Annotated in this window: 40 protein-coding genes and 1 pseudogene (1 of these 41 running past the window's edge); 20 read left to right on the top strand and 21 right to left on the bottom strand. The window is 41.5% G+C overall.

Going from position 1 to position 57,671, the window contains the following annotated elements; all coding sequences use genetic code 11:
* The 7 genes from V7K31_RS02095 to V7K31_RS02065 all read right to left on the bottom strand — a co-directional run.
* A protein-coding gene (locus V7K31_RS02095) for a calcium-binding protein (protein WP_335092297.1) crosses the window boundary here: on the bottom strand, window positions 1-440 show its beginning. It extends 676 nt beyond the left edge of the window; only the first 440 of its 1,116 coding nucleotides appear in the window; its start codon is at window positions 438-440; its stop codon lies beyond the left edge, outside the window.
* 93 nt (window positions 441-533) lie between these two features.
* Window positions 534-3,590, bottom strand: a complete 3,057-nt coding sequence (locus tag V7K31_RS02090; RefSeq protein WP_335092296.1) for a tetratricopeptide repeat protein — start codon at window positions 3,588-3,590, stop codon at window positions 534-536.
* 495 nt (window positions 3,591-4,085) lie between these two features.
* Window positions 4,086-4,373: a hypothetical protein gene (locus V7K31_RS02085; RefSeq protein WP_335092295.1), complete on the bottom strand. Its 288-nt coding sequence runs from the start codon at window positions 4,371-4,373 to the stop codon at window positions 4,086-4,088.
* 85 nt (window positions 4,374-4,458) lie between these two features.
* Window positions 4,459-4,749 carry a hypothetical protein gene (locus V7K31_RS02080; RefSeq protein WP_335092294.1) on the bottom strand — a complete coding sequence of 97 codons (291 nt, stop codon included), beginning with the start codon at window positions 4,747-4,749 and terminating at the stop codon, window positions 4,459-4,461.
* Between the two features lie 431 nt (window positions 4,750-5,180).
* Window positions 5,181-5,978, bottom strand: a complete 798-nt coding sequence (locus V7K31_RS02075; protein ID WP_335092293.1) for a peptidylprolyl isomerase — start codon at window positions 5,976-5,978, stop codon at window positions 5,181-5,183.
* A gap of 196 nt (window positions 5,979-6,174) precedes the next feature.
* Window positions 6,175-7,722, bottom strand: a complete 1,548-nt coding sequence (locus tag V7K31_RS02070; RefSeq protein WP_335092292.1) for an HlyD family efflux transporter periplasmic adaptor subunit — start codon at window positions 7,720-7,722, stop codon at window positions 6,175-6,177.
* Window positions 7,723-7,842: 120 nt separating this feature from the next.
* Window positions 7,843-10,914, bottom strand: coding sequence for a peptidase domain-containing ABC transporter (locus tag V7K31_RS02065; RefSeq protein WP_335092291.1), 3,072 nt, complete (start codon window positions 10,912-10,914; stop codon window positions 7,843-7,845).
* 1,560 nt (window positions 10,915-12,474) lie between these two features.
* On the opposite strand from V7K31_RS02065, the gene V7K31_RS02060 reads away from it, so the two are divergent.
* The 8 genes from V7K31_RS02060 to ligA all read left to right on the top strand — a co-directional run bounded on the left by V7K31_RS02060 (window position 12,475) and on the right by ligA (window position 21,987).
* Entirely contained in the window at window positions 12,475-12,735 is a 261-nt protein-coding gene (locus V7K31_RS02060) for a hypothetical protein (protein ID WP_335092289.1), read from the top strand.
* Between the two features lie 114 nt (window positions 12,736-12,849).
* Window positions 12,850-13,764 (top strand): cytochrome c oxidase subunit II, encoded by a 915-nt coding sequence (locus tag V7K31_RS02055; protein WP_335092288.1) that lies wholly within the window; start codon window positions 12,850-12,852, stop codon window positions 13,762-13,764.
* A complete protein-coding gene (locus V7K31_RS02050) occupies window positions 13,754-15,409 on the top strand; it encodes a cytochrome c oxidase subunit I (protein WP_335092287.1) in 1,656 nt (551 codons plus the stop codon). The genes V7K31_RS02055 and V7K31_RS02050 overlap by 11 nt, the downstream gene beginning before the upstream one ends.
* A gap of 340 nt (window positions 15,410-15,749) precedes the next feature.
* Window positions 15,750-16,415 (top strand): cytochrome c oxidase subunit 3, encoded by a 666-nt coding sequence (locus tag V7K31_RS02045; RefSeq protein ID WP_335092285.1) that lies wholly within the window; start codon window positions 15,750-15,752, stop codon window positions 16,413-16,415.
* A gap of 38 nt (window positions 16,416-16,453) precedes the next feature.
* Entirely contained in the window at window positions 16,454-16,699 is a 246-nt protein-coding gene (locus V7K31_RS02040; RefSeq protein ID WP_335092283.1) for a hypothetical protein, read from the top strand.
* A 315-nt stretch (window positions 16,700-17,014) separates the two neighbouring features.
* A complete protein-coding gene (locus V7K31_RS02035; protein WP_335092282.1) occupies window positions 17,015-18,373 on the top strand; it encodes an NAD(P)/FAD-dependent oxidoreductase in 1,359 nt (452 codons plus the stop codon).
* An 898-nt stretch (window positions 18,374-19,271) separates the two neighbouring features.
* The gene (locus V7K31_RS02030) at window positions 19,272-19,679 is read left to right on the top strand and encodes a peptidoglycan-binding domain-containing protein (RefSeq protein ID WP_335092281.1); all 408 of its coding nucleotides are present in this window, start codon (window positions 19,272-19,274) and stop codon (window positions 19,677-19,679) included.
* 271 nt (window positions 19,680-19,950) lie between these two features.
* Entirely contained in the window at window positions 19,951-21,987 is a 2,037-nt protein-coding gene (gene ligA / locus V7K31_RS02025) for an NAD-dependent DNA ligase LigA (RefSeq protein ID WP_335092280.1), read from the top strand.
* Between the two features lie 1,567 nt (window positions 21,988-23,554).
* On the opposite strand, the gene V7K31_RS02020 is transcribed toward ligA, so the two are convergent.
* The 3 genes from V7K31_RS02020 to V7K31_RS02010 form a co-directional block, all read right to left on the bottom strand.
* Window positions 23,555-24,439 (bottom strand): hypothetical protein, encoded by an 885-nt coding sequence (locus V7K31_RS02020; RefSeq protein ID WP_335092278.1) that lies wholly within the window; start codon window positions 24,437-24,439, stop codon window positions 23,555-23,557.
* 70 nt (window positions 24,440-24,509) lie between these two features.
* Window positions 24,510-25,103: a DUF1517 domain-containing protein gene (locus V7K31_RS02015; RefSeq protein ID WP_335092277.1), complete on the bottom strand. Its 594-nt coding sequence runs from the start codon at window positions 25,101-25,103 to the stop codon at window positions 24,510-24,512.
* Between the two features lie 56 nt (window positions 25,104-25,159).
* Window positions 25,160-26,725 carry a pentapeptide repeat-containing protein gene (locus tag V7K31_RS02010; RefSeq protein ID WP_335092364.1) on the bottom strand — a complete coding sequence of 522 codons (1,566 nt, stop codon included), beginning with the start codon at window positions 26,723-26,725 and terminating at the stop codon, window positions 25,160-25,162.
* Between the two features lie 70 nt (window positions 26,726-26,795).
* Here V7K31_RS02010 and V7K31_RS02005 point away from each other — a divergent pair, with 70 nt between their 5' ends.
* The 4 genes from V7K31_RS02005 (at window position 26,796) to V7K31_RS01990 (ending at window position 29,741) form a co-directional block, all read left to right on the top strand.
* Complete coding sequence (locus V7K31_RS02005) at window positions 26,796-27,635, top strand: prephenate/arogenate dehydrogenase (protein ID WP_335092363.1); 840 nt, start codon at window positions 26,796-26,798, stop codon at window positions 27,633-27,635.
* Between the two features lie 177 nt (window positions 27,636-27,812).
* On the top strand, window positions 27,813-28,103 hold the full coding sequence (locus tag V7K31_RS02000) for a hypothetical protein (protein ID WP_335092276.1): 291 nt from the start codon (window positions 27,813-27,815) through the stop codon (window positions 28,101-28,103).
* 388 nt (window positions 28,104-28,491) lie between these two features.
* Complete coding sequence (locus V7K31_RS01995; protein ID WP_335092275.1) at window positions 28,492-28,632, top strand: hypothetical protein; 141 nt, start codon at window positions 28,492-28,494, stop codon at window positions 28,630-28,632.
* A gap of 176 nt (window positions 28,633-28,808) precedes the next feature.
* Window positions 28,809-29,741 carry a polysaccharide deacetylase family protein gene (locus tag V7K31_RS01990; protein ID WP_335092274.1) on the top strand — a complete coding sequence of 311 codons (933 nt, stop codon included), beginning with the start codon at window positions 28,809-28,811 and terminating at the stop codon, window positions 29,739-29,741.
* Window positions 29,742-29,744: 3 nt separating this feature from the next.
* Here the strand turns inward: V7K31_RS01990 and V7K31_RS01985 are convergent, their stop codons facing one another.
* Both V7K31_RS01985 and V7K31_RS01980 read right to left on the bottom strand, forming a co-directional pair.
* Complete coding sequence (locus tag V7K31_RS01985) at window positions 29,745-31,826, bottom strand: TonB-dependent receptor plug domain-containing protein (RefSeq protein WP_335092272.1); 2,082 nt, start codon at window positions 31,824-31,826, stop codon at window positions 29,745-29,747.
* Window positions 31,827-32,363: 537 nt separating this feature from the next.
* Window positions 32,364-37,763, bottom strand: a complete 5,400-nt coding sequence (locus tag V7K31_RS01980; RefSeq protein ID WP_335092270.1) for a translocation/assembly module TamB domain-containing protein — start codon at window positions 37,761-37,763, stop codon at window positions 32,364-32,366.
* Between the two features lie 1,426 nt (window positions 37,764-39,189).
* Between V7K31_RS01980 and V7K31_RS01975 the strand changes: the two genes are divergently transcribed.
* Complete coding sequence (locus V7K31_RS01975; protein ID WP_335092269.1) at window positions 39,190-40,071, top strand: pentapeptide repeat-containing protein; 882 nt, start codon at window positions 39,190-39,192, stop codon at window positions 40,069-40,071.
* A 336-nt stretch (window positions 40,072-40,407) separates the two neighbouring features.
* On the top strand, window positions 40,408-41,442 hold the full coding sequence (locus tag V7K31_RS01970; protein WP_335092268.1) for a pentapeptide repeat-containing protein: 1,035 nt from the start codon (window positions 40,408-40,410) through the stop codon (window positions 41,440-41,442).
* A gap of 37 nt (window positions 41,443-41,479) precedes the next feature.
* On the opposite strand, the pseudogene V7K31_RS31745 reads toward V7K31_RS01970, so the two are convergent.
* Window positions 41,480-41,692 (bottom strand): annotated as a pseudogene (locus V7K31_RS31745) (exopolysaccharide biosynthesis protein); the annotation flags it as partial.
* A 101-nt stretch (window positions 41,693-41,793) separates the two neighbouring features.
* A complete protein-coding gene (locus V7K31_RS01960; protein ID WP_335092267.1) occupies window positions 41,794-42,399 on the bottom strand; it encodes a DedA family protein in 606 nt (201 codons plus the stop codon).
* 149 nt (window positions 42,400-42,548) lie between these two features.
* Between V7K31_RS01960 and V7K31_RS01955 the strand changes: the two genes are divergently transcribed.
* The 5 genes from V7K31_RS01955 (at window position 42,549) to V7K31_RS01935 (ending at window position 49,068) form a co-directional block, all read left to right on the top strand.
* Window positions 42,549-43,331, top strand: a complete 783-nt coding sequence (locus tag V7K31_RS01955) for an ABC transporter permease (protein ID WP_335092265.1) — start codon at window positions 42,549-42,551, stop codon at window positions 43,329-43,331.
* A gap of 61 nt (window positions 43,332-43,392) precedes the next feature.
* Window positions 43,393-44,706 carry a cytochrome P450 gene (locus V7K31_RS01950; RefSeq protein ID WP_335092264.1) on the top strand — a complete coding sequence of 438 codons (1,314 nt, stop codon included), beginning with the start codon at window positions 43,393-43,395 and terminating at the stop codon, window positions 44,704-44,706.
* 8 nt (window positions 44,707-44,714) lie between these two features.
* The gene (locus tag V7K31_RS01945) at window positions 44,715-45,443 is read left to right on the top strand and encodes a hypothetical protein (RefSeq protein ID WP_335092262.1); all 729 of its coding nucleotides are present in this window, start codon (window positions 44,715-44,717) and stop codon (window positions 45,441-45,443) included.
* Window positions 45,444-46,109: 666 nt separating this feature from the next.
* Window positions 46,110-47,603 (top strand): carotenoid isomerase, encoded by a 1,494-nt coding sequence (crtH, locus tag V7K31_RS01940; protein ID WP_335092260.1) that lies wholly within the window; start codon window positions 46,110-46,112, stop codon window positions 47,601-47,603.
* A gap of 127 nt (window positions 47,604-47,730) precedes the next feature.
* The gene (locus tag V7K31_RS01935; protein ID WP_335092259.1) at window positions 47,731-49,068 is read left to right on the top strand and encodes a serine hydrolase; all 1,338 of its coding nucleotides are present in this window, start codon (window positions 47,731-47,733) and stop codon (window positions 49,066-49,068) included.
* Between the two features lie 212 nt (window positions 49,069-49,280).
* Here the strand turns inward: V7K31_RS01935 and V7K31_RS01930 are convergent, their stop codons facing one another.
* The 7 genes from V7K31_RS01930 to V7K31_RS01900 all read right to left on the bottom strand — a co-directional run bounded on the left by V7K31_RS01930 (window position 49,281) and on the right by V7K31_RS01900 (window position 56,942).
* Window positions 49,281-51,074, bottom strand: coding sequence for an ATP-binding protein (locus V7K31_RS01930; protein WP_335092258.1), 1,794 nt, complete (start codon window positions 51,072-51,074; stop codon window positions 49,281-49,283).
* 90 nt (window positions 51,075-51,164) lie between these two features.
* Window positions 51,165-51,566, bottom strand: a complete 402-nt coding sequence (locus tag V7K31_RS01925) for a hypothetical protein (protein WP_335092256.1) — start codon at window positions 51,564-51,566, stop codon at window positions 51,165-51,167.
* Window positions 51,559-52,050, bottom strand: a complete 492-nt coding sequence (locus V7K31_RS01920; RefSeq protein ID WP_335092254.1) for a hypothetical protein — start codon at window positions 52,048-52,050, stop codon at window positions 51,559-51,561. The genes V7K31_RS01925 and V7K31_RS01920 overlap by 8 nt, the downstream gene beginning before the upstream one ends.
* Window positions 52,051-52,320: 270 nt before the next feature.
* Complete coding sequence (gene purT, locus V7K31_RS01915) at window positions 52,321-53,484, bottom strand: formate-dependent phosphoribosylglycinamide formyltransferase (protein ID WP_335092253.1); 1,164 nt, start codon at window positions 53,482-53,484, stop codon at window positions 52,321-52,323.
* A gap of 65 nt (window positions 53,485-53,549) precedes the next feature.
* On the bottom strand, window positions 53,550-54,032 hold the full coding sequence (locus V7K31_RS01910) for a pentapeptide repeat-containing protein (protein WP_335092251.1): 483 nt from the start codon (window positions 54,030-54,032) through the stop codon (window positions 53,550-53,552).
* A 301-nt stretch (window positions 54,033-54,333) separates the two neighbouring features.
* Complete coding sequence (locus tag V7K31_RS01905) at window positions 54,334-55,947, bottom strand: ABC transporter permease subunit (protein ID WP_335092249.1); 1,614 nt, start codon at window positions 55,945-55,947, stop codon at window positions 54,334-54,336.
* Between the two features lie 44 nt (window positions 55,948-55,991).
* Window positions 55,992-56,942: an ABC transporter ATP-binding protein gene (locus tag V7K31_RS01900; RefSeq protein ID WP_335092360.1), complete on the bottom strand. Its 951-nt coding sequence runs from the start codon at window positions 56,940-56,942 to the stop codon at window positions 55,992-55,994.
* A gap of 230 nt (window positions 56,943-57,172) precedes the next feature.
* On the opposite strand from V7K31_RS01900, the gene V7K31_RS01895 reads away from it, so the two are divergent.
* Complete coding sequence (locus tag V7K31_RS01895) at window positions 57,173-57,613, top strand: hypothetical protein (RefSeq protein WP_335092247.1); 441 nt, start codon at window positions 57,173-57,175, stop codon at window positions 57,611-57,613.
* Window positions 57,614-57,671 lie beyond the last annotated feature (58 nt).

The following is a 57,671-nucleotide window of genomic DNA, read 5'->3' as shown; positions in this document are numbered from 1 at the left end:
AAAATCGTATCCATGCCTCCCCCTGTAAAGGCACTACCACTGGCTCCTTGGATGAAGTCATTGCCACTTCCCCCATAAATGAGATTATTACCAGTGATATCGAAGATGCGATCATTACCGGCTCCGCCCAATAAGGTGTCGTTACCCAGTCCGCCTTGAATATTGTCATCGCCATTACCGCCATCTACTCTGTCGTTGCCTGAACCACCATCGAGGAAGTCATTGCCGGCGCCACCCAGAAGCGTATCATTGTCGTCACCCCCAAAAAGCTGATCGTTACCATCGCCACCATTTAATAAATCGTTACCCTGGTCGCCCTGAAGTAAATCATCTCCCCCTAACCCCAATAGAGTATCATTACCGAAATTTCCAAACAATATATCGCTTGCAGCAGTCCCTGTAAGTAAGTCATTACCGGTGGTTCCTAGATTAAAAGCCACAAATTTTCTTTCCTTAATTTGTAAGTTGAAGTTTAGATTGATCGGAGTTGGATATCAGGTAAAACGACCCGTTTAACCAAAAATTTTTAGTTCTTAGTTGTGCTGGGCTTGGTAAATCTGTCCTAATTTGATGTTGGCTTCTTGGTGTTGGGGATTAAACTCTAAAGCTTTTTGATAGCAAGCAATCGCTTCTTGTTGTTTTCCTTGTTCTTGCAGTACCACCCCCAAGTTATAATGAGCTTCGACCAAATCAGGCTGTAGTGCGATCGCAGCTCGATAGTAAACAACAGCAGTTTGCCAATCACCTGCTTGTTGGCGGGCAATGCCCAGCTTATAATTCAATTCAGCATAATACGGTTGTTTCTCTGTTGAGAGCTTCCCTTGGGCAAAAAGCGCATTCCCTAAATTGACTTCCGCTTCTATGCAGTTTTGCTGAAATTCCAGAGCTTTTTGATAGGATGCGATCGCTTCTGACCACTTACCTTGTTGTTCCAAGGTGTAGCCCAAATTATTGTAAATTGTCCCTGCATCTGGTCGCAAAGCAATAGCTTTTTTGTAAGCTTCTTCAGCTTCTAACAACTGTCCTTGTCTTTGATGCAAATTGCCTAAACTAAACCAAATTTTCACAGAGTTAGGCTGAAGTTGCGAAGCTGTATTAAAATACTTCTGTGCTGACTGTAACGCACCTTTCTGCTGTGCCAGCATCCCTAAACCATATAATGCTTCTGAATAGTCTGGTTGTTTTTCGATCACCTGAACATATAGCTGTTCAGCTTCGTCTAGACGATTAGATCGATGATGTTGAACTGCAAGTTTAAATAATTCAGAAACATCTTTGGTGTCAAATTGTCTTGGTTTATTAACCAGCTGCAAAATAAAATCTTCCAGCGCTCTGACTGGTTTTAAATCGCCATATAATTTGTGCTTATTTTCTGCCACTAGCTGAGAGATATATTGCCGATATTCAGTATCTTTCCCCAGACGGATGGCGATTTGTACGTATTCTGCTTTATTTGAGGCGATCGTCTCTTCTATACCCATCATCTGCAAAATTGCCAAAGAATGCCGTCCCCGCATCAGTTTTCCTGGTAAAGTGACAACGGGAATATTATGGGCAATAGATTCTAAAGTAGAGTTACATCCAGACCAACCAATGCTATCCAAAAAAACATCAGCTAAGGCTGTAGTCCCAGCAAACTTTCTGGTAGGCATGTGAGACAAAAATAAACAGTACTTTTGATAATCCAACCCAAAGGCTGCAAAAGCATGGTTTAAGCGCTGGCGAAATACTTCTGTAATCTCTTCACTTTCGTGTTTAATAAACACAAATTTAGAATTTTCTAACTCTTTGGCAATGGCGGGAAAAACATCATCATGATTGGGCAAATATTTATATAATGACTGGCAACACCAGAAGAAAATTTCATCCTCTTTTAAACCTATATCTGGTTTCTTAATTACTTCAGGTTCAATTGCTAAAGGTGTGTAATAAATAGATAAATTGGGTAATCTAACTAATTTTTCTGTATAATGTTCTTGAGCATTTTCTGGTTCCATTAAGTCACTGCTCAAGTAATAGTCAATTGTCGGTAGTCCACTGGTATCAGGGTGTCCCCAAGATGTCATTTGAATTGGCGCTAATCTCAGACAACCCAGTTTGACTGTCATTGGGTCCATCCCAAATTCAGGGAAAATCAGGATATGTAATTTATCTTCTGTGATTACCTCACACCATTGTTCAAGTGAGGGAACATCTTGAACAAATTTATCAAAAGTCTTGGTGGCACTGATTGTTGAATCATCTTTTTTGACCCCAGTATGATAACCAAATAATTCAAACTCACTTCGATCCAGATTTTCTACCCAACCTTTAAGCGGGATTTTCCAATTAGAATGATCATAGAAATACCCAGAGACGATACCAATACGAACCTTTTGATTTTTATCTAAATTTGGAATAACAAGCGGCTGGACACTTTGGGGATAGCGAGTTGACATAATCTGGTAAATCATTTCCCCATAAGTTCGCTGTAAATCTCGGTCATTTAAGCCTTGATATGTCAAATAAAAGGGCTGTAATGCTCCCACAAACTCAGCTGCTTTTGCCCGTTCTTCCTGATTAGTTAATTCATAACCTTTCGCTAAATTTTGCAAATGCTGTTGATATTGATTTCGTCTGAATTCCATTTCATCAACACTGGAATAGATAATTGGCAGTTGGCTGATACAAACACCTAATTTAGCACGAGCATAGCTTGGCGTAACTTTGACAGCTTGTTCAAATGCCTGTACTGCTGCTTCTATTTTGTTATTATCTCTAAGTAGTGTTCCTAAGTTGTAATAGATATAATCAACATCAGGTTTAATTCTGATAGCTTCTTGATAGGATTCTCTGGCGGCATCAAATCTATTTAGTGCCGCCAGAGCATTAGCCAAGTTGTTATGGGTGATTACCAAATCAGGTTGAATATTTAATGCTTTTTTGTAAGCGTCTATTGCTTCCTCAAATTTCCCTTTTTCCTGGAAATAATAGCCTAAGTTGTGATAGGCATAAGAATAGTCTGGTTTAACTTTTATTGCTTGTTGGTAAGACTTAAGGGCATCATTGAATCGCCCTTGTTTTTGGAGTACTTCTCCTAAATTATTATGAGCCTGTACCAAATCTGGCTGCAATGCGATCGCTTGGCGATAATATAATTCTGCAATCTTGAAATCCTCTACTTGTTGCCTACTTAAAGCAAACTGCTGATTTAAGTCTGCATAGTGGGCTTGTTCTTCTGGTGGTAGCTTTCCTTGAAGATGGAGAGCATTACCCAGATTCATTTGCACTTCTATGCAGTCGGGTAGAATGTTTAGTGCTTTTTCATAGTAGGCGATCGCTTCTTCTAGTTTACCCTGTTGTTGTAGAGTAAACCCCAAGCTGTTGTGTATTCCGGCTGCTTCTGGCTGTAATTCCAAAGCTGCTTGGAAAAATTGCTCTGAATTTTGATATTCTCCCCGCTGCTGCGCCAGCATACCTAAGGCATATAGTGCATCTGGTTGCTGGGGATTTACGTCTATAATTTGACGATAAACCTCTTCAGCTTGAGTGAAGCGCTTGGCTCGGTGATGTTGAACAGCGAGTTGGAGAACCTCAGAAATTGTAGTCATAACTTAATACAAGTATTTTTACTTCATTTGTCTTTTGTTCTTATATCTGCAAGGAACTTAAGTTTCTGAAATTTATAACTTAATTTGGTTAAAATCGACTGAGATACTGATTTTAAGTCTGTTAAAACTGAAAGCTTGCACCATTCTCAACAAGCATTGGTAAGGCGCAAAATAAGGGCTTCAGCAAATGTTAGGCAGTGTACACCCTACTTTAATAGCAATAAATAATACTAACCCAGAATTTTAATTCAGGGCGGACAAACAGCACATAACTGTAGCCTGGGTTGAGGACTAAATATTGTAAAAATTTATTGAGGAAACAGTTATTTGAGATCAAATGATGTAGTTTAGGTAAAAGCCGAAAGCTCAAATGAGCAGAGAGCCTTCGGCTATTTATGAATCTACTAGGCTTTCAAGCCTAACTCTACTTGCATGAGTTAATACTCTTTGTGAGTAGAGTTTAATTCTGATCTGGTAGCATATACCGACTATGAATTAGCCGTTGGTAGCAGATACAGCCAATGAGTTAGCAGCAGAAGAATTAGTAGTGGTATTGGTGAAACCAGTTGTTTCAGCCAGGGTGTTGGGACCGAATGCAGTAGCTTGGGTTTCAGAATTAGCTAAGTTGCCTCTAACGTTAGCGGCGGAGTTTACAGCTTTGTTAATGTTAACGTTCTCATGAATGTAAGCTCTGATGTCTACGTTCTTTGTAGCAAAAAAAGTATAACCACCAAGAACTTCTTCAGAGGTGTTTTCCAAGTAGTTCAGATCAGAAATAATCATTTGAGTTTCTCCTGAAATTTGTAGTTTTTTTGGGAATCTTTCCTGTAACCAACTTGTTTTTTGGTTACATATTTGCTACGGACTATTAATAGCCGTTGGTAGCAGATACAGCCAATGAGTTAGCAGCAGAAGAATTAGTAGTGGTATTGGTGAAACCAGTTGTTTCAGCCAGGGTGTTGGGACCGAATGCAGTAGCTTGGGTTTCAGAATTAGCTAAGTTGCCTCTAACGTTAGCGGCGGAGTTTACAGCTTTGTTAATGTTAACGTTCTCATGAATGTAAGCTCTGATGTCTACGTTCTTTTTAGCAACAAAAGTATAACCACCAATAACTTCTTCAGAGGTATTTTCCAAGTAGTTTAGATCAGAAATAATCATTTGGGTTTCTCCTGAAATTGAATGTTTGGGAATTTTTGCTGTAACCAACTTGTTTTTGTTGCTTACATAATTACTATAGTTTATTACTCAAAAAAGTCAATCCTTTTTTGAGTAATTTTTGATTAATAAAACTAATACTTTACACTGAATAATCATCATTTATGAGATTAATAAAAGCCAGAAAAAATTGGATGACCAAATTAGGCAGAAAGTAAAATTATTCCAGCCTAGCAAGACTTATAGCAATTTCAGTTAATTGTTAATCACATCGAAATAGCACCTTGTATATGTAATCACAAAATACTAAAAACGAAAAAATATTAAATTTTCTAGCAGATAATATCAGTATCTATAACATTTTTGAAAACTCCAGACATCTACCTTAAGTTAGGGGAGATAGTTAGCTACAAAAACATTTGGAATTTAATAACCTATTTAGTCTTGGTGAATGACATATCTAGTAATTTCTCCGGCGATCGCACATTTCCATCTGAGTCTATCTGAGTAACTATTTTCATTGTGTTGATTTGTTGCTTTAACCAATTAGAAAATGATTCCGTAATGATTTTTTGGCGCAACTGTTCATCTAGTTGGGGTTGAATCACTTCTTCCACCCAAATTAAATGCACCCCTTTGGGAGTCGTAATCGGTTTGAGAGCTTGTGGTGGTGCAGCAGCAAATACAGCTGCTGCAATCTCTGGACGAAAATCTTTGCGGTATCGTAATCCCTGATATCCATAAACACGGCGGAGTTCTGGTTCTGGGATATATAAACGAGCAATTTCGGGAAAATTGACTTCGCCTTCTTCTAGGGCATAAAAAAGCTCTAAAGCCAAGTCTCGATCCTCAAAGACGACTTCGTAGGTAATGGCGGCAACATAATCTAGTTTGCGTTCATAAAAGTGCTTTTTGACTTGAGCAGAAAATAGATAATTTGCTAATTTCCGCGAAAGGATTTTGTTGTGGGCTAATTCTTCAAACTCATTCACAGACAGGTGGTGTTTTTCTAGCCATGTCCAGGTTTCTTTAGCTTTGACAAGCTTCTTCGCAAACCGTAATTCATCTCCTTCTTGCTGTAATTCTTCTGGTGTGACTATAATTCCTAGCTCTTGAGCTGCTTCGGCAATAATCCTTTGCGATGCTATTGCTTCCACTACATCAGGTATTTGACAGGAGAGTTTGAGACTCTGAATGATATCTGAACTAGAAATGATCAGATTGTGGGGCATAATATTCTCCAATAATTAAGGGAATTGGGCATGGGGCATGGGGCATGGGGCATTGGGCATTGGGCATTAATTCTTCTCGTTGTCTTTTTCTTCTCTACGAGACGCTGGGCGAACAATTTTGAATTTTGAATTTATTTCTCTCTTGTCTGATTTCCTAATTCCAGTGCGTAGCTTACCGCCGTAGGCATCGCTCTGACTACATCTGTAAACCGCCTTTTTGCAGTTTCTTGAATGGATCTAAAACAAAGTCAATCACCCGCCGTTGGCGAATAATGACTTCAGCATTTGCTGTCTGACCGGCACCTAATTGAATACGTTTGTTGCCATTTTGGACATACTGCTGTTCTAAGGTGATTTCTAGCTGATAGGTTTCGATGTCCCCTTGGGGTGTTTGGCTAACTTTCGAGTCAGGAGAGATCCAAGTAACTTTACCTTGCACAATTCCATACTCTTGGAAGGGATAAGCATCAAACTTGACTTTGACTGGCATTCCTACCTTCAAGAAACCACTATCCTGATTAGGTATTTGGGCTTTGAGTACAAAGTCTGTATTTTTGGGTGCGATTTGGGCAATCCTTTGACCGGCTTGTACTACAGCTCCGGGCTTACTGGTGGGTAATTCAAAAATCACCCCATTAATCGGCGATCGCACCACTCGTTGCTGCATTTGAACTCTTATAGATGTAATCTGGCTTTTAGTCTGAGCCACTTCTGATTGCGCTGCTGTTATTTGCGTCTGTAGGTCTTTTAGCTGTTCCTGATTTTTCATTACAGCCAGTTTTCCGGCTTGCATCAGACTTTTATAGCTACTTTGTTCTTCTTGCAGTCGGAGTTTTGCTTGTTTGATATCAGATTCCAAAGTCTTGATAGTGACTTGATAACGATTTAGTTCTTCCACTAAACCCAATTGTGCTTGTTTGATATCTGATACAGACTTGTTATAGAGTCGTTTGCTTTCTTGTTCTTCTTTTTGGAGTTGCTCAATTTGGGTTGCAGAAACCGCGCCATCATGAACGAGTTTGCTAAAACGTTTAACTTGCCTAGAATCTATACTCAAACGACTTTTAGCCGATTGCTGATCATCACGAGTGGTGTAAATCTGCTGCTCTGCTTGCTTAACTAATGCTTGTTTTTCTAACTTTTGGAGGTTATAGCTACTGAGTTTGGCATCCAGGTTTTGCTTTGCCTGGTTAACTTGAGCCATTTTTTCTAATTCTTGGGATTTATTTTGTTGCTCTAAGAGGTTAGTTGACATTAAAAGTTGATTTTTGAGCAGTTCCAGTTGGGATTGCCGATTTTGTAGCCCTTGCAATTTGCTCTCGACTTCTTGCAGTCCCGTTTGCAGTAAATCGGAGTTCAGTTCCAGTAGAACCTGACCGGCTCTGACTGTATCTCCTTCTTTGACCCTAACTGCTTTGACACTCCCACCAGCTTGAGCGTCTAATTTTTGAGTTGCGCCTTTAGGTTCTATACGCCCTCTAGCGCTACCAGTTTCATCGACTCGTGAGAGAGTTGCCCAAGGTAAGACTAGACCAGCAAAGCCGATGAGTACATACAACAAACCACGAGTCCAAATTCGAGGTAAGGCATTGAGTAAGTTCTCAGTACCGTAGTGCAAATCTTGACTGTCATTTTCTGTCTCTGTCTGCTCGTTGAACTCTACAGATTCCTCTTGCTGTATATAACTTTGATGCTCATCTGGCTGATCTTGGGGAAGTGGCGATGATCTATTGGGATTTGGCATAGTTTTATTTCTGATAATTGGGAAGGTGGGGGAGCAAGAATTTTAGATTTTAGATTTTGGATTTTAGATTGAAATTTAATCCAAAATCTAAAATCCAAAATCCAAAATTGAATTGCCCCATCAACTAACTTGAGCCAGTTGTTGTTGATTCAGGTAGTAATAATGACCTTTTTTAGCGATTAATTCGTCGTGGGTGCCGCTTTCTACCAAAACGCCTTGATCTAAAACCAGGATCAAGTCAGCGTTGCGGACTGTAGAGAGGCGATGGGCAATGATTACACTTGTGCGCCCTTGAAGAATTGTTTTGAGGTTGTTTTGAATAATTCTTTCTGATTCGGAATCTAGGTGGCTGGTGGCTTCATCAAATAGTAATAACCGAGGATTTCCGAGCAAAGCCCGAGCGATCGCTAGGCGTTGGCGCTGTCCACCAGAGAGCATTCCGCCGCCTTCACCAATTTGCGATTCGTAACCCATCGGTAGTTTTTGAATAAATTCATCGGCTCCGGCGTATTTTGCTGCTTGGATAATTTCTTCTGAAGAAGCATCTGGATGAGCGATCGCAATGTTTTCACGAATAGTCCCACCAAACAAAAAAGTATCTTGATCGACAACGCCGATTTGAGAACGGAGCGATCGCAAGATCACACTTGTGATGTCATGACCATCAATGAGTACTTTGCCATCTGTCGGTGGGTATAAACCTAAAATCAATTTACTGAGGGTTGTTTTTCCAGAACCGCTCCGCCCCACTACTGCTACCATCTGTTCCGCCTGGATTTCAAAGTTCAGATTTTCTAATACGTTAGTCTCAGTTTCTGAGTGATAGCGAAAGGTGACATTCTGAAAGCGAATGTTACCGTGGAGTTTACCCAACAACTTCCGGGGTTTAGTTTCTAAATCTTCTTCTGGTTCCGCCTCCAACACATCATTAATGCGTTCGGTGGAAATCACGATTTCTTGCAATTGATTCCACAGCATAGCCAGCCGTTGGAAAGGACTTAAGACGTTACCCACCAACATATTGAAAGCAACTAATTGTCCAATAGTCAGTTCGCCATTAATTACTTGGGTTGCTCCATACCACAGTAATGAAGTATTGACAAAGGTTTGGATGACACCACTGATAATTTGCAGCCGATTGCCGATTATCTGAGCATTAAAGCCTTTTCTAACCAAATCATTCAGCAGTTCTTCCCAATGCCAGCGCACCGTCTGTTCAATTGCTAATGAGCGAACGGTACGAATTCCGCTAAGGGATTCGATGAGATAGCTTTGTTCTTTGGTGCCGGCATTAAAAATCTCTCTGGAGATGCGGCGCAAAATACTTGTGCTAGCCAGCGCCAAGATAAAAAATGGCGGTACAGTACACAGCACGAATAATGACATCCGCCAGCTATAGGAGAACATCAAGGACAGATAAACCACCAATGTCAGCATATCCAAGATGATGGAGAGTGTCTGACCAGTAAGGAATTGCTGAATTTTCTGGTTTTCTTGGATGCGCGAGACTATATCCCCAACGTAACGCGACTCAAAATAGGAAAGGGGTAAGCGGAAGGTATGTTTGATAAAACCTACGAGTAGGGCGATGCTAATGCGGTTAGCAGTATGAAATAAAAGATATTGCCGTAGAGCGTTGACAGCGACACCAAACAACCCAAAAACAATCATTCCCACACCAATGGCGTTTAAGGTTGTAACACTACGTTGCACAAGTACTCTGTCGAGCAACAACTGGGTGAATACTGGCGTTACCAGTCCAAATAATTGGATTACTATCGAAGCAATAAAGATTTCAAATAGTGTCCGATAGTGAGGTTTGACTAACTCAAAAAACTTCCAGAAGGTTCTACTTTCGTTTTTAGCGTCTTTTAATAAGGCTGTAGGTTGGAGTAACAATGCATAACCACTCCAACCTGCTTGAAATTCAGCTTTTGTCAAGCTGCGTTGACCAAGAGCCGGGTCACATACAATCACCCGCTTTTTCGTTATTTCATAGACAACAATGAAGTGTTTGCCTTCCCAGTGGACAATTGCAGGTAAAGGTTGTTCTGCTAATTTCTCAAGAGTAGCTTTCACCGGACGGGTGGCAAAACCCAGGTTTTCTGCTGTTGCTGCCATCGCCTTTAGAGATGCACCGTTACGGCTGACGTTGGTCATATCCCGTAGGCGATTGATACTAAAATGCTTGTCCCAATAGTTACCAATCATCACCAAGCAAGCAGAGCCACAATCGGCAGCACTTTGTTGGGCATAGAAGGGATAGGTCTTGGTGATGCGTTTCCACCAATGCCCTATTTGTACCTTCGGACTAGGAAAGTAAAAATGTGAGTTTTTTGGCTGTTGTTGTGACTGTTGAACTCGTTGAGGAAAAGGAATAATTTTAGATTTTGGAGATGGGGAAGTTTTTTCCCCACTCCCCACTCCCCACTCCCCTACAGACGCGATTAATCGCGTCTCTACTCCCCACTCCCCCAACTCCGGGAAGTATTCTAATGCTGTTTGCCTATGGTCGTTTTTCAGAATGTAAGCAATTGTTGGTTGTGTTGCTTGCCAATCTCCTTGTTCTGATTGGGCAAAGATTGTACCTGCTGTCAAAGAATGGCCTTCAGAATGCCGCAGTTGACCTTTGTACAATAGCCACAACTGGGAATTTTGGCATATTTCTGGACTTACAGAGCCAGTTTCTAGCTGCTGTCGCTCAAACAGAGATAGGGCTTTGAGCATTCCTGGAACTTGTGATGTATGGGATGGAAATTGCGAGATTTGCCGACATAACAACAGCAAATCCCAAAGTTCTGCACGGGCGTATAGGCGATCGCGAATGTTAGGATATTTATCTATTAATATTTGCAATGCCTCTTGCCTAAAATAGCCAAGTTTTAGGTTTGTCGAAGCTTTGACTACATAAGGACTAAAGTTAGCTTCGGGAAACAGAGTCAATTCTCCAAAAACAGACCATGCACCAAAGGTAGTGATTAAATTTTCAGAGCTATCCAACAGTCGGACTTTACCTGTAAGGATGATGTAGATACCAGGATTCGTCTGTGCAGATTGCCAGAACTGCTTTGCTACTGGTGGCTCTACAATCTCCATTTCTGCTAGGAAGTTCTGTAATTCTTTTTCTGAAAGCTTTGTACCCAAGGTGTACAAGAGCCTTTCACCCACATCTTGCCCAGAAAGCACTGGCATTTTCTAATCTCCACAATAGAATTTAGTTATTATTCTGAATCAGATACAAAAATTAATTAAAAGTATTGTTAAATACCATATTTTCATGCAGGAAGCTCCAAGCCTCCTTGGAGTAATGTTGGGACGAAAAGCATGGTAAGAAACCATCTTTCTTTTACATATAAGGTATTTTTGTTTAGCTACATTTACATTTAAGGTAAACATCAACCAACTCCATCAACATAGTTCACACAAATATGGCTCGCTCATTTTGACAATCAGCGGCCTGGGTAATTGGTGATTGAGAAGAATTATTTTCACATCACAATTTTGTAAGTGTAGCGATCGCTACGCAAATTCTTCCAGTTCTCAATCACCAACTCCCACAATTTTTTCTAGATCCAGATATTGATTGAAAATTAGCTTTCATGCTCTTAAACAAGACCTGATCCAGAAAAAGCATTAAAAGACTGATTTCAGACATCCCTAACTTTTTAACAGCCTTCTCTTGACTAAAATGGTGTGACATAATTGCATAGATTAGATGATTTGTAAATTATGGGCAAACGTAATCCCTTGCAGTGGTGTGATCAAAGCTTGACAGCAAAAAGACCACAACTGCACACCTAATTAACCCTATAAGGTTAACTAGATATCTACACAATGTGCAATTAGCGCCCGGTGTTATTCCGCTAGTGTTTTACGAGTCTAGGGGAATAACACAGGGATAGCCTTAGTCTCAAGAAAAGTAACCTTGAATACTAAAAAGCTAGTTTTCGGTAGGCTACAGGAAGTAGAAGACAATAAGAACTATAAAGCACATCATAACTACTTTTGGAGCTTTTACGAACAAACGCAGAGGCCAAAAGAAAAGAAGTATTAACCGAAACTTAAGTTGTGGGTTTAAAGCCGCACTAGTATCAAAATAATTATATCGAGACGCGTAGCCCGATATGCAAAAGGGCGAGTGCGGTCTTGGGCTTTGCTCAAGTGGACTATCTGGTGTTGTCCGGCGTGGGTACTTCCTGCCTCCTGCCTCCTGCCTCCTGAATAATTAACCAAAATTACACTTAAACAAATATTGCTTAAGTTCACTTAGAAGATTCTAGAGTGAATCCTTTTACTGCCGTATGTAGTACCTTTAAGGGAACATCTGGCAAGTCATTTAACGTTTGGATTATACCTCGTTTAGCGGAATAAATGCAAGTAATTAAAAGAGATTTGCGATCGTGATATTCACATATTTAGCTTACACTGATCAAGTTCAAATTTGAATACTTTAGGACTTTCTCCAGTAAATTTTCGGGAAAATCACCTAAGAGATTATTTTTAGCCAAAAAAAGATATATTTAAAACCCATTCATACATTAAATCTTTAAACAGCTAGGCGACCTAGAGTAGTGCGGTGTAAGTCACAACGCCGCGTATTGTTTGATATACTAAGTTGTTTTAATGAGCAGTGAGATTAAACACATTAATATTGTGATCAAGCACACATACAGCGTTTTTCAGGTAAATAAGGTACACAGGTAGGGGCACAACATTGTTGTGCCCTTACAATAATCTATACAGAGGCGCTTGTTGCAATCTGATGTATTAGTAAGTTCCCGCAACCATACCTTTTTTCTCAGAGAAGAACCAATCAAAATCGAAACACAGCAAGTGGCACATAGAGATTTCTACGCAGATGAACTCGACAATACCTCTAGGAGTGTCAGTAAACCACAAGCTTTTGAAAACCAACGTAAAAACATCGGTTTGAGCCATCGTGAATCAGAAGTATTCACCATTGGGAATAGAGCGATAAGTCTGACAGTCGGGCTAGCGCTTTCAGCTAGCTAGGGGTAATCTGGCGGATATGATATTAGACCCAATTTTTCGTAAACATTTAGGGATCTGTGCAGCCAACGCTGAATTATCATACTATTTGGGATTGGTCACTTGCGGAAAATTGCTATGTTTAGATTTTTAGAATATTTACTAATAGCTGGTTATATCGCAGTGCTGCTCGTTATCAGCCATTGGATTGGACAGCAAGCTTACTCCTGGATGCCTCTTGAAGCCACCGCAGAAGCAAAAAAAGTAGATGATTTGTTTAGCTTCTTAGTTTCAATTGGAGCTTTCATCTTGCTTGGGCTGGTTGGCATAATAGTGTATTCGGTACTTTTCTTTCGTGCATCCAAGGATGACTACAGCGAAGGACACCCCTCTAGAGGCGATATGAGGCTAGAAATTCTCTGGACAGCAACCCCGACTCTGCTGGTGTTGTGGATTGCTTTTCAAAGCTTCCATATTTATCAGCAATTACATATCTTGGGTTTAGGACAAATCGTGCATTTGCATTTGCCCTCAGAATCAGCTAATGCTGCAATAGTGAGCGACGTTCCTAAACCTGCTTCTGAAACTATTGATGTTTTCGCTAAACAGTGGGAGTGGTCTTTTCGTTACCCAAATAATGTTACCAGTAACGAATTACACCTAAAAGTAAATCGTAGCATCCGCTTGAATATGCACGCACAAGATGTAATCCACGGTTTCTACGTCCCTGAGTTCCGCTTAAAACAGGATATAATCCCCAAACGCGACATTGACATTGTGCTAACGCCGACTCGCACGGGAAAATATCAGCTAAAAGATTCTCAATTTAGTGGTACTTACTTTGCCTTGATGGAGGCGGATGTATACGTTGAATCCCCTGAAGCGTATAACCAGTGGCTTACCCAAACGGCTAGCGAACCAACGACTATAAAAAATCAGGCAGTTGCCGAACATATCCAACCACCAAAGATATTATTTAAAAGCGGCTGGTACACTGTCGTACCCACTCCCAGCGCCGTAGCGAATGAAAGGAAGGTAAGTAATGACACATGAATTCAGTGAAGCGATCGCCGACCAGAAAGAGCCTGTTGATGGCTGGCGGCAATATTTCAGCTTCAGCACCGACCATAAGGTGATCGGTGTTCAATACATGGTGATGACGTTTATTTTCTTCCTGATTGGCGGGCTGTTGGCGATGATCATTCGTGCCGAACTGCTAACCCCCGAATCAAATGTGGTTGACCGCCCCCTTTACAATGGCTTGTTCACCATGCACGGCACGATCATGATTTTCCTGTGGATTATCCCGTTCAATGCCGGACTTTCTAACTACTTAGTGCCCTTAATGATTGGAGCGCGGGATATGGCGTTCCCTTTACTTAATGCCATCTCTTTTTGGATTCTGCCACCAGCAGGTATTTTGCTAATATCTAGCTTCTTACTACCTAATGGGACTGCACAGGCAGGTTGGTGGTCTTATCCACCAGTCAGTCTGCAATTTCCTCCCGGTCAACTAATTAACGGTGAATTCATTTGGATCGTTAGTCTAATATTGATCGGCATTTCCTCCATCATGGGGGCTGTGAATTTTGTGACTACCATCTTTTGGATGCGATCGCCAGGGATGACGTTTTTTCGGATGCCTGTGTTTGTTTGGTCGGTTTTCAGCGCCCAGTTGTTGCAGTTGATTAACTTACCAGCCTTGACAGGTGCATTGATACTGCTGTTGTTTGACCTCGCTTTCGGTACTCAATTCTTCAAACCTGAAGCGAATGGCGATCCCATCATCTACCAGCATTTATTCTGGTTCTATTCTCACCCGGCAGTTTATATCATGGCGCTACCAGCCTTCGGTATTATTGCGGAGATTCTGCCAGCCTTTTCCCGGAATCCTTTGTTTGGTTATCGGTCAGTTGCGATCGCCACTTTAGGTATTGCTTTTCTTAGCATCTTCGTTTGGGTGCATCATATGTTCACCAGTGCCACCCCTGGCTGGATGCGGATGACTTTTATGTTTACTTCGATGCTGATTGCCATACCTACAGGTGTGAAGGCATTTGCTTGGACTGCCACTATCTGGAAAAGCAAGCTGCATTTAGAAACACCAATGCTATTTGCAATGGGAAGTGCAGCCATGTTTATTTTCGGTGGCGTTACTGGTGTCATGCTTGCCGCAACGCCATTTGATATTCACGTCAACAACACCTATTTTGTGGTGGGTCACTTCCATTACATCGTCTTCAACACCATCACGATGGCAATCTTTGCAGCCATTTATTTCTGGTTTCCCAAAATAACTGGAAGGATGTACGCTGAAGGCTGGGGCAAGCTGCATTTTTGGCTGACCTTTATTCCTGCCAATATTACGTTCTTTGCCATGCACCCGTTAGGTTTGCAAGGGATGTTGCGCCGAGTTTCTTCCTACGATCCCCGGTATCAAGGATGGAACGTCATCGCTAGTCTAGCGGCATTCTTGCTGGGAGTATCGACTCTGCCCTTTATTGCCAATATTGTCGGTTCTTGGCTATACGGTCCAAGGGCGGTTGATAATCCTTGGCACGCTAGTGGATTAGAATGGACAACCACTTCACCACCACCGCGAGATAACTTTGCAGAGATTCCGATTGTTACAAGACCCCCTTATGACTATGGCGATCCAAAATACTCAATAATAGAAAATTCTGATCAGGGTGAGTAAGGAGTTATATCATGTCCCCCAGATTACCCATAATAAAAGAACCCCTCCCCTCCGGCGGTGCTACGGTGTATACACAAGTCGAAAAAAGCTCGATTGACTCTTTCTCGTTCCCATGCTCTGCATGGGAATGGCTGATTAGAGGCTCTGCCTCCAGTCAAAATTGAGTCGGAGCCTCAATGAATGCATTCCCAGTCGGAGACTGGGAACGAGTCAAGGCTCATCAAGCTAGGTTTTTAGGACTTGTGTATACACCGTAGGCCGGCGGGGAGGGGAGACAAAGCATAGCTTTGGCTCTTTGGGGTTCTTCGGGTTTAATAAGCAATCAAGCGGACATGATATTATGCAACGTCGCACCATTCATTTAGATGAAAGTCCGATCCGTTTTGAAGAGTGGCTGCGACGGCTACCAATTTGGTTGCAGCGCTTTCTGCCAAGTGGTGGTGGGAGTCATGAAGATCATCATGGTAAAGGGATGTTCGGGTTTAGTGTGTTCTTGCTGTCAGAGAGCATCATCTTTTTGAGCTTTATCTTTACTTATGTTGTTCTGCGACTGCATACTACTAACTGGCTACCACCCGGTATTTCTGGCCCAGAATTGTCTACCCCTGTGATTATTAATACGGTAGTATTACTTTCTAGCAGCTTTGTTATTCAACCAGCAGAAAATGCTCTCAAGCGTAATCAACTCAATAAATTTCGCTGGCTATGGCTGATAACGATCGCAATGGGAACTTACTTTCTAATTGGTCTATTAATTGAGTGGAAAAATCTCGATTTCAAGTTGACTACAGGATTAGTTGGTTCCACATTTTACTTGCTGACAGGTTTCCACGGTTTACACGTTCTGGCTGGTGTTGTGCTTCAGATAATTATGCTGATTCGCTCATTCATTCCAGGCAACTATAATAAGACTCACTTCGGTACAAGTGCGACTACTCTGTTTTGGCACTTTGTTGATGTAGTTTGGGTGTTTCTTTTCTCGCTTATCTATCTTTGGCGGGCATGAAAATCTTCAGTTAACCAAGTGTTTTAAGGAGTAATTTAATGAATTTATTCTTGCAAGAAATGCCAGCCTCAGAACTCGCTCCAAAAGCAGTTCAAGAAACTCCAGCACCAGGTAAAGACCCACTAATTGCACAGGGGTTACAAAAAGAGCAATATATAGGCATTATCGGGCTAGCGATCGCCTTGGTTGCTGCTGTGGGATTTTTTAGTCGGAGAGTTGAATACGCTATTGGATTGGCTGTGATCCTCAGCGCTAGTTTGATTGCTTTGTTTTTATTCCTATAGTAGTAGTCTGTCAATAAAAATTTGAGGGATGAATCAATACTTAAGCGCAAACCCCTTTAAAACCTCGTTTCCAGCAAGAAGGCTGGAAATGCGCCTCCTGGCGGCTCTGCCACTTTTCAAGAGGCGGAGCCTCTAGAAGGGCATTCCCAGTCTCCGACTGGGAACGAGGGAATCTATCAAAGCTTTGTCTAGGCAGGTTTTTGCGTTAAGTTGACACCAATGAGCAATGGTCTGCCCGTACGATAGATGTGGTTCAAATACATGAAAATTGCTGTAATTGAACATCGTGATTTCACAATATTTGGAAGGGATTTTATGAACAGCCCAGTTTATCAAACTGTGATTGTCGGTGGTGGCTTTACCGGGCTATTCACAGCTTTGCACTTAGCTCACGGAAATTATCCTCGCTCGGTTATTTTGATTGATAAAGATGAGCGCTTTTGTTTTAAGCCGTTACTCTATGAATATTTCGATGGCGAGATGGATACTTTCCAAGTAGTACCACGTTTTTCGGAATTACTTAAAGGTAGTGGTGTCATCTTTGTTCAAGATACAGTGCAGTCGATAGACTTGGATCAAAAGGCAGTCAAATTAACTTCGGGAAACTCCTACAATTACAGCAACTTAGTATTAGCTTTGGGCAGCGTTACTGGCTATCATCAAGTTGAGGGAGCCAAAGAAAATGCCTTTCCTTTCTGGACGCAAGAAGATGCGATCGCTCTTGAGAGGCATTTACGCGATTGTTTACACCGAGCAGTGCAAACTGAAGATTTAGAACAACGCCGCAAACTGTTAACAGTAGTTGTGATTGGTGGTGGTGCTTCTGGTGTAGAAATGGCAGCAACTTTAGCTGATTTCCTCCCTCATTGGTATACCGCGTTGGGAGGCAATCAGAATGAAATTCGCGTGGTATTGCTCAATCACGGTAAACAAATCCTCAATGGTGATGTTAATGAACCCTTACGTGAAATTGCCGAAGGGGAATTGAAGAAACGCGCTCTACCAATTGAAATACTCACGGAAGCAGAAGCCACTGCTATTGGTCCCAACACAATTGAATATAAGCGCAATCAGCAAATCGAGACATTAGCAACACATACTACAATCTGGACAGCTGGGACTTCCACCCATCCACTGATTAAAGATTTAGCAATTTCCAAAGAACATCGGGATCATAGCGATCGCCTCCTAGTCACTCCTACTATGCAATTGCTCGACTTTCCAGAAGTTTTTGCAGGTGGTGATTGCACGGTAGTTCAAGATAATTCGCTACCACCTACAGCTCAAGTGGCTTATCAACAAGGGGCTAATATTGCCAGTAATTTGAAAGCATTAGCCTTGGAAAAAGACCTCAAACCTGCTAAAATTAACATCCGTGGAACTCTCTTGAAATTGGGGATAAATGATGCTGCTGCTAACTTATTCAATGTTTTTGAAGTTGCAGGCGAATCCGCACATTTAATCCGTCAAGCCGCTTATTTAACGCTATTACCAACAGCAATTCATGATTTCAAAGCCACAACTGAATGGGTGGATGAGGAAATTTTTCATCATCACCTCGACCCTCAAGATGTCGGGAAAAAAGTGGTGCAAGCGGTGGAATTAGTTGGTGCTGGAGTTCTGGGCGTTTTAGCTGCCAGAAAATTATTGAAAATGTTAGGCGATGAAGAGTAATATCATGTCCGCCAGATTACCCATAATAAAAGAACCCTACCCCCAACCCCTCCCGAAGAGCCTACCGTGTATACACAAGTCTTTCTGAACGCAATTTCTGGTTAAGTCTCATAGTTCCTTAAATACCTCACCCTGGTTTTACTGCGTAAAACCTGTCCCTCTCCTTAGTAAGGAGAGGGATTAAAGATAGGACAGGGTGCAATAGGGTTTACGGTTCGGTTAAGATCCCCCAGCCTACGGCGATCCCCTTAAAAAGGGGGTAAAAGATGGTTATAAAAGCCCCCCTTTTTAAGGGGAGCCACTCGCTCAGAGGGGTTTCCCAAAGTGGAGCAAGTGGCGTGGGTTGGGGGGATCTTTGAGGAATAAACACCTTAACCGAACCGTATTGGGACAGGGTGAGGTTTTAGAGGACTTTTGAGCAATCGGATAACTTGTGTATACATGGTAGCCCGAAGAGCGGGGAGGGGAGACAAAGCATAGCTTTGGCTCTTTGGGGTTCTTCGGGTTTAATGAGCAATCAAACGGACATGATATAAGGTATTGTGCGACACAATTCTAAATACATTAGTCATGCTTTCGTCACAATGTTGCCATAGCTCTGTCAATATAACGTGTGATAGTAAAGCTCTGGGTTAAAAAATAGTCTCACTCTATACTAAGCCCACACACCAGAGTCTACCGAGAAGAATCACTATAAGGCACTAACTCTTAGGAACGTGGATTAAATAAAATGCAAAACTTTATCCTGTCTCACGATCCCTCTCCAATATATCGGAGAGGGACTGAGGGTGAGGTAAGCCAGGGACATAAATTGTATGTTATTTAATTGTTATACCTTATTAGGATGACTCTTCTAATCAACATTGCCAGAATTCTCATAGTTACAAGGAACAAAAAGATGAATTGGAAAGTACTTGCTTTGCTTCCTGCGTTGGCTTTAGCTACTGCTATGCCTGCTTACTCTTTAACCAATAATAAAAGTCACAATCCAACTACTGCTTCCTACGTTGCTCAAAATAATATGCAGCAGGGCAACATGATGAAAAAGCCTAATGCTATGCAAAGGGTTCATGCCAAGCAGAGGTCTAATAGTATGGCAAACCATAGTGATGTACTGAGAGTCGGTAGCAGAGGAGAGGCAGTCAAAACTGCTCAGAATTCTTTAAAGCAGCAAGGATTCTATACTGCAAATGTGACTGGTGTCTTTGATAACAACACACGTTCAGCCGTGATCAAATATCAGAAGTCTAAAGGGTTAAGAGCAGACGGAATAATTGGACACCGGACTTTGGCATCTATGAAATAGATCAGGGGTCATAATACAGAATTCAGAATTGGTGAATACTCTACCCATAAAGGGATAGAGTTTTAATCAGGAGGAATATTTATATAGTGTTTCGCCTACACTTGGGCAAAGCTCAGTGACCACCAGGGGCGAAAGCGCGTAGTGGAATGAAGTGAAGTACGGTTTTAACCAATATTCACACCCTCCAAGATGAGCTACGCTGCGCTATCATCCAGTCGTACAGAATTCATACTGAATTCTGACTCCTGAGTTCTGAATTCTTCTTATAAAAATGACACAGATTAAGCCGGAAGTAAAGCGCACAGAAGAATTGCGCCACTTATTGCAACAAGCCAGCTATGCTTATTACGCTTTAGATGCTCCAATCATGGAGGATGCAGTCTATGATCAGCTATATCGAGAATTGCAACAACTGGAAATTCAATATCCAGAGTTGACAGCACCCGATAGTCCGACTCAGCGCGTGGGTGAGCTTAAACATACGCAGTTTACTTCGGTGCGGCACAATATCCCCTTGTACAGTCTGGAGAATGCGTTTAATATCGATGAGTTGCAAGCCTGGGATCAGCGTTGGCGGCGACAAGTATCTAAAATGGACTCAGTGGAATATGTCACTGAACTCAAAATTGATGGTTCTGCTTTGGCTCTTACCTATCAAGATGGTATTCTAGTTAGGGGAACAACTAGGGGTGATGGGGTGACGGGTGAAGATATTACCCAAAATGTGCGGACAATTCGCTCAATTCCCTTGCGTTTGAATTTTGAAGGGTTAGAAATTCTCGAAAGGGTGGAAGTGCGAGGCGAGGCGTTTTTGCCTTTGGAAGTATTTAAACAAATTAATGAGGAAAGGCAAAAAGCAGGTGAGCAATTATTTGCGAATCCCCGCAATGCCGCAGCTGGTACACTCAGACAACTAGACTCCCGCATTGTCGCTAAACGGCGGTTAGATTTCTTTGGGTACACTTTGCACATTCCTGGTAGAGATGATACCAGTATTGCCAATACCCAATGGGAAGCGTTGGAGTTGTTGAAAAAGATGGGTTTTCCAGTCAACCCCAACCACAAACTCTCTGCCTCGATCGCAGAAGTGGCAGAATATTATGAATACTGGGATACGGAACGGCTGAATTTACCCTATATGACTGATGGGGTAGTAGTAAAGCTGAATTCTTTTAAACTTCAGGAACAGCTAGGGTTTACACAGAAATTCCCTCGCTGGGCGATCGCTTTGAAGTACGCAGCCGAAGAAGCGCCGACTCGTGTGGAAAATATTGCTGTGAATGTGGGACGAACGGGGGCGTTAACGCCGTTAGCAGAGATGCGCCCTGTGCAATTAGCGGGAACAACAGTTTCCCGCGCGACTTTACATAATAGCGATCGCATTGTTCAATTAGACATCCGCATTGGCGATACTGTGATTGTCCGCAAAGCTGGGGAAATCATACCAGAAGTGGTAAGGGTATTAAAAGAACTCCGTCCCACTGACACCGAACCCTTCATTATGCCCACACATTGCCCAGTCTGCGGTCAATCTGTGGTGCGAGAATCAGGTGAGGCGGTGACTCGGTGCGTCAATGCTTCCTGTGCAGCGATTCTTAAAGGTTCCATTGAACATTGGGTAAGTCGTGACGCTTTGGATATTAAAGGCATCGGTGAAAAGTTAGTGTATCAATTCGTTGATAAAGGTTTGGTACATTCCGTTGCCGATTTATATGAGTTGACAGCAGAGAAGTTATCTGCATTGGAAAGGATGGGGAAAAAGTCGGCAGAGAAATTGATAGATGCGATCGCGCAATCGAAAAATCAACCTTGGTCAAGGGTATTGTATGGTTTAGGCATCCGTCACGTTGGCAGTGTGAATGCCCAATTGTTGACTCAGAAATACTTCACTGTAGACCAGTTAGCTACAGCAAAGCAATCAGATATTGAAGGAATTTACGGTATCGGTGCTGAAATTGCCCAATCTGTGTACCAGTGGTTTCGGATTGATGCCAACCAAATGTTGATCGAACGCTTGCAAGCAGAAGGATTGCAATTAGCTGCCACAGAGGAAACAAAAACAGTTGGTGATAGTAATCAAAAGTTCGCAGGTAAAACTTTTGTAATTACGGGAACATTGCCAACCTTAAAGCGAGATGAGGTGAAGACTTTGATTCAAAAATCTGGGGGAAAAGTTACTGATTCAGTGAGTCAAAAAACAGATTATTTGGTATTAGGAGAAGATGCCGGTTCTAAGTTAGAAAAAGCGCTCTCTTTGGGAATTACGCAGTTAACCGAGGCGCAATTTTTGGAGATGGTTGAAGATTGATAAAGCGGTTCTCAGTTGAGTGAGATACAAGAACCCCACCCCCAACCCCCTCCCCGCAAGCGAGGAGGGAGCTATGATGCACCTCAATAAAATAATTCGCAATTCCTAGCGCAGCGTGTCTCACACAAGCCTCTCGAACGCGAAAAAAAACGTCTCACCTTGGGAGAAGAGAAAGCTTTACGCTGCGCTATAGCGCTTCTCGTCTGCATTAACGTACATTTTTCAACCTTACCCCCTCTCCTTGGCCTACGGTGTAGACACAAGTTATCCGATTATCCAAAATCCTCCAAAACCTCACCCTGTCCTATCTTTAATCCCTCTCCTTACTAAGGAGAGGGACAGGTTTTACGTAGTAAAACCAGGGTGAGGTTTCTTAGGGGCTATGGCACTTAACCGGAAATTGCGTTCAGAAAGCACTTGTGTGTACACCGTAGCGCAAGGAGAGGGGGTAAGTTGACGACTGTATATGTTATAACTTTGTACGGATGATGTTTGGTGAAGGTCACATAACTTCAGGAGTACTCACAGTGAATCAGATACAACTGACTTTAACTATTGGTTATCTGTTAATGACATGCTATTTTTTAAGCAATTGGTTAATATTTTTCCTACGTCATCCTGTTTCCACTCCCGAAGATAAATTTTTATCGGTTGTGATGTTTATGGTAACAACTATCTTCTGGCCTTTGATGATTCCGATGTCTTGTTTAGAAATGGTTCAAAAAAAGCGAATAGACTTTAGTAAAATGATTCCTGTTCTCTTAGCAATATTTGTATTTAGTATTTCATATTATTTGACCGAATAATTCATAATTCCTGGTTACGAATTGCATAAATATAAGAGGATGTTTTAAAAGTTTATTTTCATGTATCCTGGCGATTATAAATCACAGCTACATGGGTAAAATCCGGGGCATCTCACTTTCCTCGGAAGCCTAAACCTCACCCCAGCCCTCTCCTTATTAAGGAGAGGGAGCAGGAGTGTTGTTTCTCCTATGTCTCGTTAAGAGTCTCCGACTGGGAATGCCGTTCTAGAGGCTCCGCCTCCCTTGCTGCCGGCTGAGCCGCAATTAAGCTGCATTTCCAGCCTCTGGCTGGAAACGAGATTTGAAAAGACTTTTAGCTTAAGTTGACGCCAATGAACATTGTTGTGCCCTTACTAATAATCTGTACAGAGACGCTTGTTGCAATCTGCTGTAAATATAAGAGGATGTTTTAAAAGTTTATTTTCATGTATCCTGGCGATTATAAATCACGCCTACATGGGTAAAATCGGGGGCATCTCACTTTCGTCGGAAGCCTAAACCTCACCCCAGCCCTCTCCTTATTAAGGAGAGGGAGCAGGAGTGTTGTTTTTCCTATGGTGTATTTGCAAAACTAAGATGCTCCCGGTAAAATCCGGTTACGCGGGTTAGAAAACCCTTGATATTGCATTAGTCCACGGAGGTGGACTTTGCTTGTGTAGCCGCGACTTCTAGTCGTGCGGCTTTAGTTGTTACCCTCCGGCTTTTTTGTGCAACACCTACCTTCACTTCTTAGGTAGTCTATCTATTGAATTTGGAATTTCCTAACGGCGTCTGCTGCCAAAACCACTTGAGCGGCGGGGTGCTGTACTACGCCCACTACCAAAACCACTGCCAGAATTGCGTCTGATAGTGCTGGAGTTACCAGAGGGTTGCAAGTTACTACCACCAAAACCAGAACCAGAAGGACGGTTATTACCTGTAGTGCTACGCGGTGTATTGCGTATAGTTGAATTTCCAGGATATGACCTTCTAATTGTCCCTGTATTGCGGAACGCAGTGCGATTTGTCACGGCTGCGGGTGGCGCATTGTATCGAGTTTGGTAGTTTTGAACTGCTTGGCCATAGCTTGGGCCATATCCACCGTAGCCACTTAATCCTTGTCCTGATTGATAGACAGGGGGTACATAATATTGGGGTCTAAACAACATACTACCAATTGCCTGACCCGCCAAGCTACCAGCCACAGACCCAGCAAAGGGTGCCCAGAAGCTGTTTTCTCGACGGACTACAACCGTCTCTTGTTGTCCGGTTTGGGGATTGGTTTTATTCTCGGTAACGTTGTGGACGTACTCAATTTTAAAGTCTTCCGTCAGATATAAAATCGGTTGTCCTTTTTCTACCTTTAGATAGGTTTTCTTACTCTGCTTGATTTCATCATCAGTTAACCGTGCCATTTGCAAATTTTCGGTTGCAAAGGTTGGGGGCTGATTGTTAAGTAAAAACAGGTTGTACTCACCACCTACATCGTCGTATGTAACTTGTTGTATTTGATACTGTCCGTCACTCAGCTTGGTGTTATTAGAGCTTTGGCTAACGTTCTTAGGTAAAGAATTAGTTTGGTTTTGGCCTCCACAAGCGACAGTTGTCAGACACAAACTCAGAGCTAAAAAAACGGCTGTAAATTTACGTACTATGGTCATGATCATGGGATTATTGTCCTATCTCTGAGCTTAACAATTTCTCGATGGAATTAGTAAGTAGGGACTACCCAACAGATTACAAAGGAATCAATTCTGGGTAATATTGCAACAGTTGATCGCTAGTGAGTTCATCGCCTAACTGTGCTGGCGAAAAATGCACTTGGATTGCCTGGAGTTTATGTTTGTAGTGTAAATTGATTAAGGCTTTAAAAGCTTCCTTCAGAGACTGAACGTTAGAAAGATCAGTTTCTAATTCTGGTATTTCTCCTTGGTAAGCTACTGTAATTATCACAATAACGTTGCGGGTTACAGGTATAGATAAAGGTTCATTCAATCCAGGGTCAGAACTGTAATTTGGTTCACTGAGATATCTTTGGGCAGAGTCAGTAAATAATTCATTCACATAATCTCCCGCCTCGCCTTCGTCCCAAAATACATCGCCTTCGTTGGCAGCAGAAAGCCAATATTCATCGTATTGCAGCAGGGTTTGACTAATTTCTACCAATGCTTCTCCCAAAACTTCTAAGTCGCCATCGGCATCGATCGCATTCCGTCCAGCACTATTTAATACTCCCAAAATTGGTGCTACCTCGCCTCCTCCTAAGTGCAGAAATAGGCGAAAGACTACATAGCGATTTCGACCGATCATTTTATTAAAGGTATCGCGCATTTTTCTCCTCCAGAAATTTATTTTTTGTCATTTGTCCCATGCCCCATGCCCAATGACTAATGACTAATATAGTGAAATCCTTTGACAAAATCCATAACCATATTTAATGAAGGTAATATATATTTTGTTGATTCACTGGATATATGATCATCAGCTGAAGCATTGAGAGCAGAGCGATTAATAAATCTTTTCCCAAAGTGAGGATTATCATGGACAGTCAAAGTGTAGGCGCTGGAATTCGTTAAAATTATTTGGGTTGGAGCCTTGCAAAAATTTAACTTTGCGGCTACCTCGATATTTTTTTTCATCTGTTTAATTGTTGTAGCCTGACTCATGGCTTGTTCTAGAAGAATATTTAATTGTTTTACCATATTGGGCAATTTTAAATCTGGGTTTGCAACAACTTGACTGTTAATACTTTCCACCATACTGGAAATATTCTTTTGGGTACATGCCGCATCTAGAAAGGGAAGAATCACAATGTAAGCAGTGGGAAATAATCCTTCATCGCTATCTAGATGAAATGTGAAAACAGTTCGACGACGCCCACTTTCGATGCTTGGAGGTTGTTTCAGCCCCCGATATTCCTGAGCAATTTGATAGTAAGCACCAGCGATCGCAAAATTAGCTTCGTGTTCTAGGGCTGCATCAACAATAATCCGAATTGTTGGCGGTGTTTCGTTAAAAAAATCTCGTGAGTCTTCTGAATCGAAGTTTTGGATAATGGAGCGATCGCCAGCCGGACTAAGATCAACCCATTCACAAATCATCCCTTCGGTTTTTAAACCAAACCTGGAGGTGGCATAAAGTTTTGCCCCAGTTAAAGTTGCTCCTGTTAAGTCAGCACCGACCCATTCTGCCCTAATTAATTTTGCCTGAGTTAAATTGGCGTGTACAAAACTCGTATTCATTAAATTGGCATTGCTTAAATCTGCGCCAATTAAATTAGCCCCGCTCAATTTTGCGCCGCTCAAATCTGCCCATCGGAGATTCGCCCCGCTCAAATCTCCCCACCGGAGGTTCGCCCCGCTCAAATCTGCCCCGCTCAGGTTAGCATGGCTGAAATTAGCTTGTCTGAGTTCAGCATCTCGCAAATTTGCACCGCTCAAGTCAGAACGACTGAGATCACTGGCATTTAAGTTAGCCATCTCCAAGTTAGCTCCCGTCAAGGAAGCGCCTCTCAAGACAGCCCCACTCAAGTTAGCGTGACGGAGATTCGCTTGGCGGAGTGTCGCTTCTCGCAAATCAGCACTGGTGAGGTCAGCATCCAATAAGTCGGCGCGACTGAGGTCAGCGCGAATTAACTCGGCGCGGATTAGCGAGGCTCCTCTAAGTTGAGCGCGACTGAGATCCGCTCGAATCAAATTAGCGACGTTGAGAGTGGCGTTGTTTAAGATGGCGCTAGATAGATTCGCGCCACTCAGTCTGGTTATATTCAACTTGGCATTGCTCAAGTTAGCTTCACTCAGATTCGCGCCACTCAGGTTGACTATACTCAAATTAGCATCGCTAAGATTGATGCCACTGAGTTTAACCCCACTCAGGTTAGCTTCCGAGAGGTTAACACCACTAAAGTTTAAGACTCCTGCTGCGTATTGTTTCAGTAATTCCTCTACAGTCATTGATGCTACCCCTTGGATACCAACTTTAATAGTTGGTAAAGTCATAAAAAACGGAATGTCAAAATCAAAAATGAATATTGGAATTTTAGGACTGGGACTGATCGGCGGATCTTTGGGTTTTGATTTGCGATCGCAAGGACATCATATCTTAGGAGTCAGCCGCCGTGAATCTACCTGTCAAAAGGCAGTTGCTTTCGGCAGTGTTGATCAAGCATCAGTTGATCTGAGCTTGTTAGCAGCCGCAGAAGTTATATTTATTTGTACACCTCTAGCCCTTATTGTGCCCCAATTTGAACAGTTGATCCCTCATTTGTCTGTTGCTACCGTTGTGACTGATGTGGGTTCGGCGAAAGCAGAGATAGTTAAGGCGATTTCTCCCCAATGGAGGAATTTTATCGGCGGTCATCCAATGGCGGGAACAACAGACAGTGGGATAGAAGCTGCACAGAGGTATTTATTTGTCGATAAACCTTATGTATTAACACCGATAACTACAACACCAACCACGGCAATTACTGTTGTGGAAGAAATTGTGCGATCGCTGGGAGCGAATATTTCTTATTGTCAACCAGAGCAACATGACCGCGCTGTTAGTTGGATTTCCCATTTACCTGTAATGGTCAGTTCCTCGTTAATTGCTGCTTGTTTGAGTGAAACTGACCCCGATGTTTTAGAATTAGCCCAAAAGTTAGCTAGTTCAGGTTTTCGGGATACCAGTCGTGTGGGTGGTGGGAATCCAGAGTTGGGCGTGATGATGGCGCGGTATAATCGTCAAGCATTGCTGCGATCGCTGCAACAATATCGTCAAAATCTCGATGAGTTGACTAACTTAATTGAGCAAGAAAATTGGGCAGTTTTAGAGTCAAAGTTTAAATCAAGGCAACAGGCACGACCTGATTTTGTTGAATAGTTGTCGGGTGCGTTCAGCTATCGATAACGCACCCATTTTCACATTTCAATTCTAAATTCTGAATTCTGACTACTGAATTATTTTCTGATAAAATCCTTAAAAAATGCTACTTAACAGCTTGATAGTCACCAAACCGATGTAATATAAAGATAAAAGATAAATTTACAAAAATCAACAATGGTAGAACGCCCAATCAAGAAATCGGAACGTCAGTCCCAAGGAAGTACTGACAACAATTCCGAAAAGTCGGATTCTATATCTCCGATTGAATCCAACCCCAAAAGCTCAAAACCGACCCGTAATCGTTCGTCTGGCACAGAGAAAAAGGCATCCTATGGGGATGATAACAGGCAGGCGGGGAATCCTGCGCTAGCGCGTGGTCCAAAACCCGTTAAACCTCCAGTCAAAGTCGAAACAGAAGAACTTGAAACCGAATCAGAACCTATCTCTGAGGAGTCTCAAGAGTAACATTAGATAGTGTTGCGTGTGATGTGGGAGGCTATAAGCGGATGAAGACTGGGATTTCTGGCTCCGAAGGCAGCAATCGTGCCCCACATCACCATTAGGTGATTTTTATGTTGAATACTTTTATATTAAATATTTATCGTTTTTTTGTTTCAGCGTGTGGGTAGTTGGTGCGAGTCCCAAAGCTGCGGTGTATGGTGGGATAAAGAGCGATGTCTACGAGGGTCACTGACTTGTGCTGTTGGCGCAGCGTCTCCTAAAGAATGGTCGAAGTGCGGGCTATGCCTACGCATAATTTGGCTGGACTTGAGCGTTAGAGTTCATAACTGTAGCTGTGGATTCATCACCAATAGGGACGTGGCAAGCCGACTTGTAATTAGAAATAGAGGCTATGCCTTCATTAGTACCGATAGGACAGTCGGGAATCCAAAACGCCTATGCAGTCGGTCTGCCGGGGGTGGATGAGAAATCTTCACGCTTGTCAGAGGCGAAACCCCGCAAGGGAAAAATTAAGTTGACACGCATGGTTTAGCCCTTACTGAGTGCGGAATCTAACTTCTTTACTCAGAACTCGGAACTGTTTTGCTCAATACTTCTCTACCATAGGCTACGCTACTTTGGCTGCGGTTCTATCGACGGACTTGTGCCCAGGTAAGCCGAGATGCTCAGTAGAAGTTGTCCAATGACTAATATTTAAGGAGATTGAATGTGTCTAGCCATAAATTAGCTCTAAGTTTGAAAGTAGCAATCATTATATTGCTTACTGGTGTTAGTACTTTGGGTATCAGTCTGCTTGTAGGCACAACTAAATTTAACCATCTGTTGGGAATTCAAACACCAAAAGGTAAGAATACGACAGCGAGTTTAGGTAGGACAATGAGTGCCTCTGCACAGGCTATTTCCCCAGCAATAAACCAGATGAATGAAGTGCCAAAGCCTTTTCAGGGAACAACCATTTATCAAGCGAAACTAAAAGCAAATGAGAAAGTCATCGCCTTGACTTTTGATGATGGACCTGGCCCCAAAAACACGACACAGATTTTAGAAATTTTGAAGAAAAATGATATCAAAGCGACATTTTTCATGGTTGGAGAAATGGTGAAATATTTTCCCCAGATTGCCAAGCAAGTGGCTGCTGATGGTCATGTAATTGGGAATCACACATGGCATCATTGGTATCGCCATATGGACTTAGCAACTGCGGCTAGTGAAATTGATCGTACAGCAGAGATCATTTACAAGACTACTGGAGAGAAAACTACTCTGTTTCGTCCCCCTGGTGGCTTTTTGAATAATGGATTAGCCGAATATGCCAAAAACAAGAAGTACGCCGTCATGATGTGGTCAGAAGAGTCGGGAGACGCTGAACGTCGTTCGCCTCAAGTGCCGATGCTGGTCAAAAATGTGCTGAAATATGCAAAACCAGGTGCAATTGTACTGTTGCACGATGGGGGCGGCAACCGTTCCAAATCTGTCAAGGCTTTACCAGAAATGATCGCAGGTTTGAAAGCCCAAGGCTATCGATTTGTGACGATTCCCCAACTACTGGAAATACAAGCCCAAGAACAAAGTGTGGTAATGGCACTATCACCTACAGTTACAAAGGATGAACATCCAAACAATCAGCTTAATCATCAGTGATATTTAAAAATTAGAGCTTAAACCCACACGAAAAGTGAATCCAGGGCTATATATGCGATTAACTCGCTCATATTGCTCACCGAGTAGATTTTCTAAGTAAACTGTCAGTCCTAAATTACTAGTTAGAGGTATACGACCGCTCAAATCTAAATTCACGAAAGATGGTGCAAAGTCTGTAGCCTTATCACTTGAGTTAGCGAAGATCGATCTGCGAGCGCCACTATTGTAAGTAACATACAAGTTAGCCTGCCAACCCGCATTTTGATAACCTACACCACTTTGAAGTACAGAGTAGGGAATCAAACCTAATTGTAAACCTTTTTCTGAGCCTGTTTTTATTTGGGAATCTGTATAAGTATAGTTGAGGAAAGTTGACCAACCAGCCGCAATTTTTAATTGCAATGCAGCCTCTAAACCATTGGTATTTACTAGCCCAATGTTTGCCCATTTTCCATCTATTACTCCCAAGCGATCGCCTATACTACTACCAAAGTAAGTAAACTGTCCAATCAGATTTTCTGAAAAATTGACATCTACTCCCGCACTCCAAGTAGAGCCAGTTTCTGGGCTTAAATCAGGATTAGGTTCCCAACCATGAACTGTATCATAAACATACAACTGATCTAACCCAGGATTGCGTTGTCCCCCTGCCCAACTTCCACGCAATGCTACTATTGGTGTGAGGGCATAACGTAAGCCAACACTAGGGTTAAGATAATTCCCAAACTGGCTGTCAAAGCTTTGCCTTAGCCCTAAATCTATCAGAAAATTCTCGCCAATATTCAAAGTATTGACAGCAAATAAAGCTGTATTGAACAAACTCTTATCTTCAGTTTCATTTTGGGCAATCCTACTAGGATCTGTACTCAAAACATCACCGGTTAAATCGGTGTTTTTCAAATCTAATCCCCAGCGCAATTTATCATTGGAAGTAACTTTCCACTCATGCTCTACCCTAGCTGTGAGTTGTTGTGTATCTAAAGCTCCGGTACGGTAAAATGCTCCTGTAGGACCATAGGTGCTAAAATAATCTTGGTTGTAACCAATTGAGGTTGTAAGATTAGAGTTTTCCCCATTAGCTAAACGAGTTTTCCAGGATAAACCAACGTTTAAACCATCGTGGTCTAATCTATCTCTTTGGAGAGGGAAACCGAAATAAATTAAGCCGCGACGACTGCTGAGTTTAGTAACATCTAAATTCAATGAATTTTTCTGATCTAAATCTAGTCCAATACTACCAAAGTAGGTACTTGTAGCCGTGTCTGCATTTGAGAAAAACCCCTGACTATCACGATTTGCTGCACCTACAGGGACGCGGTAACGGTTATCTGTAAAGAACCTTTCAAAGCTGAAGTTGTACTTAACATTAGCAGATGAACCACCATAGCTTACTTGTTGATTATTTAAACTCAATGAGCCAAATTCGGCGCTAGCACTCAATTTAGGTTTACCATAACCTGCCTTGGTGATGATATTCACAACTCCCCCAAAGGCTGAGGAACCATACAAAGCCGAGGCTGTGCCACTATATAATTCTACTCGTTCGATAGCCTCTACGGGAATACTATTTAAGTCAGTTCCACCATGATAAATGTTGATGTTATTGTTAATTGGTCTGCCATTAATCAGAAATACAGACTGATTAATTGAGGCTCCCCGGTAGTATGTACCTGTGTGAATATCTGCACCATGACCGACGTCATTGATTGCAAAACCAGGCATTCTTTTCAAAATATCGGCTAAACTTGTAGCGCCCTGCTTTTTAATTTCTTCTTGATCAATTACGTAAGTTGGTGTAGATTGAGGTAGGTTGTCTGGTTCTGCGATCGCTTCTATAGAAATGTCTGGATCATCGCTGGGAGTTTGCTCTGTTTCTCGATTAACTTCACTCGGCGCAGATTGTTGAGTTAATAATTCGGCATTAATGGCGGGTAGCTCGATTTCACTCAAACTCGGAATATCTGAAATCACTTCGGTTGATTTATCAGTATTTCTCTGCTTAATTTCACTCTCAGCAGCAAAGCCAGGAAACGCTATCAGTAAACTCGGTAAAGCTACTGTTAGCAACGAAAAATCCTTTTTCACGTTCTCTTTCACACCAAGTCAAAACAGTCACCAAGTAGTATTTTTACTGTAATAGTAAAATCATGTCAAAAGACGGGCTGTCATATTCCCACGATTCACATTCCCGACTTTTTTGAGAAATCGGTAATCTTGTTGTTCACAAGAAAAGGAAGAAATGCTTAATATCATGTCCGCCAGATTACCCAATAATAAAAGAACCCCATCCCCAACCCCTAAGAGCTCTTCGAGAGGGGAGACAAAGGATAGCTTTGGCTCTTTGGGGTTCTTCGGGTTTAATAAGCAATCAAGCGGACATGATATTACGCATCCAGTACGAAATGTAGGGGCAATTCATGAATTGCCCCTACGATAAATCAAGCCTTTCACTGCCTTTTTACCTGAGTCCTGTACTTAGGAACGTGGATTAAATAAAATGCAAAACTCCATCCTATCTCTAGCTTCCCTCTCCTTTATAAGGAGAGGGATTGAGGGTGAGGTAAGCCAGGGACATAAATTATATGTTATTTAATTCTTATTCCTTAACTAAATTGTATTGATCTAAAATCGGGTTTCATACTCAACTTGGAATTGATTTTGATCATCCAAATTAGTTGAGCCTCGCATGAGAATTTCGTCATTGACTCGATATAGCACATTATAAAGGAAAGACTCATTATTGTTAGAAAGAGGGTGTGATAAAGAGGCAGAGAAATTTTTATTGATATCAAACACACCTTCTGCTGATAAATTAAGAACTGAAGCGATCGCTGCTTTATTATTATTAGTAGATGGAGTCGGATATATCCGAAACTCACTGAAACCAATAGCCTGTCCGATCGCAGTAATACTTCCTTGCAAACCACCTAAAATGGTAGAACTAGCGAAATTAGTCAGTCCTTGGCCTGCATCTGTTTGACCGAAAGAACCCAGAATTGAGCCACCTAGCAGAGCAACTATTTCTCCCTTACTACGGCTAGGTTCACTCGTCAGTTCTAGATTGTCGCCCAATTCACTAGCTGGCCCGTTCACCCTCGCTTGAACGGTAACGGTACGTAAAGTCCCAAAGTTGTTTGCAGATACATCGCTGACTTCAGCAGACAATGGTGATTCCAAAATTCGACTATTTATTGCTGATGCTTCCGGTACAATTGCGGTAAGTCGGACATCCAAAGTCGGGTCAAGTCCTTGACTTGGAATAAACCGCGCAGTTTGTTCATAGCCCCGCGCCAAGGTGAACTGAGTGGAAAATAAGCTCAGTCCTCCCCCTGTCAAACGAATGACTCCTTCAGGAAGCGGCTTGGCTAATGTACCATTGATGGTCAAGTCGCCTTTGGCGTCAAAGCTCAATAGGGGCTGACTCAATGCGGCTCCTCCGGGTACAAAGTTCAGTAGGGACTGAGTGCCAACACGAATATTTTTATCTAAAGTCAACTTTAAATCTGCAAACTCTATAGGTAAATTGGGTGGAGTTACTGCACTACTACTTCCGGTTGCTGTAACTACTGGGTTAGCGCTATTCTCTGCTGTAGCCACTGGGCTAGCGCTATTATCTGCTGTAGGTTTGAGGTTAGGGTTAACCTCTTCTCTGTTTATGACATTAGCGTTAACTTCATCTGTCGCTGCTGATTTTTTCTTAGCAGTAGCCGAATTTCCAATAATCACTTGACCATCACTCAGTTTAATCTCTCCACCAATTACCGGTTTTAACGCTGTTCCCCGAATTATCACATCGCCGCCGACACCGCCTTGATACAATCCTGCAAGTTTAAAATTAAGTTTATCTGCTATTGAGACTGTCAGGGGATTCGCTGCGGCTTGCCCAGGAGTAAAAATTGGCAGGATGCCTGATGCTGTAATTTGCCCTTTATTGTAAGTGCCTTGGATACCTTGGACATTCAGTGTATCACCATTAAATTGCACTGTTCCTGTAACATTCGTTAGGGGATCAGATAAGGCTTGAGCGCTAAAAGTTGCATTATTAAGTGTGGCATTGCCGTTAATAATTGGTTCCTTTAAAGTACCCTGAACGTTTAAATCTACTTTTCCTTGACCGTCTACCCAAGCGACTTGATTGTTGGTAAACAGGTTTAACAGTGCCAATCCTTCATTTTGCACATTGGCGTTGATGCTGATTTGATTGCTATCCGGTTGCACTTTGGCAGAAGGTAAGGGAGCAGGTACGCTACCTGTAATGGTAACTGGCTGCGTTCCGGTCACTAGTAAAGTACTATCAAAATTCAAGCGAGCTTTGTTGTAATCAAAGTCCACCTTTCCTGTTTGCACAGGTTTTTTATTGAGAGTCGCATCCGCCAGCGCCACTTGCCCTTTAACGCTAGGGTCTTGTAAACTACCTGCTAATGTGGCGTCAGCATTCACTTTCCCAGTGATATCTATGGGGTATTTTTGGATAAAAGGCTCTAAAAGTGATAAAGGTAAACTTGCTACATTCAACTTTCCAGATAGTTGCTCAGTTCCTAACTGTCCTGAAAACGCCACCAGTCCTTGATTTATCCCAACACTCAAGGGGGAAAGTGTGACGATACCATCGGCAAAAGTGCCTTGAGCAACGACTTGATTAATAGAATACTCACCCCATTGCCAGTTAGCACCTTGAAAATTAAAGCCGACATTCAACCCAGATTTTAACGAGCCATTGGCTGTAATTGCTCCGCTCAAAGCACCCGTTAATTCTGCAAGGGTGGGCAAAGATGGAGTTTGTTTTGTCTGTAGTTGCTGTTGTTTTGCTGCCAATGCGGTAATTTTTGAGAAATATGCTAACTGTGTTTTCAAATCTGCATTGGGCAAACTGATAGATTCAGTGTTAAGTACTTCTGCTTTAGCCAACTTCGGAGGCTGCAACCCGGTACTAAAGTCTTGAAACCCAAAGATATTGAACGCTTGTAAAAGTCTCTGGATTTTGGCTTGATCAAAATTAGCTTGAAATTGAAATTGCGGATCGTTCCCTGTTTGCACATTTCCACTCAGGGCGATGTTGCTATCTCCAATCCGCAATTGACCATTAGCCAAGCTAGCAGTACCATCGGCATAATTGATCGTACCGCGAAATTCATCTGCTGCAACTCTGGCAACACGAGGCGCTGCGATCGCAACGTCTCCCGCGATCGCATAATTATTTAAATTGACAACTAAATTCCCCGATAATTGCCCCGCCAGTGGTTTCAATTGATTGTTAGGTAAAAAGCCCCCAATCAGAGCGATGGGAAACTGTTGGGCGTTGATGAGCAAGTTTTCTCCCTCAGTTCTCCCCGTAGTAACTGCCCCATCGCGTTGGACTAAAAATGAGGTTGGACGATAATCTCCACCCAGGTTAACCGCAATCTTATCTTGCTTCCCAGCTAATCGCAGACTTGCGCCTTGTCCCCCTTGAAAATTCACGTTTCCAGTTAAAAGTGGGTCAAACGTCAAGTCACTGACTTGGAAATTCCGCAGTTGGATATTACCATTAGCTTGGGGAACATCTGGAGTGCCTGTAACTTTTCCATTAAAATCAACTAGCCCCGCTACTGCTACGTCACCAGGAACTTTGAAGCCAGTATTTTTTAAGTTGAAATTCTGCGCCACTACATTTAAATTAAATCCGGCGATTTGGGGTGCGCCAGTTGGTGGAGACTGAATAGCGATCGCACCATTAGCATTCACTCCTGGGGTAGTTGCGTTTTCAACTATAATCTGCTGTCCATTCCACTTAAATTGCGCTGTCAGGGGTTTTTCTAGCAGTGCTATCCCTTGGGGAAGGCGGATTTCTCCGGCGGCGCGAATATCTGCAAGCTGGAAAGATTTTGTTGTGCCTGATAGCTGAATGTTGCTATTGAGTCGTCCTCGCAGTTGTGGTGAGAAACGGTTGAGTTGAATTTGCGAAGTGTTGACAACCCCTTGCCAGCGTTGTTGTGCAAGTTGACCACTAGCCGTGATTGTCCCACCTGCGACGTTCAAAACTGCATCTGGAAAGAGAATTTTCTCCCCTTGTTTAGCAACCACAACTCGTCCTGTAGTGGGATAGGTGGCTTTCGGCGCTTGTACCCGCGCTACTGTTTGCAGATTGTTCAGAGTACCAGAAATATTCGCATTTGCCGATAGATTCCCAATGGTGATCGAAGGTGAGGATTTGTATGCTCGAGCGATCGCATCCCCTGGTAAATTTTCTGCTTGCACATTAAATGATACTCTACCTTTGGGTGCTAGCTGAAGTTGACCGCTAGCTGTAACTTGCCCTCCCACCTCTGGATTTGCTTGAACACGAGCAACGTTGACGTTTAAGGGTGTACCTAAAGAACCAGAAATTTTAGCGTTCGCAGATATACCACCAACCTTAATTGGAGTTGAAATGCCGTAACCTTGAGCGATCGCATTTCCTGGGATACCTTGAGCTTGAATATTTACGCCTACCTCACCTTGGGGAGCCAGTTGAATTTGACCATTGGCTGTGATTTGCCCTCCGGCTGGCGGCGTTACTTGAACACTGGAAATATCAAGATTCAAGGGCTGTTTGCCAAGTGAGCCAGAAATTTGGGCTTTTGCTGAAATATTCCCAACTGCGATCGGTAGAGTAACGCCATAGCTGCGTGCTAGTATATCCCCTGATATTCCATCAGCTTGAGCATTGAATATTACATTATTTTTGGCTCCCACTTCAGCTTGACCGCCGCCTGTGATTTGACCACCGGCTACGGGGACTATTTTCAAATTGGAAACAGCAAGTTGAGATGCACTTTTAGATACATTCAAACGGAAATCAGTCTTGACGGTTTTAAATTGAACGCGGTCAACTTGAATAGGTTTTGTGTTGCTTATAGTACCATTCACCACTGGTTGCCCAAGTGCGCCGCGTACCTGAATATTTCCTTGAATTTCGCCACTAGCTGGGACTGACGAATTCACATTCAATGTGGCTAAGATATTTTTCGCACTAACTGGTTTTATCTGAGCAGAGACATCAAAACCTGTTTGAGTATTAATTGTTCCATTAGCTATAATGGGAACTTTACCAAAATTTGTATTCAGATTATCTAAAGCAACTGTCTGACCTTGAAATACAAATCTCCCATTAAAATTAGAAATCTGCTGAGGAATATTTTGAATTTTAGCAGTAACTTGATTAGCTGTAGCTGTTCCCGTAACAGCTATTTCTGACAATTTGGGTGGAATCTCAACCCCTAAGTCAGCATTTAAATACCCTGCTTGCAGAGCGATCGGTAACTGAATTAATCGACTTATCTCTGATGCTTGTAAATTTTGTGCTTGCAGCTTGAGGCTAGTTTGTTGAGCTTTTAGTTGTGTTTCACCAACGATTTTAACATCGCCTCCCCTAGTGAGTTTAGCATTGATGTCATAACCGATCCTTTGATTTTGATCTGAAAATCGGGCAATACCACCAACTTGATCTAATATTACTGAGCCTTTCGATTTAGTTGATGCGGCGAATGACCTTAACTCTACATCGCCATCTTGAATTTGCAGTGTCTCCAACTCAGTTTTAATAAAGCCTTGTCCTCCCCCAGCCTTAACTTGGGCTGTCACCCAACGACCATCTTTATCTTGTTGAATGTAGACATTGGGCTGAACTAACGTGACATTTAATGCCAGTTTTCGGTTAAAGAGGAGTTCCAAGGGCGAGAACTGCACCTCCAAAGCTTTTGCTACCACCTGATCTTGATCGGTGGGAGTTGCTGGTATCGATAAAGAGCTAAATCTTAGACTAGCGATCGAAAAACGCTCAACTTTCCCAACTTTTACTGGACGCCCAAGCAATTGCTGAAGATTTTGCTGGACTAACGGTGATAAATCATTATATACATAGTTTCTAGCCCACCAAGCACCAACTGCAATTCCAACCAGCAAAACCCCACCTAGAGCCAAACTGGTACGTCCTAAAATGAGAAGCCACAGACGATAATTAAATGGTTTCTGATTATTTCCTGAATTTGGAGATGGCGTCATGATCGTTATTAGTACCAGTACTTTTTCTGGAGTCAGGCGAGAGACAGACTAGTTGCAGTTGAATCAGCAAGTTACAAGCTATGGTTTCACAAAATTAGGACTTACGCAAGAACTTTGAGGTTAGCTGCTTTTCTTCTCTAGGAGAGGTTGCGCCGACGAGACGCTCGCAAATGCGTCTATGTTATTTCATAATTTTGCATAATTCTTGAATATATTTCGACTAATAATTTTTCACCAGACATTATTTTTGTTGGTCTATGGTATTTATTTTATCTTTAAAGGGAATTCTATAATCATTCAAATTGGTATCTTTAGATAGATTTTATGGGAGCATCTCAATGAGTGTAAAAAACCTTGTAAAACCTCACCCCAACCTTATCATTGGTAAAGAGAGCAAGCAAGAATCTTGTTTCTCATCTGGTATATTTGCAAAACTGAGATGCTCCCGATTTTATTTGCTTAAGTATTCTTCTTCAGAAATTAGGTAATATTGGGATATTAAATTACTTGGCGATAACTTCTGTATATATAACCCTGATTATAAAATTCAACCTCTATAGAATCTAACTTCCTATAGATGACGATGGCAACTAATCTTAATTTGGGTAGTAATGTAAAGTGGAATGTCACTTTTTGAAGCTGGATTTAGATCCTCAACTTCTTCAAGAAGTCGGGGATCTAAATATTCTCATGTATAGTCCATTAGGATTGCTGTATTTAAATAAATATGAATTACACCAGAATGTTATTAATTTTTTTATATTGCGTTTCCTAAGCAACTGAGGTACAGCTTAACCTCATCTCGATAAAAAATAAGCTTTATCTCCCCTCTCCTTAATAAGGAGAGGGGTTGGGGGTGAGGTTTTGAGATGTATTGCGAAATGCTATATACAACAAGTCAAGAAGTTGTTACTTTTAAGCAGCATAATCAATCTCGTCACATTTCCGTCATGAATTTGTCATAGATTTGTCAAACCAATGTGCAAATCTGAGCGTGAATATATTTATTCATTTGCATAAGGTGGGATTACCTGCTTTTTACTTCTCTTTAAGTTTTTTTCATCACCCCACCACGTATTTCAGAGGCTTTATTAATGTCTTTTGAATATCTCGTTTTAGCATGATAACTGCCGTGTATGACAGAGGGCTTTTCAGAGCTTTATTTATCAAAATCAGCACGAATAAAAAAACTGTTGCCTCAATTAACAGTCTGTGGGATAATCAAAAACTGATACTAATGAAATTACCGAGGCGAGTAAGTCATATTCAGGATTTTTTGGTTTTCTATAATACCAGGCAATGACTCAACGAATTATATTATTTGCTTCTAGAAAAACAACTAAATGCAGCCAAGGCATTTCAGCAGTAGAAAATAGTAACCCTAGCACAATCGAGTTGAGTTTGTGAGTTTATTGAGTAAAGTATCATGGACATACAAAATAATCGCTTTAGGCCGACTGGTTTTGCTTTTATTCCCCTCGTAGCTTTAGTAATATTTGTGGTAGTTTTTGTAGGGAGAAAGATCCAAATAAAACTACTTTGGAATAGTGTCGAAGTTGCTCAAGAACAAAAAGACAGTACAGCAAGAATTGAAGCGCTGCAAAAACTGGTTAACACTGATAACACCCTGCATAAGATTCCATTGAATGATGTCGATTTCTCCAGTGTCAACCTTGAAGATGCTGACCTTAAAGAAGTCGATCTCAAGAGTGCCAACCTCGAACGTACCAACCTGGAACGTGCCATTCTTAAAGATGCCGACCTCAAGAGTGCCGATATAACCAGTGCCGACCTTAAAGATGCCAACCTAACCAGTGCCGACCTAACCAGTGCCAACCTCGGCAATGCCAACCTCAGCAGTGCCAACCTCAGCAATGCCAATCTAACCAGTGCCAATCTCAGAGATGCCCACCTTCAAGGTGCTAACCTCAGCAGTACCAACTTCAGTAGTGCTAACCTTCAAGGTGCTAACCTTCAAGGTGCTAACCTTCAAGGTACTAATCTCACGAGTGCTAATCTCATGAGTGTCAACCTTCAAGGTGTCAACCTTCAAGGTGTCAACATCAAGAGTGGCAACCTTGAAAATTCCAACCTTCAAGATGCCAACCTTGAAAATGCCGACCTCAAAAGTACAAATCTTCAAGGTGCTAACCTTCAAGGTGCTAACCTTCAAGATGCCAACCTTCAAGATGCCCAAAACCTAACTCTTCAAAAGCTCAAAGCAGCTAAAAATTGGGAAAGAGCTTGCTACGGCCTAGAATTTCGCAAACAACTAGGCTTACCTCCAAGAAATCACGGCCAATGCTGACCAATTTTCTTGTGCAGTTGAAGTTGTGTTTGAAGAGGGAAGCTTTCATCGCATTACGAATATCTTTATAATCCCAATGAATTAACGAACTATTTACTTCTAGGAAAACAACTAAGTAGGTGGGCAAAATTAATCAAACTATGTTACGCAATCTAAAAGTAATTAAATAGGCTGGTAGTAAGCTGCTTCACCCCTATTTAAGGGCTAAAGCCGCCTACTACAAATCTTTAATTATGCACACCCACTTACTTAAATCAAGTCAAGGTATTTCAGCAGTAAAAAACTGCAACCCTAGTGTAATCGAGTTGAATTTGTGAGTTTATTTAGCAAAGTATTATGGAAATAAAAAATGATCGCTCTAGGTCAATTGGTTTTACTTCTATTCTCCTCGCGGCTGTAGTAATATTTGTGGGAACTGTTGTATACAAAAAGATAGAAATAAAACAACTTTTGGATACTGTCGAAGCTCTTCAAGGACAAAAAGACAGTACAGAAAGAATTGAAGCGCTGGAAAAACTGGTTAAGGCTGGTAGCACCCTAAATAATATTTCATTGAATGATGCCGACATTGGAGGTGCCAACCTTGAAAATGCTAATCTCTCCGGTGCCAACCTTGAAGATGCTAATTTCTCCACTGCCAACCTCAAAGGTGCCGACCTCAAACGTGCCAACCTCAAACGTGCCAAACTCAAACGTGTCAACCTCAATACTGCCGACCTAAGTAGTGCCGACCTTAAAACTGCCAATCTCTCCAGTGCCAACCTTGAAGATGCCGACTTCTCCAGTGCCGACCTTAAAAGTGCCAATCTCTCCAGTGCCAACCTTGAAGATGCTGACCTCGAACACGCCAACTTTGAAGGTGCCAACCTCGAAGGTGCCAACCTCAAACGTGTTGACCTCAAAGAAAGTACCCAAATCGGAGATGCTGACTTATTTGATGTCAACTTTGAAGGTGCCAATCTCTCTAGTGCCAATCTCAAAGATGCCGACTTCTCCAGTGCCGACCTCAAGAGTGCCAACCTCAAGAGTGCCAACCTTGAAGGTGCCAAGCTCTCCAACGCTAACTTTGAAGGTGCCAAACTCTCCAACGCCAACCTTCAAAATGCCAACCTTGAAGGTGCCAAACTCTCCAACGCCAACCTCGAAAATGCCAACTTGGAAGGTACTAACCTGGAAGGTACTAACCTGGAAAATGCCAACCTTGAAGGTACTAACTTTGAAGGTGCCAAGCTCAAGAGTGCCAACCTGAAAAGCGCTCGTCACCTAACTTTTGAAAAGTTAAAAACAGCCGAAAATTGGGATCAAGCCTGTTATAATCCAGAATTTCGCAAACGACTGGGCTTGCCTTCAGAAAATCCAAACCAATGCTAGAGAACAGGGAGTGCAATATGTTGTTAGGCTAAAAGCAGGCGATCGCTATACCAATGATCACTCTACCTGATAAAGTAGTACACATATAGCTCAGGCGAGGACAAGCGATCGCTTCAATTCTTTTTAACCAATGAATCCCTGCCTTCAAAAACCCCTGAACTGTTGTCAGTTATATCTGATGATTCATCATCCGCTTGGGTAGCCAGGGAGTTTTTGCACTAGCAATTAGCTGTATCGCTAATAAAAAAATAGCGTTGTAATTCCTTAGACAGTCTAGCCATATATCACCAATATCTAGCAAAATTTAGTAAATAAATATACCTGATATTTACACAAAATCCGAAAAATATTTTAACTTTTGTTTGCTCTATTTTCTTGTATTAGATGAATAATTGATGGCACTAAAGAAACAACTATAATTAATCCAATAATCGGTAACAAATACTTATCTACCTGTTCAGGTGGCAGAGATTTTCCTAAGAAAAACCCTAACATGGTGATGCCGAATGTCCAAAGAAAGCCACCGATTAAGTTGTAAGACATAAATGTGCGATAATGCATCGCACCAATCCCAGCCACAATCGGCGCGAAAGTCCGTACAATCGGTAAAAATCGTGCTAAAACAACCGTTTTTTTACCATGCTGTTGATAAAAATTTTGGGTTTTCACAAGATGTTTTTTATGAAATAACCATGAATCTTCCTTCTGAAATAGTCTTCTGCCAAATTTATGCCCAGTAAAATAACCAACATTGTCACCTAAGACTGCACAAATAAAAGCACCAAAAATCAGAACCCAAATGTTCAGTAAATTCTGAGATGCGACAAATCCAGCAGTGAACAATAAACTATCTCCAGGCAGGAAAAATCCAATTAACAAGCCAGATTCAGCAAAGACAATCGCCCATACCCCAAAGTAGCCGAGTGATTTAATCAGTTGTGGTAAATCCAGGTGCATAGAATTTCTTACTTTTCAACAATAGATCCACAACATCTTAACGTTTAGCAATTTTCCTGAATAAAAAGTAATATTAAATTTACATAAAGTTATTGTGTCATCTTGATAAATATAATTACAGATGGCATATTTTGGGTTATGTGTGCAAGATGCGAAGATATTTGAAAGTACTAAGACTATTTTGGGGTGCTGCGATCGCGGCAGAGTTGGAGTATCGGATTAATTTTTTCATAGCTACCTTCAGCAGCTTGGGAAACCTTGTCGGCAGCCTCTTTGGACTATTCTTGTTCTACCGTACTGGCTATACTTTTAGTGGCTGGTCATGGGAAGCAGCTTTAGTAGTTCTAGGAATTTTTACCTTACTACAAGGCTTTTCTGCTACTTTTCTAGCATCGAACTTGAATCGTATTGTCCGCCATGTCCAAGAAGGCACTTTGGACTTTATATTATTAAAACCTATCCGCAGTCAGTTTTGGCTTTCCACTCATACCCTTTCACCTTGGGGACTGCCGGATCTAGTTTTTGGTAGTATTATTATTGGCTATGCAGGTAAACGCCTCGGTGTAGGGATAGACGACTATCTACTTGGTGTACTGCCGTTATTCTTCAGCTTGGTGATTTTGTACAGCCTGTGGTTTATGCTAGGAGCGACGAGTATTTGGTTCGTAAAAATACACAACGTTACCGAAGTGTTGCGTGGTTTGTTGGAAGCTGGACGATATCCCATCGCTGCATATCCCACTGCTTATCGCTTTTTCTTCACTTTTGTGATACCAGTAGCTTTTTTAACTACTATACCAGCCCAAGCGCTGTTGGGTCGGAGTGAAATTAGCTGGTTGATAGGTGCGGCAATATTAGCAGTAGCGCTGTTTTTCGCTTCTACTTGGTTTTGGCGATTTGCGTTGCGGTTTTATACTAGTGCTTCGAGTTAGAGAGGAGCGTAGACAAGGCAGCGCCTTGCCCAGAGTTGTTGGAGCAACATAAAGTTAACATATGAAAAGTAATCAAATTCCTCCTGGAAGCTTTGGTATACCTATATTAGGTGAAACACTCTCCTTTTTCTTCGATAGCAATTTTGGTAAAAAGCGCTATCGCCAGTATGGGACCATCTTCAAAACTCATCTTTTTGGCAGACCGACTGTAGTAATGGTAGGGCCGGAGGCATTAGAGTTCGTTTTGTCAAGCCATATGGATAATTTTTCTTGGCGCGAGGGATGGCCTAATAATTTCAAGATATTACTCGGTGAATCACTTTTTCTCCAAGATGGAGAGGAACACCGCAGAAACCGCCGCTTGATGATGCCGGCGTTGCATGGTCCAGCATTAGTGAATTATGCCGTCACAATGGAAGATATTACGCGCGGCTATCTCCAAAAGTGGCAGAAAAAACAGGAGTTTACTTGGTTCCAAGAATTTAAACAACTGACATTTGATATTGCCAGTCAATTGTTGTTGGGTACGCATCCTGGGCCTGAATGTGTGCGCCTCAGCCAGTTGTTTACAACCTTGGGGAATGGGCTGTTTGCTATTAACTCGTTGTCTTTACCATTTACTGCATTTGGTAAAGCTATAGCCGCTCGTAATCAGATTTTAGAGCATTTAACTCAAGTTGTCAGAGAACGTCAGCAAAACCCAACTAAAGATACCATCAGCTTGTTAATACAAGCTAAAGATGAAGATGGTAACAGCCTAAGTGAAAAAGAAATCATTGCCCAAGCGGTGCTGTTACTCTTTGCTGGACATGAAACGACTACTTCGATGCTGACTTGGCTGTGTGTAGAGTTAGCCCGTCATCCAGAAGTACTCAAAAAAGCTAGGGAAGAACAATTACAACTTGCAAGTAAAGGTGACTTGGATTTAGAACAATTAGGGAAAATGCCCTATTTAGAGCAGGTTCTATGGGAAGTTGAAAGATTGCATCAACCTGCCGGAGGTGGGTTTCGTGGTGTGATTAAAGACTTTGAGTTTAAAGGTTATCACGTTCCTGCTGGTTGGCAGTTGCTTTATTCAATTGTGATAACTCATAGCCTAAAGGAAATCTACCTTGAACCAGAGCGTTTTGATCCAGATCGTTTCAGTCCCCAACGCCAAGAACATAAAAAGTATCCTTTTAGTTTAGTTGGTTTCGGTGGTGGACCACGAATCTGTATTGGTATAGCCTTTGCCAAAATGGAAATGAAGATTATTGCTGCCCACCTTCTACGCAGTTATCATTGGGAGATATTACCCAATCAAAGTTTAGAAACAGTGTTCTTTCCTACTAATCGCCCCAAAGATGGGTTGCGGGTTCGATTTCAACCTCTGTAAAATGTTTTATGGAATCCCAAATAGACATACATTTGCCTAACGGAATTTTAGAACGCTTGCAAAATGTGAAAGATTTTCTGGGCGGAAGTGTTAACTCTCTAAGTAACTCAGCACAACAAGTTGAGGAGTCTTTGAATACAACAACTGATAGAGTAATTGATAGAGTTACGACAGGTTTAGAACAAAGTTGGCAAACGGCTGAACAAGTTAAGAGTACAACATCGGGAGTAGTAAAAACAGCAATTAGTTCTTCTGTGAATGATTGGCTGTCACAACACCCAATATTTTTTAGGTTAGTTCAAATACTAGGTTGGGCGGCTAATCACCCAATTATTAGTGTAGTAATTCTGCTGTTTGCACTTGCTCTGCTTTGGAGCATCATCAAAGCAATTGTCCGCTTGATTGAAACAGCTAGTTGGTCAATACTCCAAGTTCCGATACAATTACTTCAGGCTTTGATTAAAGTTAGTTTTCTCTCCTTAACTAAAGTTGGCAGTTTTGCTATTCAACGAATGACAGCTACTAAAATAACTGATAACCTGCCTATTTTACTACCTGAAAATTTTCAACAAAATAAGCAACAACGATTAGCAGAAATTTCTCATCGTTTAGAAGCAATTCAAAAGGAACAAAATGAGCTTTTACAAGAAGCAGCAGATTTGATTGCTGCTGACACAATTGATATCGAAATATCAAAAATTCAACCCCTAAAAAGCATTGAATCACACCTCGGCTGAGTTGTGATGTGGAACCAGATGCATTTTTCTTTGCGATAATGAGTGCTACAAATAGATTAAGTTTTGTATAAATCCGACATTCTGCACTTCCAGATATAATATATCGATATTCAAGAAATTTCCTAAATAATGCTCAATAATTAAGTATTACAAGAATTCAGAATTAAGGAGTCAGAATTCAGAAGCAAAACAGGCTTGATGCTTGCCTTTGAGACTTAGCTTGTGTACAACACCCAACTTGAAATCTGCTGTAATAGTGGTAATTATTGGTGATTTGTGATTGCTATTTAACAACCATTAGCCAGATGTTGGAAATCTTCGTGTAATTAGTAGTTTAGTTTACTAGAACTTGTGTGTATACCGTTTCCTCGTTCCCATACTCCGTATGGGAATGCATTCATTGAGACTCTGGCTCAATGTCTGACTGGAGGCAGCAGCCCCTAATCAGCCATTCCTAGCTTTGCATAGGAACGAGAGAAAAACTTTATTGATAAAATTTTTCATTAGTACTTGACATCAATTATCAATCAAGGCTATATTCTTCTACAGTGTTCTCCTCTCTTTTAAGGATCGGCAGACGGGATTAGCCAGCAGCAGCAGGCTCGTCCCTCTTTTTTATGATTAGGTATTGGAAAATAAACAAAGGACTAATGACAAAAGAGAAAAATGCAAGATATTGATGCGATCGTGATTGGATCTGGGATTGGCGGATTAGTAACAGCAACCCAGTTAGCTGCGAAGGGAGCGAAAGTGCTGGTACTGGAACGTTATTTGATTCCAGGTGGTAGCGCTGGTTATTTTGAACGCCAAGGCTATCGATTCGATGTTGGCGCATCAATGATTTTTGGGCTGGGACACAAAGGTACTACTAACTTACTCACCCGTGCATTATCAGCTGTAAATGTTAGCCAAGAAGCGATCGCAGATCCGGTGCAGATTCACTATCATCTACCCCAAGGTTTAGACCTGAAGGTTGACCGGGTTTATGAAAAATTTTTGCAAAATCTTACTGCTCATTTTCCCCATGAAGAACAGGGGATTCGTCGCTTTTATGACGAATGCCAAAAAGTATTTAAGTGTCTCAACAGCATGGATTTGCTCTCGCTGGAAGAACCTCGGTATTTACTGCGGGTATTTTTCCAACATCCTTTGGCGTGTCTCGGTTTAGTTAAGTATCTGCCCCAAAATGCGGGGGATTTTGCCAGACGCTACATCAAAGACCCGCAATTATTGAAATTTATCGATATGGAATGTTATTGCTGGTCAGTGGTTCCATCAGATATGACACCAATGATTAATGCTGGAATGGTCTTTTCTGACAGGCATTATGGCGGAGTAAACTATCCTAAAGGCGGAGTAGGACAAATTGCCCAAAAACTGGTGGAAGGTCTAGAGAAGGCTGGAGGTAAGATTCAGTACCAAGCTAGAGTCACAAAAATTCTCACAGAACAGGGAAAAGCGGTAGGTGTGCAACTGGCTAATGGTCAAGTATATCGGGGTAAACGCATAGTTTCTAATGCTACACGCTGGGATACATTTGCACAATTATTACCAGTAGAAAGAATGCCAGATAATGAGAAAAAATGGCAACAAAATTATCAAAAATCTCCCAGCTTCTTGAGTTTGCATATAGGGGTAAAGGAGTCAGTTTTACCTGCGGGGACAGAGTGCCACCATATTTTGCTGGAAAATTGGGAAAAGATGACAGCAGCAGAAGGCACAGTTTTTGTTTCGATTCCCACATTGCTTGACCCAGATTTAGCACCAACTGGATATCACATCATTCATGCCTTCACGCCTCACTGGATTGATGATTGGCAAAAACTTTCTGTGAGTGAGTACGAAGCGAAGAAAGAAGAGGCGGCTTGGCGAGTTATTGACCGCTTAGAGAAGATTTTTCCAGGTTTAGATGCTGGATTGGATTATCTGGAGGTAGGCACACCGCGCACCCATCGCCGCTTTTTGGGTCGTGAAGACGGCACATACGGGCCAATTCCCCGGCGCAAGTTGTGGGGGTTATTAAAAATGCCCTTTAATCGCACAGCTATTCCAGGACTTTATTGTGTAGGGGATAGTACCTTTCCGGGTCAAGGGTTGAATGCAGTCGCTTTTTCTGGATTTGCTTGCGCCCACCGCATCGCCGTAGATTTAGGATTTTAATGTACATCAATTAAGGTGATCATAGGAATAGCCTTACGCATAATTTATAAAACTTTTCAATCAATTGTGCTTTAATGGTGAGCGGTTTTTGTTTCTCAAGAATTTTCCTCACACAAAGCGCTCACTGATGATCCTCACACACAAAGAAAACATTTTAAAATTTAGCTTGCTTCTACCCAGCTTCTTAAGTTTGTTCCTGTTTGGCTCTACTGTCAAAGCTGCTGCGATCGCTAATTGGCATTTTGATAGCAATCGCAATCATCTGGATTTCACCACAAACAAGAATGTTCAACCCAAAGTACAATTACTTGCCAACCCTACTCGTCTGGTAATTAATTTACCTGGAGTTACATTAGGATATCCACAGACTAGTCAAAGAGTGGGGTCAGTAATTAAAGACATTCGCATCGAGCAGTTTAACGCAGAGACTACCCGCATGGTAGTTACTTTAGCACCCGGTTACACCTTCGATCTAGCACAGGTAAAGTTGCAAGAGGAATCCGCCAATCATTGGTCTGTGCAGTTACCCCAGCCAGTACCACTGACTGCAACCCAGCCGAAATATCTAGAAATAACTCCGAGTATTTCTCCAAGAGTGAGTGATAATAGCACTCTTTTTGCTGGCGTGGTTCCCATGCATTTACCGATGAAAGTGCTGGAGCCTCAAATTAAAGCCTTGATGAATCGCTACAGTTTTCTCAAAACAGGAATGTTTTTCCTGGATTTGGATACTGGGGATTATTTGGATATTGGAGGCGATCGCGTTTTCCCGGCTGCAAGTACAATTAAACTGCCAATTCTCATCGCCTTTTTCCAAGATTTAGATGCTGGTAAAGTCACCCTTCAAGAAAACCTGACTATGCGGGGTGACTTAGTAACCAATGGTTCTGGAGTTATGCAGTATGAGCGAGTTGGTAAGAAGTATACAGCTTTGGAAACCATCACTAAGATGATAACCATCAGTGACAATACCGCCACCAACATGATTATCGATCGCTTAGGTGGAGCTGCGCGACTAAATCAGCGCTTCCGTAACTGGGGACTGAAAGACACAGTAATTCGGCATCTTTTGGCTGACTTGAGAGGAACCAACACCACAAGTTCTCAAGATATGGCGCGGGTGCTGGCTTTAGTTGTGAATAACAAGCTAGTTTCTTTACAAAGTCGGGAGCAAGTTTTAGATATTCTACGTCATACCACAATTCGCACACTGCTTCCCGCAGGTTTGGGGAAAGGTGCTGTCATCGCCAACAAAACCGGAGATATCGGCTTTCTCATTGGCGACGCTGGATTTGTGACTATGCCCAATGGTAAGCGCTACTTGGCCGCCATCTTCGTCACCCGTCCGTATAAGGACACGAGAGGAAGAGACTTTATTCGTCAAGTTTCCCAGCTTGTTTACAATTACCTGAATCAGCTGAATCCAGTCGCCTCGGTTAATTCGCCTAACAGTGCTACGAGATAGCAGACGCGATCTGTGACTTTGATCATAAAAATGTCCAAATTGTGAATCGTAAAATGGCCACATAAGAACGTTGTTACAGGGCTTTGTGTGATTTAAAGTATAAGCTTGCCGGAATGGCAAACTTTTTCTTTAAGTCACAATCCCGCTTCTATGGTTCTAATTGAGCAAAAATGATAATGACGCTAAAAGGAGGTAAAGGTGGTAAAAATAATTTATTTATCGCTCAATGCTTCACGAGTATAAGCTTGAGCATGTTGTCCCCAATAGCTTCGCAAGTCGCCGTACATCTTGTCAGGGTCTGAACTCATATTTTCTGCTTTAGCATAAGCCATGAAGAGAATATCAAGTCCTATCTCTGCTTTTTTAGCAATTTCAATTGCTTCTTCAGCAGTGACAGTTGATGAGTCACGATTTGCTAGGTCTTTCAAAGGGTCGTAAACTTGTTGAATAAAGGGGTGGCGATGGTTAATACGAATAGTAGCCTTTCCGTTAAGGTGAGTGATTTCAAATAATTCTTTTCCTGGCCAAGCACCATCGATAATAGTAATAGGAAACTCTTTAACTCTTTGTTTTACCTCCTCAGCTTGCTCTGGGTTCTGTTTTGGGTCTATCCCCAAATCTAAAATTAAATCTTCAAGAATTTTTTCTTGTGCCTGTGTATCAAGTTTCAAGCCCCCTTTACCAGCAGGAAGCGTTTTCTCGGCTCTTTGAACAGCTTCTTCAGCAAACTGATGTTGTCCAGCTTTATTGCGTTCGGCTGTTTCAGTATCCTTCCAAACTTTTCTAATCTCTTTACGTGCTACGTTTATTGGTCGTTCTAGAAATTTTTTTAACTCCTCCCGTAGTTTAGTAACAGGCTCGGCTCCTCTCTTTACGTGACGTACTTGTAAGTATTCATCCAAAGTTGCAGGGAAACTGACCTCAATACCAATAAAACGGTCTATGTCTTGAACTCCGTAAGGTAATAATTTTGGAACAATATCGTAGTAGATTTCACGATTATTTCTAACAATACTTATCCGGCCCTCATTTTCTGGGATGTACAGCCCTCTAAGGCGTGAATCTTCTGCTTTTGTTACAGGATTTTTCTCTCTGCCACCCAGACCCTTTAATTGTCGAAACTCTTTTGGAGAGAGCGTAACTTTGACATGTACTTGCTTGCCGTCAATTTCGATATTCTTCTCATCGATAATATCTGCTCGAAGGTCTTCTCCAAAGTTTTCTATAACTTTAGGATTTTCGAGCAAAAATAATGGGTCATACAGAGCTATATGCTTACCGTTTAATTCAATGTAAAAACCATCATTAATAAAGATGCGATAAGCACGAGCAAGAAACTTGGTAAGCTCGGTCAAGCGTTCCTGAATACCAGAACCATAGTTGCCACCATCAATAAGACGATCTACCTTAGACCAAACTACCAGCGTTCCCGACTCAAATGGCTCACCTTCTTTAGGATGATTACTATCTTGAGGATATTGCATTAAATTCGAGTACTCTGATGGGAAGCCATCTACAACTTCGGCTTTGATAAGAGTTTGTGAACCTTTAGAAACTTCATCTAAATCAAGGTATGCATGGTAGTAAACTTCATCACCAAGAGGTTTAGTATAAATGTCGATGCGTCTAGCTTGGCTGATAGCAGCTAGTTTCATACCTACGCCAAAACGTCCTAAACCGTTGCGTTGGTTATACCGAGTAGAAAATCCTAGCTTAAGCGCACTGGGTAAAACTTCATAAGCAATGCCGTTGCCATTATCAGCAAATACAATAGATTCAATAGTTCTAGATTGTTTGGCTTTAGATTTCCCCTTACTTTGAGCAGAAGCATTTTTTTCGACAGCATGAATCCGAACAACTGTTGCGTTCGCTTCATAAGAATTATCTACTACTTCGCCACTCGCAGTCGCAAGGTCAAAGCCAGAATCACGCATACTCTCAAGGGTTTTATCGACCTCAATTAACTCAGAGCTAGGAGCAGAAGTTTTTTCTTCAATCTCAATCATAATTCTCTACTTATTTATTGTTTAAGGTTGCGCTGTTTATATTCAAAAAGTGCATCTATTCTTAAAAGGTGAGTGAAGCAAGTAATTATTTCAACTACTTCTAAAATTTACCTTTTTTGAAATAGTAAGTCGATTATTTCTAACTTGGTCAAAAGTAGAACGGCAAAAAGGACACTTAATCTGTAATCCCTTCGGCGGTGATGGATGAATTAAGTTATCAATTTTATCTAAGAGTGCATGGTAGGCAGAACATTCAGCGATGAAACACTTTTCTAGTGTCCATTGGATGTCATAATCGAAATAATCTGCTTTTTTGGTATGTGCATGTCTTAAAAGGCGATTACGCAAACAAGTATCTGAACGACCTACATAAATTGGTTCTTTTTCCCTAAATCTGTATAGACTATAAGTGCCTATGTAATCTACAGGAATAAGGGCTCTTACTAGCCAGGGAGAAAGGCGATATAAACGTCTTTGAGGATGCTCAAACATTGATATCAGCCTCCCAACGAGCTTTAGCACGCTTCCGGGTACGACTAATTTGAACGCGAGCTTGCTGAATTGTAATACCCAATTTCTCCGCAACTTGTTGGGCTTCACTTCCATGTAGAAGTAAATTGAGTATTATTTTGTCTTTATCACTTAAACAAGCTCGTTCTAACCAATCTTTAAATTGAAAAACTGTTTCTAAATCCTCAAAACGAAAATCCGCGATTGTTTCAATGTCGTGTCCAGAATCATCATTGCACGTCTTTATTTGTGTAAAAGAGCATATTTCATTGCGACGGTTAAGTATTTTCCTGGCATCACTTAACGTATTCCTGACTAAGTGATGCGGGTTGCCAGACTTACTTGGATTACTAAGAATACTACTTATCGCTCTATCAGTCCGCTCAGTCCAGTAAGGACTTGAGTAAAAATACTTACAAGAAAGTTTTTGCAGATATTGCACTGCTTGAAAAACATCTTCAGTCATTTAATCTCCTTGCTGTAGCCATTATCGGTTACGGCGTAAATGAACTAACTCGATATTTGTTTAATTTGTTTGGTTTTTGGTGTAATCGCCAAGTGTCGATTACATCCTTAGATCGATTATAAGCGCCTAAGTAGTGTCCGCTAATGAACTAAGGGGTGTGTGTAATCAAAATATTTCACGGGAATGCTAAATTAAGTGTGACTTTGACCATAAAATGGCTATCCTACGATTAGTTGATGTGTTACAAAGATTTTTAGATTTAGTATTAGATTAGATAATTGTGATTTTACTTGCGGCTCTACTAGCTTTTTCTCTCGCCTCTTGGACATTAACACCCTTCGCCAAAGCTACGCCCATTCGCCGATATGGATGAGCATTAGGTTTACCAAATAATCTAATATCTACATCTTTTTCTGACAAAGCATCGGCTACACCTGTAAAACCGATAGAATCAGATTTTTCTGATGCTAAAATTACCGCACTAGCTGATGCTCCTAGCTGTTCTATATGAGGAATTGGCAAGCCTAAAATTGCTCTTAAATGTAGTTCAAATTCATTGAGATTTTGTGAGATTAATGTCACCATTCCCGTATCGTGAGGTCTGGGAGAAAGTTCGGAAAAAATCACTTCATCTTTGGTAATGAAAAACTCAACACCAAAAATTCCGGCTCCTCCTAAAGCATCAGTAACTTTTATGGCTATTTCTCTTGCTCTTAATATCTTATCTTCCGAAATTAGTGCGGGTTGCCACGATTCTTGATAATCGCCTCGTTCTTGACGATGACCAATAGGAGAACAAAAAATTGTCGGTGCATTCCACTGTTTTATTGTCAGTAAAGTTATCTCAATTTCAAAGTTAATAAATTCTTCTACGATCACCTTTTGACTGTCTCCTCTAGAATTAGCGATCGCATAATTCCAAGCTTTCTCAACCTCACTCTTATTCTGCACTACAGACTGACCTTTACCAGAGGATGACATCACAGGTTTAACAACATTACTAAACCCAATTTGATCAGAAACTGTAATTAATTCTTCTAGAGTAGTTGCATAACCATATTTAGCCGTTCTGATGCCCAATTCTTGATGCGCTAGTTCCCGAATTCTGTCGCGGTTCATTGTATAGTTAGTAGCAGCCGCAGTCGGTATAACTGTAATCCCTCGCTGTTCAAATTCGATCAGTTTTTCTGTTCTGATTGCTTCAATTTCTGGTATAATAATATTTGGCTGATGTTTTTTCACTACAGCTTCTAAATCATCAGCACTGAGCATAGAAATGACTTCATAAGCATCAGCAACTTGCATCGCCGGAGCATTGGCGTAGCGGTCAACAGCAATCACATAATTACCAAGACGTTGAGCTGCGATCGCAAATTCTTTGCCTAGTTCTCCTGAACCCAGCAACATCAATTTTTGGGGTAACTTAATATTCATTAACTTATCCAGGACAATTTCAATTCAATAATCTTATAATTTTTTGTGTTTTAATTACCATCTTCTCAAGAATTAAATCTAGCCCCACGTAGTTGTAAATCTTGACGTTGCAGTTCATTTAAACCAGTACCTACGCCAAGCTGACATTTATCTACTAGAGTCTCTAACCAAATAGTCTCGTTAAGAGTTGCACCTCTTAAATCTGCATTTCTCAAGTCGGCTTTCGTAAAATTTACAAATAAGAGGTCTGCATCAACTAAACTACTACCTTGTAGATTTGCTTCTGATAAGTTTCCTCGGATGAGGTTTATACCATCTAAAATTAAACAAGATAAATCTGCTCCTATAAGATTAGGAAATTTTAGCTGACTTGGATATTTAAAAAACCGCATCATACAAATGATATTTGCTTCATTTAGTCGCATTTTGGTTAAAAAATCATAACGAGCTATGCCCAGTTGCTTAAGAATTTGTAGACGCGGTGTGGGACTTTGTTCTAAAAACTGGATGGCTGTATAGCGTAAGTCTTGAGTAGAAAGATTTAGCATAATTATTAGAGGATGTTTGAAAAGTATTAGGCGAATAGAATGAGACTGTTGGCGAATTCACTCTCTTGTTAAACCCCCCATCCCTAAAACCTTAGTTTGGCGTTGCTTTCCCGCCCTGCAATAAATTGCGGGCTAATAGCTAAAGTGCGTTGAAACGCACTGAAGATTAAAAATTTAACCGTCAATTTAGGCAAATAATAGATAATATAGCAGTCTTAAATCATTTTTGAAAAACAAGAACCCCGACTTCTCAAAGAAATCGGGGTTCTAACCTGTATAGATTGTATAGATAACTACTTACCTAACGTCCTGCCAATAATGCTTTCGTAGCAGATTCGCCTGCTAATCTCACGCGCCTTGTCAGATGGAAGTTTAACAACGCTAGAACGCTCAACTCAGCTAGAACTGCCATAAAAATTGTTGTCACCCCAGAGTATTCTATAGCTGTCCAAGGAAAAGTTGAAAATAACCAGACAGTAGGATATTCCGATGGGGAGATGCCCATAAATTCTAGAATCAGCGATGGTAGAAACATTGCTGTACCTAAAGTCCCAATTGCCCAGAAAGAACGTTTAGGAGTTTTTAGCAAAAGTATCAATTGGGCGATGGTAGCGTAAATCATTATTAAGCTGATAGATAAAGCCAGTGCTAAAAGTAATTTAAACCTGTCAATATCGTTACTGTGCCAAGTATGACCATTGTTTTGATCAAAAACAGATGTAAGTGAAACCCAAACTAGCCAGGGGATAGTAACAATTGTCAGATTAATAGCGAGCGCCACGAGTGCAGGGCTTTTTTCAGCCGAAATTAGATCCTGCCATAAATTTTTGCGGCTAGAAACTCCCTGATGTCGGTATCTTGCCCAATCTTGTACATCTTGACGGTGAGGGGAAAGAACCACAATTAAACTTAAAATCAACACCAAGTTGTACACTGCCAGCAAAACGATATTTCCCTCAACCTGTTCATCCCATCTTTCATTATTTAGACCAATTTGTACGGTAAAACCCCACATCATCAATTGGCAAAATGCTACTAGGAAATAACTTTGTTCCTTGCTGATTATTGAGGCTTTAGGATTACGAAAGCAACGTTTAAGAACTTGCAAAATACCGTAACTGCACAATCCAAAGTTCAGCAAGTGAAAACCAACAACACTCACAACACTTGTTCCTAATGGTAAATAGAAAAACTGCAAGTTTTTTAGGGGAGAACCATCGGATAGATGGAACAAATTAGGAAATAGATAATTTGTTACATCCCAAGGATTAAATAGTCTAAACCAAGCAGTTGAATTATTTAAAGTGTTGCTATCGGACGATGCCATCACCATCGTTATGAATAAAAAAAGCAAAACTATACCACTACCCAACCAAGCCTCAAAACCGTTAAACGAACGACTAAATAAGCCCAATAGTAATGCAGCACTGTAGAAAAAAATACAGCTAGCAGCAAGAATTGCGTAGTAACTCAAAATGTAAATAAAGGCAAATTTGGCAGAAAGCCCAGCCCACAAATGTAAAGGAACTGCTAGTAAGATGCTCACATAAATTAAACTCGGAACTCCTAGCAACTTCCCAGCCAATATACTTGTTTCTGATTGGGGACTGAGACGGATGAAATTCAGCGTACCGCGAGTTTCTTCTTTGGCTAAATCGTTGATTAGCAAATAAGTTCCTGCAACTAATAGTGTAAATACAAAAATTACACTCAGCGTCAGGAAGATATGTTCCCAATGCTCTGGCCACCACGTATCATCGGGAAATTGCGGTAACTTATATGAAAAAAGTACCAGTTGCAATACTAAGGAACTTGCAATTGCGATCGCCACATTAAAAAACTTCAGGCGTCCTTTGAGTTCCCGGAATAGTTGCGGATTCCAATCGCCGATTTTGTCTACTAAATTGAGCATCATAAGAAAAAATTCTCCAAAAATTGGGAGTGATATTTATTGACGTATCAAGATGCTTGTTTGTGACCTAATTTTAGGAAAATACTTTCTAAGTCTTCTTGCGTGCAGTGAAAATCTTTTAGGGGAATCCCTGCTTTGATCAGCGATCGCAATAACTCAGCACTATCTTCATCTTTGCCCGAAAAATTCACCCGCACGCTGTTTTTTCCTGGTATTACCTCCCACTCTTCTACTAAATGATGATGTTTGAGTTCGCTCAAAAGTGCCTCTAAGTTCCCCAGAGTTGATAACACAATTTGCTGATGGGCAAGACGTTGGTAAAGTTGCTGTAGGGAAGTACTTTCTACCAAGAAGCCAAGTTCCATAATTCCCACAGAAGTACAGAGTTCCGCTAAATCACTGAGAACATGGGAGGATATGATTACAGTCATCCCAGCTTCTCGCAAAGCCTTGATGATTTCGCGGAAGTGCATTCTGGCGATGGGGTCAAGCCCAGAAACAGGCTCATCTAGTAGTAGTAAAATCGGTTCGTGGATAATGGTTCGCGCTAAACTTAAGCGCTGTTTCATCCCCCGCGACAGAGTAGAAATCTGGCTGTGGCGTTTATTACCAAGTTGGATTAGTTCTAAAACTTCATGTAAGCGTTGAGTGCGGCGTGGTTCTCGCAAGCGATACAGACGCGCAAAATAATCTAGGTAGTCCCAGACTGTCAGATCCTCATATAGCGGGTAGTCATCGGGTAAGTAGCCTAGACAACGCTTAAGTTTGGGGTTACTCTTGTCACGGAGTAGGCGATCGCCATTAATATAAATCTCACCTGTAGTTGGTTCCTCAGCTGTTGCCAACATTCGGATGAGAGTTGTTTTACCCGCGCCATTCGGCCCAATCAATCCATATACTTCCCCTGCCTGAATCTCTAAATCCACATCATTGACAGCAACGTGCCGGTCAAATTGCTTAGTTAATCCACGAGTGCAAATTGCTAATTCTTTTACCATTGCTGCTGGGGTGCGGCTTGTGATTAACACTTAACCTAACCTTTTCTAAAGCTTTTGTCAGGCTGGTTTCAGAAATTGAAACTGAGTTTATATAAAGTTGCTTTGTGTAATGGGCATTATTTACCACTATTTCAATGAAGTTTTAAACAATACCAATTATGAAGTTTTACTACGGCTAATACTAAAACTAGAAATCTCTAGGTCTTCTCAGTTAATCAGGTAAAAATTGTATGGATTTTGAATCGATTATGAATATGCCTTTTATCTGGCAAAATATTGTTAGTGCGATCGAAGAAGGTAGAGAGTGGGGGCAAACGTTTCTGAACGATTCAAGCTGGGGCGGTGATAAAGAGCAAATGGTAAATCATGCTATATATGAGTCAACACTTTGGTCTGTGGGCAACGGAATTGCTAGTGGGGTTGTTGGGGTAGCTGGGATACCGTTTGAAATTGTTAGTACACTCTATGCCCAAGTAAAGCTGGCATCTACTCTTTTCGCCATACATGAAATTGACACCTACAGCGAATCTGCACGACTACTAGTTTTAGCTGCTGCGGCTGGAGTTAGTGTATCTGAAGTGGCTAATCAATTAGGAACTGAGGTAGGAATTCAAGTAGGCTCGCAAGCTATTCAGAATCCCCAGAAGTATATTTGGTGCTTTCGCCAGTAACGCTACTATGATTAAGGCGTTCTTACGAATGGGCAATAATGGCTAACCTTACCATCCA

Origin of the sequence: Nostoc sp., assembly GCF_036917675.1 — a bacterium.
Classification (GTDB): Bacteria; Cyanobacteriota; Cyanobacteriia; order Cyanobacteriales; family Nostocaceae; genus Nostoc.
Note: the sequence above shows the minus strand (reverse complement) of the source record. Positions and strands in the feature narration are given on the sequence as shown.

Coding starts and splice junctions, on each gene's coding strand:
- V7K31_RS02090 (WP_335092296.1), bottom strand. CDS start 3,590: ATGACTACAATTTCTGAGGTTCTCCAACTCGCTGTTCAACATCACCGA.
- V7K31_RS02085 (WP_335092295.1), bottom strand. CDS start 4,373: ATGATTATTTCTGATCTGAACTACTTGGAAAACACCTCTGAAGAAGTT.
- V7K31_RS02080 (WP_335092294.1), bottom strand. CDS start 4,749: ATGATTATTTCTGATCTAAACTACTTGGAAAATACCTCTGAAGAAGTT.
- V7K31_RS02075 (WP_335092293.1), bottom strand. CDS start 5,978: ATGCCCCACAATCTGATCATTTCTAGTTCAGATATCATTCAGAGTCTC.
- V7K31_RS02070 (WP_335092292.1), bottom strand. CDS start 7,722: ATGCCAAATCCCAATAGATCATCGCCACTTCCCCAAGATCAGCCAGAT.
- V7K31_RS02065 (WP_335092291.1), bottom strand. CDS start 10,914: ATGCCAGTGCTTTCTGGGCAAGATGTGGGTGAAAGGCTCTTGTACACC.
- V7K31_RS02055 (WP_335092288.1), top strand. CDS start 12,850: ATGTTTAGATTTTTAGAATATTTACTAATAGCTGGTTATATCGCAGTG.
- V7K31_RS02050 (WP_335092287.1), top strand. CDS start 13,754: ATGACACATGAATTCAGTGAAGCGATCGCCGACCAGAAAGAGCCTGTT.
- V7K31_RS02045 (WP_335092285.1), top strand. CDS start 15,750: ATGCAACGTCGCACCATTCATTTAGATGAAAGTCCGATCCGTTTTGAA.
- V7K31_RS02040 (WP_335092283.1), top strand. CDS start 16,454: ATGAATTTATTCTTGCAAGAAATGCCAGCCTCAGAACTCGCTCCAAAA.
- V7K31_RS02035 (WP_335092282.1), top strand. CDS start 17,015: ATGAACAGCCCAGTTTATCAAACTGTGATTGTCGGTGGTGGCTTTACC.
- V7K31_RS02030 (WP_335092281.1), top strand. CDS start 19,272: ATGAATTGGAAAGTACTTGCTTTGCTTCCTGCGTTGGCTTTAGCTACT.
- ligA (WP_335092280.1), top strand. CDS start 19,951: ATGACACAGATTAAGCCGGAAGTAAAGCGCACAGAAGAATTGCGCCAC.
- V7K31_RS02020 (WP_335092278.1), bottom strand. CDS start 24,439: ATGATCATGACCATAGTACGTAAATTTACAGCCGTTTTTTTAGCTCTG.
- V7K31_RS02015 (WP_335092277.1), bottom strand. CDS start 25,103: ATGCGCGATACCTTTAATAAAATGATCGGTCGAAATCGCTATGTAGTC.
- V7K31_RS02010 (WP_335092364.1), bottom strand. CDS start 26,725: ATGACTGTAGAGGAATTACTGAAACAATACGCAGCAGGAGTCTTAAAC.
- V7K31_RS02005 (WP_335092363.1), top strand. CDS start 26,796: ATGAATATTGGAATTTTAGGACTGGGACTGATCGGCGGATCTTTGGGT.
- V7K31_RS02000 (WP_335092276.1), top strand. CDS start 27,813: ATGGTAGAACGCCCAATCAAGAAATCGGAACGTCAGTCCCAAGGAAGT.
- V7K31_RS01995 (WP_335092275.1), top strand. CDS start 28,492: ATGCCTTCATTAGTACCGATAGGACAGTCGGGAATCCAAAACGCCTAT.
- V7K31_RS01980 (WP_335092270.1), bottom strand. CDS start 37,763: ATGACGCCATCTCCAAATTCAGGAAATAATCAGAAACCATTTAATTAT.
- V7K31_RS01975 (WP_335092269.1), top strand. CDS start 39,190: ATGGACATACAAAATAATCGCTTTAGGCCGACTGGTTTTGCTTTTATT.
- V7K31_RS01970 (WP_335092268.1), top strand. CDS start 40,408: ATGGAAATAAAAAATGATCGCTCTAGGTCAATTGGTTTTACTTCTATT.
- V7K31_RS01960 (WP_335092267.1), bottom strand. CDS start 42,399: ATGCACCTGGATTTACCACAACTGATTAAATCACTCGGCTACTTTGGG.
- V7K31_RS01955 (WP_335092265.1), top strand. CDS start 42,549: ATGCGAAGATATTTGAAAGTACTAAGACTATTTTGGGGTGCTGCGATC.
- V7K31_RS01950 (WP_335092264.1), top strand. CDS start 43,393: ATGAAAAGTAATCAAATTCCTCCTGGAAGCTTTGGTATACCTATATTA.
- V7K31_RS01945 (WP_335092262.1), top strand. CDS start 44,715: ATGGAATCCCAAATAGACATACATTTGCCTAACGGAATTTTAGAACGC.
- crtH (WP_335092260.1), top strand. CDS start 46,110: ATGCAAGATATTGATGCGATCGTGATTGGATCTGGGATTGGCGGATTA.
- V7K31_RS01935 (WP_335092259.1), top strand. CDS start 47,731: ATGATCCTCACACACAAAGAAAACATTTTAAAATTTAGCTTGCTTCTA.
- V7K31_RS01930 (WP_335092258.1), bottom strand. CDS start 51,074: ATGATTGAGATTGAAGAAAAAACTTCTGCTCCTAGCTCTGAGTTAATT.
- V7K31_RS01925 (WP_335092256.1), bottom strand. CDS start 51,566: ATGTTTGAGCATCCTCAAAGACGTTTATATCGCCTTTCTCCCTGGCTA.
- V7K31_RS01920 (WP_335092254.1), bottom strand. CDS start 52,050: ATGACTGAAGATGTTTTTCAAGCAGTGCAATATCTGCAAAAACTTTCT.
- purT (WP_335092253.1), bottom strand. CDS start 53,484: ATGAATATTAAGTTACCCCAAAAATTGATGTTGCTGGGTTCAGGAGAA.
- V7K31_RS01910 (WP_335092251.1), bottom strand. CDS start 54,032: ATGCTAAATCTTTCTACTCAAGACTTACGCTATACAGCCATCCAGTTT.
- V7K31_RS01905 (WP_335092249.1), bottom strand. CDS start 55,947: ATGATGCTCAATTTAGTAGACAAAATCGGCGATTGGAATCCGCAACTA.
- V7K31_RS01900 (WP_335092360.1), bottom strand. CDS start 56,942: ATGGTAAAAGAATTAGCAATTTGCACTCGTGGATTAACTAAGCAATTT.
- V7K31_RS01895 (WP_335092247.1), top strand. CDS start 57,173: ATGGATTTTGAATCGATTATGAATATGCCTTTTATCTGGCAAAATATT.